The sequence below is a fragment of the Burkholderia sp. AW49-1 genome (genome assembly GCF_053427845.1).
Map to the genome: position 1 here is coordinate 976,309 of NZ_JBSAXF010000001.1, position 56,143 is coordinate 1,032,451.

The window sequence follows — 56,143 nt, forward strand, 5'->3', positions numbered from 1 at the left end:
GGCGCTCGCCGGCGAGCACGGCCTGCCGCTGCAGGTGATGCGCGGCGACGCGTTCCGTCGCCGCTATCCGTGGCTCGGCCGCGCGGCGGTCGGCGGCTCGCTGTGCGCGACCGACGGACATGCGAACCCGCGCGTCGTGTCGCCCGCGTTCGCGCGCGCAGCCCGCGCGGCGGGCGCCGACGTTTTCGAGCACACGCCGGTCGACGAGGTCCGGCACGACGGCACGCGCTTTCACCTTCATGCCGGCGACCGCGCATGCGCCGCGACGTGGCTGATCAACTCGGCCGGCGCATGGGCGAACACGATCGCCGAACGCTTCGGCGAAGCCGTGCCGATGGAGCCGATCTACCCGAACATGTGGGTGACCGAACCGCTGCCGCCGTTCATCACGCACAACCTCGGCGTGTACGGCGGCGGCGTATACGCGCGGCAGGTCGCGCGCGGCAACTGCGTGATCGGCGGCGGCCGCGGCCGCGGCAACGGCGAATTCGGCCAGCCGTCGGTCGATACGACACGCGCGGTGATGCGCGATGCGTGTGCGCTGCTGCCCGCATTGCGCGACGCGCTGCTGATCCGGACGTGGAGCGGTGTCGAAGGCTGCACGCCGGACCACAACCCGATCGTCGGCGCGAGCCGCACCACGCCGAACCTGCTACATGCGTTCGGCTTTTCCGGCGGCGGTTTCCTGCTCGCGCCGGGCGTCGGCGAGGTGCTCGCCGATCTCGTCACGACGGGCGAAACCGCCACGCCACTCGATGCATTCTCGATCGGCCGCTTCTTCCCCGTGCCGACCGCCCCTTTCCGTCAAGAGGAGACCCAACGATGAAACTGCTCGGAACGATCGCGGCGGCTGCCGCACTCTGCATCGCAGGCGCCAGCGCGCCCGCGTTCGCGCAAACGAAGACGATCTACGTCGGCATGAACGGCGGGCCGATGGAAAAGGCCTATACGAGCCAGGTGCTGCCCGACTTCGAGAAAGCGAACAACGTGAAGGTCGTCGTCGTGCCCGGCACGTCGTCGGACGTGCTCGCGAAGCTGCTCGCGAACCGCAACAAACCGCAGATCCACGTCGCGTTCCTCGACGACGGCGTAATGGCGCGCGCGGTCAGTCTCGGCGTATGCCAGAAGCTCGACGATTCGCCGGTGCTGAAGGAGCTGTATCCGTTCGCGCGGATGAAGGACGACGTCGGCGCGGGCGTCCAGCTCGGGATGACCGGCATCGCGTACAACAAGAAACTGTTCGCCGAAAAGGGCTGGGCGCCGCCGACGTCGTGGATGGATTTCGCCGACCCGAAATACAAGGGCAAGGTCGTGTTCCAGTCCGCGTCGAGCAGCACGTTCGGGCTGCACGGATTTCTCGCGATCAACCGGCTGCTCGGCGGCAGCGAACAGAACGTCGAGCCCGGCTTCAGCAAGTGGGCGAGCACGGTCGGGCCAAACGTCGTCGAGTACATCCCGAACTCGGCGAAGATCTCCGAGATGGTGCAGACCGGCGAGGCCGGCCTGTTTCCGCTGACGCCGACCGGCGTCGGCGACCTGCAGGACAAGGGCATTCCGGTCGCGTATGCGAACCCGAAGGAAGGCCCGGTGCTGCTGCTCGTCGACCTGTGCGTGGTCGCGAACAACCCCGATCCGCAACTGGCCCAGAAGCTCGCGCAATTCCTGCTGTCCGCGTCCGCGCAGACGAAGGCGGCCGAGGCCGGCAAGCAGATCCCGACCAACCGCCTCGCGAAGATGCCCGCCGCGATGCAGCAAAGCCTCGGCAACGTCGACGACCTGGTGCGCAAGGTGACGGTGGTCGACTGGACGGCGATCAACGCGCGCCGCGCGCAGTGGGACACGCGCTGGAATCGGCAGATCGAACGGTAACGGGCGGCGGCGCGCGCGGACAAGGCCGGCGCGCGCCGCGAGCATCATTCACGGGAGTGATGGCACTCCCCTTTTCTGCGAATGTGACCGGCGCAGCGGCGGCGGCTACGCCGACACCCGCAACGCACGCTGTCCGGCCGCGAGCGCGGCGCCCGCGAACAGCGTCAGCGCCGAATACACGAGCCCGCGCGCGAGCCCGGCGCTGTCGGATACCCAGCCGATCGCGACAGGCCCGGCGATCTGCCCGAACGCGAAGATCGTCGTGAACGCGCTGATGCCCTTCGCCCAGCCTTCCGGCGGCAGGTTGTGGCGCACGAACGCGGTGGTCGACGCGACCGCCGACAGGAAAGTCGCACCGAACAGCACGCCCGACGCGAACGCGGCCGCCGGATGCACGAACAGCGCCGGCATCAGCGTCGCGACGCCGAGCAACGCATTGAGCGCGGCCAGCGCCTGGCCGCCGCGCATCCGGTCGAGCAGCCCCGACCACAACCGCGCCGACACGACGGTCGCGACGCCGAGCATCACGTAGAACGCGGACACGACCGCGCCGCTCATCCCCGCGCCGCGCAGCAGCGCGACGATGAACGTCATGTAGCCGATGTAGCCGACACCGAACAGTCCGTAGCCCGCGAGCACGAGCGCGAAGCGCGCGGGGCTCGCGGTGGCCGCCGGCGCGGCCCCGTCGCCCCGCACGGCGGGTGCCGCGTGCGCCTGCTCGATGCGACGCGCCGCCGCCACGGCGATCGCCGAGAACAGCACGCACGCGACCGCGAGCGCGAACCACGCCGGTTGCCAGCCGTGCGCGCGATGCACTAGCGTCGCGGGCACGAGCAGCGACGACGCGACGATGCCCCACCCCGTGCCGCCGTAATAGAGTCCGAGCAGCAGCCCCGCATCGCGCGGCGACGCGGACGCGAGCCGCGCCGCCAGCACGCCGCCGCTGATGAAGATCAGCGCGCTGCCGACGCCTGTCGCGAGCCGCTCGGCGAGCAGCGCGTTCATGCCGGACGTGAACCCGCATGCGGCCATCAGCACCGCGGTCAGCGCGCAGCCGGCCGCCAGCAGCGTGCCGGCACGCCAGCGCCGCGACAGGAACGGGAAGATGAGCGCGCCGATCAGGTAGCCGGCCGCGTTCGCCGTGTTCAACGCGCCGGCCTGCGCGAAGCTCCAGCCGAGATCGGTCTTCATCGGCGGAAGCAGCAGTGCATACGAGAAGCGCGCGAGGCCGAGCGCGATGGCGCTGCCGAGCGACAGGCAGATCGCGAGCCGCCATGCGGCCATCCGGTCGGTTTCGGTGGCGCCGGCATCCGGCCGTGCTCGGCCGGCGTGCTCCGGTTGCGGCGCTGCGCGCATCGCGGTGTCTCCATCGTGGTTCGAATCGTGCCGCCAGGATGGCGGTGCGTGCGCGGCTGCGGCCCGCGCGCGAAGTCGTCAGATGGTGCCAGAAAATCGGTGCAGCCGCCGGATCTGGCTCGGCGGCGGCTGGCGAACAGTTCGCATGGACGTTAGCCGTGTGCGCATCGTTCGTGAATGGTGAAAATCGAAACGATCGACGTGATTGCACTCTGAATTTAAATAAATCACATGAGTCAATTCGCCATTGACCGACCCGATATTAAAAAATAATCGGTGTCCTTCACAATTCGATTCATTCGCCTTTACCGCACGATATGCAGCGAACGCACTTGTTTAGCACGACACAGCTAAAAACGACGCAACGCATTGCATTCGCCAAATCATCAGACTAATATCGACGCCACTCGTCCGGTATTCAAAAAATTCCGGACGAGTGGCGGTCGTCCATTTACCGCGCTTTCATGTTGAATCGCTCATGTTCACCACAGGAGAATTGACATGCAGGAAACCCGGCAGATTGAATTGCTTGACTGGATGCAGGAAGACACGCACCCCGAGGCCGTCGACATGATGGTCGAGGATGCCGTGGTGCCGTTCGGCACCGCGCTCTGGCCGGTCTGAGCGGCCAGCCCGTTCCCGCGGAAGGGCCGCGGCCCTTCCGCCGCTTCCGGAGACACGCATGCTGAACCTGCACCGCGCGCTCGGCTGTCACCCGGCGCTGCGCGACAAGCTCGCACGCGGCGAAACGGGCACACTGCTGGTCGGCTACGACACCCGCAATCGCGACGTCGCGTTGCGCGCGTTTTCCGCCCTGCCCGACTCGCTCGACGCGACGACCCTCTGCCTCGAAACCACCCCGCCCGCCGACATCGCCGCCGCGCTCGCGCGCGCGGATCTGTTCGTGCTGCTGTACGACTCGTCGTGCCTGCCGACACCGTCGCCGAGCGGCCCGCCGTTCCTGGCCGCGATCCGTCCCGCGATCGTCGAGCACTGGAGCAAGTCCGTACTGTTCAAGGATTACGGCCCGCATCTCGACGAAGCGTTCGCCGAATCGCTCGACGACATCGCCGCGCGCAACGGCCGGCTGATCGAAGCGGCCGCGCGCGCATCGCAGATCCACTTCATCGACGAAGCCGGCAACACGCTGACCGGCTCGCTTTCACCGGACCAGAAATGGACGAGCGTGGACGGGATGGGCAATCTCGACGTCGTGCCCGGCGAGATCGCGACGCACGTCACCGACCTGCACGGCTCGATCCTATTCAGCGGCACGTTCCTCGGCACCGTGCCGTTCGCGATCAAGTACCGCGTGACGGAGCGGCTCGCGACGCTGCACGTCGAAGACAGCCTGATCGTCGATTTCGACAGCGACGACGCGGGCTTCCGGCGCGACTTCGCGGCGTACCTCGACCGGCATGACAATCATCGGCGCATCGAGGAATTCGGCATCGGCACGAACCTGGGCATCCGCGCGCTGTACGGCCGCAACGCCGGGTTCGAGGAGCGTCATCCGGGTCTGCATCTCGGCCTCGGCGGCGGCGCGAACGGCAGCCACCACCTCGACCTGATCTTCGCGCGCGGCACGCTCGCGTTCGACGAGCGGATCGTGTTCGACGGCGCGTTCGCCGTCTGACTTCGGAATCAGGCGTCGGCGACCGCCGCGTCGCCGAGCCACTTGACCATCACCAGGCAGTCGACGAAACCGAGCCGCGCGTGGCGATACGCGCGCGGCAAGCGGCCGACGATCTCGAAGCCGAGCTTCTGCCACAGCGCGACCGCCACCTCGTTCGTCGCGACCACCGAATTGAACTGCATCGCGAGAAAGCCGCGTTCGCGCGCCACCTGCTGCGAGTGCTCGCACATCAGGCGCGCGACGCCCTTGCCGCGCGCGGCCTCGCTGACCATATACCCGCAGTTGCACACGTGATCGCCGGGCCCGGCCGCGTTCGCCTTCAGGTAGTACGAGCCGAGCAGCACGCCATCCTCCTCGGCGACCCACGTGCAGAGCGGCGCGTCGAGCCACAGCGCGCGAGCGGCCTCCGGCGTCGCCGCCGGATCGAATGCATAGGTCTCCTGCGCGGCGACGATCGCGTGGTACGTGGGCCAGAAGCGGGGGAAGTCGTCTTCGGTCATCGGGCGAAGCGTGATCATGCGGGTTCTCTCGTGAAGGGATTTTGGAGTGCGCACGTGCGAACCGACGCGCGTGGCGCGACCCGGCGTCAGTGCGGGCCTCCGTCGCGCAGCAGGCCGCTGCGACAAGTGCCCGGCGGCACACCATACCATCGCTTGAACGCCTGCGAGAACTCGACAGGTCGCTGAAGCCGAGCCGCTCGGCCACGTCGGTCAGCGTAACGTAGGCCGGACCTGCCGGGCCGTACGTCGCGTCCTGCGGCGGCGCCGGCGGGCCGACGGTTTGAGCAGCCCCTCCCCCGCACGGCGCGTTTCCCCGTACGCGCCGATGAGATCGGCCGTTCGGCCGAATCGTCGTCGCACGCTGTCGCCCAACGGCAACCCGACGCCGAAAACCCTGCTCGCGGTACTCAAGACCGTCGGCCTGCGCCTGTCCGTCGTCCCCGCGCAACCGGCGCACGCCTGACGCGCCGCACGCGCTTCAAGGCTGCACCATCCACACGAGCAGCACCGCGGCCGGCGCCGCGCTCGTCCCCGCCGGCGGCCGTTCGACGGTCGGCTCGACCTGCAGCGCCTGCGCGATCGTCGCCGTATCGTCGACAATCGTCGTGCGCACGATCGTCATCAGTCGCGCGGGCCGATGCAGCGTCTCGCGGTACAGCGCGCCGTACCACAGCGGCCGCGTGCCGAGCGCATCCTGCAGCACGTACGGATAACGCCACAGCCGCAATACGAGGCGGCTGTCCGGACGGGCCGGATCGACGCGCACGAACACCCGGCGCGTACTTTCGCCCTGCGTGTAGCGCGGCAGCACGGGCAGCGCATCGGCCGGCGCCTGCGGCAGCAGCCAGCGCAGTGCCGTGGCGGGCGACCACGGCGTCGCGCGCTGCCAGCCGGCCAGCGAAAGATGGCGATCGAGCGTGTCCGACGTCGCGCACCATTGCAGCGGCAGATATTCCTCGCGATCGCCGCCGATCTCGGTGCGCCGCGTCGGCACGCGCTGCCACCCGCCGCGCATCCACTGATCGACGGTCATCGCGACGACGTCGCCCACGTGCGGACGCGCCGCGCGATCGAGCTGCCATTGCGCGGGCACGGTCCAGACACCGGTCGTCGCGAGCACGACGAGCACCGCGACCAGCGCGCCCCGCGGCTGCACATGCTCGCGCACGCGCCAGTACGCATAGGCGCCCGCCAGCATCGCGAACCACGCGAGCCCGAGGCTCCAGCCGCCGAGCAGACCCGACAGCCACGTATCGCCGACGTACAGCCGCGCGAAGCCACCGAGCACGATCCACAGCACGACCGCCGTCACGACCGGGATGCGCCACAGCGCGGGCCGGTCGCGCGTCAGCACCCAGCCGATGCCGCTGCTCGCGAGCATCGCGAACGCCGCATCGGCGTCGGGCAGGGGCACGTGCAGCGCGCCGGGCGGCAGGCTCGCGGGCATCGTGCCGGGCGTGCCGGCGCCGAACGCCGGCACGAGCACGACCGCGATGCCGACCGTCGCGAGCCACCATGCGGACGTTACCCAGCAGCGATGGATCATCAGCCAGACGAGAAACGCGGCCGCGACGATCAGCCCGGTATCGTGTCCGTGCAGCACCGCGAGCGCGCGCATCGCGGCGTCCACGGGCGGCGTGCGCAGGTTCTGAAGGAACGCATACAGCGCGATGTCGGCGTGCATCAGCGGATCGTTCGCGACGACGTCCTGCACGATGCCGGCAAACAGCCACACGCAGCCGACGAACAGCAGCGCGAACACGGGCACCGCGCCCGGCAGGCGGCGCACGTGCACGAACGTGTCGTGCAGCCGCGCGCCGAATCGCGGCCAGCGGCGTATGCATGCGTACATGACCGCGACGAGCGCGCGGTGCAGCAACGGCCAGCCGCGCCGCAGCGCGACGCGCACGCCGATCCACACGAGCGCGACCAGCGCGGCGATCACCAGCAGAATCGCGGCGACCCGCACGCTGATCGCGGCGGCCAGCATCGCCGACGCGCCGAACAGGATGCCCGGGGCGACGTGCACCGGCGCCCAGATCAGCGCCGACACGACGTTGACCGGATAGAACGACCGGCGCGGCAGCGTCGCGCACCCCACCACCACCGGCACGACCGCGCGCACCGGCGCGAGGAAGCGCGCGAGCACGATGCTCTTCATGCCGTGGCGCAGCACGAACTGCTCGCCGCGCGCATAGGCATCCGCGTAACCCAGCCGGACCCATCCATTTCGGATCGCGCCGCGGTAGTGGCGCCCGAGTTCGTAGCTGACCCCGTCGCCGACGATCGCGCCGGCGGCCGCGACGCCGATGGCCATCCAGCCGTCGAGCGCGCCCGCGCCGATCAGCGTGCCGGCCGCGAACATCACGGCGCCGGCCGGCACGACCGTGCCGATCAACGCGATCGCCTCGGCACAGGCGGTGGCGAACACGATCGCCAGCACCAACGCCGGGTGCGCGCCGATCGCGTTGAGCCACGCATGGATCGTGTCGCTCATCGCAGGCCGCGCGGCGTGGCGGCGCGAGGGGTCCGCACCGGGCCGGCGATGGCGTGGGGAAGGTTCATCGGAATGGGTGCGCGTTCGCGCCGGCCGATGGCGTCAGTCGAATTCGTGCTGCCGCGCGTCGGCTTCGAGCGGCGCGTCGTGGTAGCCGACCGTCGCGATCTGGTACAGATAGCGCGCGAGAAACGCGCCGATCGACCCGGCTTCTTCGTACTGGTGCACATGGCGGAATTCGTGCGTGAGCAGGCGTCGCGTGTCGTGGCCGCGCAGCACGAACACCGCGTGGCCGAGCGTGAGGCCGATCGTCCCCGGCGCCAGCAGGCCGGTGTCGCGCGCGATCGCGCCCAGCGCCGGCGAGTCGGGGAACGGCAACCGGTCGGCGACGACGACGCGAATCCGCTCCGGCTGCGCGACGCCCACGGTACGCGCGTCGTCGGCCTGCGCGGGTGTCAGCGGCACGCCCCGCGCGAGCCCGTCGGCCGCCTGCGCGTCGGCCCACGCGACGGCGTCGGGCAACGCGGACGGCAGGATGTCGGCGAGATCGATCATCGTGGCGGCTCCTCGGGTCTGGACGGTGCAATCAGGCACCAGTTTATCTCTGAATCAGGGTGGTCCGCGAGGCACGCCGTCCGCCCGACCGTAACGATTCCTCGGGAATACCCTCCCCGTCTGCCCCTACCGCCGGTACCATTTGACGACGACTATCTCGCTTCAAGACACATTCGACACCCAGATGTCTCAAAAATGTCCCGCAGGTGCACCATTTCCCGTTTCGGCGGCATATATTGGTCAGAAGAACCGCTGCGGCGACAACCGGCAGAGCAGCCCGCGGCGTCATCCCGAAGAGGACCGCTAGATGATCAGGGTAATTCTGGCTGACGATCACGCAGTCATGCGAGACGGACTGCGTCACATTCTGGAAACGGCCGGCGGTTTCGAGATCGTCGGCGAGGCGAGCGACGGCGCGGCTACGCTCGCGCTGGCCGAGCGTCGCGCCGCCGACGTGCTGCTGCTCGACCTGTCGATGCCCGCGCCGACCGGTATCGAGTTGATCCGGCTGGTCAAGACACAGGCGCCATCGCTACGCATGCTGGTGCTGACGATGCATGCGGAAACGCAGTATGCGGCGCGCACGTTCAAGGCCGGCGCGACCGGCTACCTGACGAAGGACAGCGCAACCGCCGAGCTCGTCCAGGCCGTCACCAAGGTCGCGGCCGGCGGCGTGTACGTGAGCGCGTCGGCGGCCGAAAGCCTCGCGCGCACGATGCGCGCGCCGTCCGAAATGCTGCCGCACGAGCGGTTGTCCGAGCGCGAACTCGACGTGATGCGCCGCATCGTCGCGGGCCAGACGGTCACGCGGATCGCGGCGGACCTCACGCTGAGCGCGAAAACGGTCAGCACCTACAAGACGCGCATCCTCGAGAAGATGGAGCTGCCGCACGAAGCCGCGCTGGTGCGCTACGCGATGCGCCACGATCTCGACCTCGGCGTCGACGACGCATGATGCCCGCATTCCGCTTCCGCCCCGCCGCGGCCGACGATGACGACGCGTCGGAGCCGTCGCGCCTGTTCATGTCGTCGCTGCCGCCCGAGCGGCGCGAGCGGCGGCTCGCGATCGCGACGGTCGTCGTGTCGGCCATGATCTTCGTCGCCCTCGCGCCGTTCGCGGGCATGCCGCTTGCCCGCGTGTGGGGCTTCATCCCCGTGTACCAGTCGGCAATCGTCGTCAACGACATGGTGACGGCCGGCCTGCTGCTCGGCCAGTACGCGATCCTGCGCGAGAAATCGCTGCTCGCGCTCGCCGTCGGCTACCTGTTTACGGGCTTCATGGCCGGCACGCACATGCTGACCTTTCCGGGGCTGTTCACGCCGACAGGCTTGCTCGGCGCGGGCGAACAGACGACCGCGTGGCTTTATCTGTTCTGGCACGGCGGCTTTCCGCTGGCGGTCGCCGCGTACACGCTGCTGCGCGCGGCGCCGCGCGCGCATCCGCCGTCGCTCGAGCAGCGTCGCGCCGCGATCCCGCTCCTGCTCTGCATCGTCCTGACGGCCGGCGCGACCGCCGCGCTCGCGCTGCTCGCGACCGCGGGCCAGCACCTGTTGCCGCGCATCATGCAGGGCAACCGGATGGCTCCGATGATGACGAACGCGATCGCGGTCGTCTGGGCGCTGAACCTTGCCGCGCTCGTGCTGATGTGGCGGCAGAGGCGCCGTCATTCCGTGCTGGACCTGTGGGTGATGATCGTGCTCGTCGCGTGGCTGTTCGACATCGCGCTGTCGTCGATGCTGAACCATGGGCGCTTCGACGTGGGCTTCTACGCCGGGCGAACCTACGGCCTCGTCGCGTCGGGCGTCGTGCTGTTCGCACTGCTGTTCGAGAACGGCCGGCTGCATGCGCAGACGGTGCGCGCGCTGGCCGGCGCGCGCTATCAGCACCTGCTCGTCGTGCAGAAGAGCGCGCAGCTCAACGAGGCGAACGAACGGCTCGAACAGCGCGTCGCGGCCCGGACCGCGCAGTTGAGCGCGTCGAACCGCGACCTGCGGCGCGAAGTCGAGGAGCGCGTGCGTGCGGAGCGGGCGCTGCAGGCGTCGCGTGAGGAGCTGCGCGAGATCGCGGCGATCAGCGCGAGCGCACGCGAGGCCGAACAGCGCCGCATCGCGCGCGAACTGCACGACGAACTCGCGCAGACGCTCGCAACGCTGAAGAACGATCTCGAATGGCTGCTCGACCACGTGCCGCAAGACGATGCGCCGCTGGCGCGCAAGATCGCGGCGATGCATGGTCTCGCGCGCGGCGCGGTGACGGCCACGCGGCGCATCGCGTCGGACCTGCGCCCGCTGATGCTCGACGACCTCGGGTTCGCGGCCGCGATGCAATGGCTCGTGGAGGACTTCCGGCATCGTCACGGCATGGCGTGCACGCTGCACGTCGAGCCGGGCGAATTGCAGCTCGACGAACCGTACGCCACGGCCGTGTTCCGCATCGCGCAGGAAGCGCTCGCGAACGTCGCGCGGCACGCGGCCGCGTCGAACGCGACCGTGGCGCTCGTTTATCGCGACGAGACGATCGCGCTGACGATTCGAGACGACGGCGCGGGATTCGATCCCGGCGCGCCGCGCAAGTCGGGATCGTTCGGGCTGGTCGGTTTGCGCGAGCGCGCATATCTCGTCGGCGGCACGCTGCGGATCGATACGACGCTCGGTGAAGGAACGACGGTGGAGGTCGATATTCCGGTGGCGTCGGCGCATGTGGCGATCGCGCATGACGAACGCGGGGCGTCGCGGACGGAGGGGTAAGGGCGAAGCAGCGACCGCGGGATACCGCTGCGGAAATCAGTGGCAGTCCTCTTCACACCGATGCCGGCCGCGAGGGTCGTTGGCAGCCCAAACGTGCACGTCGATCCCCGTCGTTTTCGTTTCGCTCTCCACGTATCTCGACCGCGTGCACCGTAGCACATCGGAACGATCGGAAGCTGGGGCCGCGCGGACCCGCAGCCCCGATGCGTCCCGCGCCCCTCACGCCCGCGCCGCCACCATCTCCCGCTCCGAGCGCGTCCACGCGACCAGCGCGCCGATGCCGAGCAGCGCGAGGCACACGATCGGCACGATCATCGGCCCGAATGCAGTGCCCGTCACCTTGCCCGCGAACGGCATCAGGTTCTGGCTGAAGAAGCCGCCGAGGTTACCGATCGAGTTGATCGCCGCGACGCTCGCCGCCGCACGCGCACCGGTGAAGTAGCGCGGCGGCATCGACCAGAAGCACGGGTACAACAGCGGGATGCACGCGCCGCCGAGCACGAGCGCGACGAAGCGCAGCGGCGTCGACGGCAGCACGAGGCTCAGCAGGAAGCCGAGCGCGCCGAGCGCCGCGACGATCGCGATCGTGCGCAGGATGCTCTTCGCGCGGCGCAGCTTCGACGGCAGCCACAGCAGCAGCAGCACCGCGAGCGCCCACGGCAGCATGCTCAGCAAGCCGTTCGTGCTGCTCGACACGCCGAACGATTTGACGATCGTCGGCAGCCAGTACGTGACGCCGTACAGCGACGTCGACATCAGCATGTAGGTCGCCGCGAACAGCATCACGCGCGGATCGAGCAGCGCCTTCCACGGCTGCGCATGCTCCGCCTGCGCCGGCTTCTCGCGCTCGAGCGCGGCCGCGACGATCTGCTTCTCGCGCTCGTCGAGGAACGGCGCTTCGCGGAACGACGCCGGCAGCACGCGGAACACGACGATCGCGACGAGCACGGCCGGGATGCCCGTCGCCACGAACACCCACTGCCAGCCCGCGAGCCCCCACACGCCGTTCAGGCTCAGCAGCACGCCGCCGACCAGCGAGCCGAGCATGTTCGCGAGCGCACTGCCGAGCGTGAAGATGCCGAGCACCTTCGCGCGGTAGCTCTGCGGAAACCACAGCGTCAGGTAATAGATCACGCCCGGATAGAAGCCGGCCTCCGCGATCCCGAGCAGAAAGCGCAGCGAACAGAACGCGGGCATCGACGTCGTGAAGCCCATCAGCACGGTGATGAGGCCCCACGTCAGCATGATCCGCGCGAGCCACACGCGCGCGCCGTAGCGATGCAGCGCGAGCGTGCTCGGCACCTCGAACAGCAGGTAGCCGATGAAGAACAGCGACGACGCGAGACCGAACGCGGCCTCGGTCATCCCGAGGCTGTGCACCATCTGCAGTTTCGCGAAGCCGACGTTCTGCCGGTCGATGAACGCGATCAGGAACATCACGACGAGGATGGGCATCAGGCGCCGCGCCATCTTCGACATGACGCGCTGCTCTTCTGTGGACGCGGGGTCCAGGGTTTCGGTGGTATTCACTGCGGGCTCCTCCGTGAATCGGTTGCTTGTCGGTTGAATCGGCGCCGCGCGCGATGCACGCGCGGGCGCAGGGGTGTTCGATGAAATCGGGGTTCGGCGACGGACGGCGACGGTCAGCCGGTCCGGTAGTCGTCGAGCATCGGCGCGAACATCTCGTGCCACGCGCGCGGCTTCGCCTTGATCGTGCCTGCGAGATACAGGAATTCGACGTAGTCCATCAGCTGGTTCGGCCGCACCGAGAAACGCGTGTCCGGCGCGGCGAGCATCTGCATCACGTCGTCGTGCGACACGCCGACACCCGACGAGGCCGCATACAGCGCGGCCGCCGCACGCGGGTCCTGCGCGATCAGGCGGTTCGCTTCGTCGAGTGCACCGAGAAATGCCGAGGCCAGCGCGGGCTCCGTATCGACGAGCCGCTTCGGCGCGAACACGACGTCGAGCGTCAGCGGGCCGAGCACGTCGACCGAATTCACGACGCGATGAATGCCCGGCTGGCGCAGCTCGAGCGTCGAGAACGGCGGTGACGTGAAGTGCGCGGTGACGCCGTTCTCGCGGCGGATCAGCGCCTGCATCGCCTGCGGATGCGGCAGGTTCACGGTGATCGAATCGAGCTGCGCGAAATGCTTCGCGCCGAGCTGCCGGCTCGCGACCATCTGCAGCACGACCGCCGACAGCGACGTGCGGATGCCCGGTACGGCGATCCGGTCGGACGGCGTGAAGTCGCGCAGCGACGCGAGGCCCGGCCGATTCGCATTGAGCGACAGCGATGTCGTGGACAATCCGCTGATGCCGATCACCTCGACGTTCGGAATCCCGCGCGCCCGCGCCCACAGCTCGATGAAGCCCGGCGCGCCGGCGCCCGCGAAATCGAGCGTGCCGGCCATCATCGCGTCGTTGACGGAATTGCCGCCGTCGAGCAGCACCCAGTCGACCGCGACCTCGCGCAGGCCGTGCCGCGCCGCGTGACGCTCGAACAGGCGCTGCTTCTCCATCACGAGCAGCGGCAGGTACAGCACGCCATAGCCTTTCGAGATCCGCACCGTGCGCGGCTTCGCGCGCACCAGCGACGGTGCGGCAAGCATGCCGAGGCCGGCGGCGAGCAACGCGCGGCGGCGTGGCGACGTGATCATGCGCATGCCTGCGGACGGTGGGCGGCAAGCGACGACGCGGCAGCCCGCGTCAGGCTTCGCCGTGCATTCGGCCGCGCCTTCGTCGTGCCCGTGACATGCTGCATGTTGCCGTCTCCTCTGGTATTAATGCCGTCATCGCTCGTTCCGGCTGAACACAGGTTATCGAGCGAGTCTGAGAAAATGCTGACATCCCGGCCCCGGGAAAACCCCTAACTCATCTACCTGCAAACGGCACCATGCGCATTCTCGTCGTGGAGGACGATGCCGAAATCGGCGCGGCGATCCGCAGCCGCCTCACGCGGCTCGGCCATGCCGTCGATCTCGAAACCAACGGCTCGACCGCGAACGGCTTGCTGCGCGTCGAGCGCTTCGACCTCGTCGTGCTCGATGCGAACCTGCCCGGCCTCGACGGCTTCGCGGTGCTGCGCAACCTGCGCACGTCGGGCAGCACGACGCCGGTGCTGCTCGTTACCGCGCGTTCCGCGATCGACGACCGCGTGAGCGGCCTCGGCCTCGGCGCCGACGACTATCTCGTGAAGCCGTTCGACTACCGCGAACTCGATGCGCGCGTCCAGGCGCTGCTGCGTCGCAACAGCGGCCATGCGAACGACGTGCTGACGCTCGGCGGCCTCGTGATCGACCGCAGCAGCCGGCTTGCCGAACTCGACGGCCAGCCGCTGTCGCTGTCGCGCCAGGAGTTCGCGCTGCTCGAGATCCTCGCAAGCCGCCCGCAGCGGATTTTCTCCAAGGACGAACTGCTGAACCAGCTGTTCAGCTTCGGCAACGAGCCGACCGCGAACGCGGTCGAGCAGTACGTGACACGCGTGCGCAGGAAGCTGCAGGGCAGTTCGGTCGAGATTCGCACCGCGCGCGGGATGGGGTATCAGATTGCGGCGCATTGACTGGTTCCCGAAGACGCTGTTCGGGCGCACGCTGCTGTTCATCGCGCTCGTCGTCGCGACCGGCGCGCTCGCGCTTGCCGTGATCGCGCGCTACTACGCGGGCGTCGCGGCCGAACGCGCGTACGACCAGTTGCTCGCTGGCGCCTCGATCCAGGTCGCGGAGAACCTGTACGTGCAGGGCGGCGTGCTCGCGCTGAACCCGCCCGTCGCCGCGCTATCGACGCTGTCGCGCTACGACCTCGTCTACTACAAGGTCGTCGACTCGCGCGGCGTCGTCGTGGCCGGCTACAACGATCTCGCGAGCTCCGCGACGCTCGCCGCCGCGAAACAGGGCCCGGCGTTCGCGAACGCCGTCTACCAGGGGCACCGGATCCGCACCGCGACCATCGCACGCTACATGCCCGAGGAAAGCACGCCGGGCTGGGCGCTCGTCACCGTTGCGCAGACAACCAATTCGCGGCAGCAGCTGACGAACGACATGAGCATCAAGGTGTGGACGCTGATCCTGCTGATGAGCGTGCTCGCGATCGGCGCGAGCGGCCTCGCGATCCGACGCGGGCTGCGCCCGCTCGCGCAGATCGGCACGATCATCGCCGCGCGCGACCCGGCCGATCTGCGGCCGGTGGCCGTCGATACGCCGAGCGAGATCGACGCGATCATCGGGTCGATCAACGGACTGATGCACCGCCTCGCCGAACGGATCAACGCGATGCAGCGCTTCATCGCCGATGCCGCGCACCAGATGCGCACGCCGCTCGCGCGCCTCGACGCACAGATCGAATTGCTCGACGGGGAAGTCGATCCCGCGCGCCATGCGGCGCGGCTCGATGCGCTGCGCGCGACCTGCTCGGACGTCGGCCGCCTCACGGGGCAGTTGCTCAATCATGCGATGGTGATTCATCGCACCGAGGTCGTGCCGCTGCAACCCGTCGACCTCGTCGCGCTCGCGAAGGACGTGCTCGGCCGCACGATTCCGCTCGCGGACGCGCGCGACGTGGCCGTCGCTTTCGCGAGCGACGCGCCGCATGCGTGGATCGACGGCGATGCGATCAGTCTCCAGGAGGCGTTGTCGAACGTGCTGCACAACGCGCTGCTGCACGGGCATGCGGACGACATCGTCGTGTCGGTCGCCAGCGTGGGTAATGCGGATCAAGCGGTGACGCTGACCGTCACCGACAACGGGCGAGGGATTCCGCGCGAGCATTGGGACGCGGCGCTGCAGCCGTTCGTCCGGATCGCGCCGGACGGCAGCGAGCGTCGAACCGGGTCGGGGCTCGGGCTCGCGATCGTGCAGGAAGTGATGAAGGCGCACGGCGGGCGCATCGGGTTCGCGTTTCCCGATGCGGGCGGGTTCGCGGTGGTGCTGACGTTTCCGCGAGCGGTGACGAAGCGCCCAGGTTAAGCCTTGTGCGTCGACAACAGAATGCTCGTCTCCGTATTCGCGATCCCGTCGATCAATCGGATCGCGCCGAGCACGCGGTCGAAATGCTCGAGCGAATCGGCATGCAGTTCGGCGATCAGATCCCAGCGCCCGTTGGTACTGTGGATCGACGCGACGTTCGGATGCCCGCGCAGCACCTTCACCACTTCCGCGCCGCGATTGCCCTGCACCGCGATCGACATCAGCGCGCGGATCCGGTGCCGCTCGGCTGCCGGCTTGAGCCGCACCGTATAGCCGACGATCACGCCGTTCTTCTCCAGCCGCGTCAGCCGGTTCTGCACGGTCGCGCGCGCGACGCGCAACGCCTTCGCGAGGGCGACGACGGGCATCCGCGCGTTGTCGCGCAGCAGCGCGATGAGCTGCCGGTCGACGTCGTCGAGCGTAATCATGAACGGACCTTCCTGTTGAACGTGAGACGGCCGCCAGCGTGCGGGACGGCGCGCATTTCGACCAGCATGGATCGGACAAACTGCCGGATATGGCCAGCAATCTGCCAAGTCTATCGATAAATCTGCCACTTTTGCCGTCTTTTTGTTGGCTCGACTCACGGAAATAATGACTCCATCGACCGGCCACACACGCCGCGACACCGTTTTTGATGGAGCCGGGGCCCGGGCCGACGCGCCCGCCCCGGTCGACCAGGACGCCTGGACACCCGTACCGGCAAGAATTGGAGACAAACCGATGACCCGCTTCCTCGACGTTCCCGCCACCGCCCGACTGATCGCCAGGACGGGCGTCACGACGTTCCTGCGCGAGCTCGTCGACACGCTGCGCGCCGATTACCTGCACTGGGCCGATTTCGACAAGTCGCCGCGCGTCGCGTGCCACTCGCGCGACGGCGTGATCGAGCTGATGCCCGTCGCGAACGCATCGCTGTTCGCGTTCAAGTACGTGAACGGCCACCCCGTCAACGCAGCGCGCGGCATGCACACGGTAATGGCGTTCGGCGCGCTCGCCGAAGTCGACACCGGCTATCCGCTGCTGCTCGCCGAACTCACGCTGACCACCGCGCTGCGCACGGCCGCGACGTCGGTGCTCGCCGCGCAGGCGCTCGCCCGCCCCGACTCGCGCACGATGGCGCTGATCGGCAACGGCGCGCAGAGCGAATTCCAGGCGATCGCGTTCCATACGCTGCTGGGCATCGACGAAATCCGCGTGTTCGACGTCGACCGCCAAGCGACTGACAAGCTCGTGAAGAACCTCGCCGCCTACCCTGAATTACGCATCGTGCGCGCCGCGTCGACCGCCGACGCCGTGCGCGGCGCCGACATCGTGACGACCGTCACCGCCGACAAGGCGTACGCGACGATCGTCACCACCGACATGATCGAGCCCGGCATGCACCTGAACGCGGTCGGCGGCGATTGCCCGGGCAAGACCGAGCTCGAGGCGGGCGTGCTGCAAGCGGGCCGCGTGTTCGTCGAATTCGAGCCGCAGTCGCGCATCGAGGGCGAAATCCAGCAGATGCCGGCCGACTTTCCGGTGACCGAGCTGTGGCGCGTGCTGCAGGGCGAGACGGCCGGCCGCGAAGGCGCGGACGAAGTCACGGTGTTCGACTCGGTCGGCTTCGCACTCGAGGACTACTCGGCGCTGCGCTACCTGTACGCGCTCGCGCAGCAGCACAACGCGGGCGTCGAGATCGCGCTGATTCCGCCGGCCGTCGATCCGAAGAACCTGTTCGCGCTGATCGACGATCCGGCCGCGATCGCGCAGGGTCACGCGGCCTTCGTGACCGAAGCCGTCGCCGCGTTCGCGCGCTGATCGTCATCCCGGGCGGCGTGCGCGCCGCCCTGCTTCCCGCTTCTCGCCCTCACCGTTCATGAATCTCGTATCGATCCAGGCGCCGACATCCGTCGTGATGATCCGGCCGCACCGCTTCCTGCCGAATCCGCAGACCGCCGCCGACAACGCGTTCCAGCGCACGGCCGCCGCCGGGGCAAACGACACCGCATCGGTGTCGGCCGCCGCGCGCGACGAAGTCACGGCCGCGGCGCAGACGCTCGCCGAGGCAGGCGTGCGCGTGCACGTGTTCGACGACCACGGCGAGCGCGACACGCCCGACTCCGTGTTCCCGAACAACTGGTTCTCGACCCATCCGGGCGGGCATGTCGCGCTGTTTCCGATGTATAGCCCGAACCGCCGCCGCGAGCGACGCGCGGACATCGTCGAGATGCTGAAGGCGCAATACCGCGTGCAGGACGTGATCGACTACTCGGGGCTCGAATACGACGACGTGTTCCTCGAAGGCACCGGCGCGATGGTGCTCGACCACGTCGCGCGGATCGCGTACACCGCGCGTTCGCGCCGCGCCGATCCGGTCGCGCTCGAACGCTTCTGCACGCACTTCAACTTCGAGCCGATCTGCTTCGACACGGCCGACGCGAACGGGAACCCGATCTATCACACGAACGTGATGATGAGCGTCGCAACGGCGTTCGCGATGATCGGCCTCGACCTGATCGCCGACCGCCGGCGCCGCGACGAAATCGCGCAACGCCTGACCGAAACGGGCCGCACGGTGATCGCGCTCGATCACGCGCAGATCGCGAATTTCGCGGGCAATACGCTGGAATTGTCGGGCAAGGACGGGCGCGTGCTCGCGCTGTCGCGGCGCGCGTTCGACTGCCTCACGGGCGACCAGCGCGCGACGATCGAGCGCTCCGCGCGGCTGCTGCCGCTCGACGTGCCGACGATCGAACTGGCCGGCGGCTCGGTGCGCTGCATGCTCGCGGGCATACACCTCGCGCGGCGGGCAACCGCGCCGGATGCGATCGCCGTGGAATCGGTCGCGTTGCCACGCGAGACGACGCCGCAAATCTGACCGGCAGACTCACGAAGCACGAACGGCTGCCGATGCGATGCAACGGCAGCCGTTTCTTGTTCGAAGGGTATTGAATCGGCGGGCGTCGGCCCGCATCGGCAACGCCGCAGAATGCTCCGGTATCCGAACGATACCGGAGCCCTCGCGCCGCTCACCCCGCCAGCAGCTTCAACCCGGCCGGCAGCGTTTCGCCGAACACGCGTGCCGTGTCGGCTTCGTCGAACGCGATCGCCTCGCGCACCATGTCGATCCACGCGGCCGACGCATTCGCGGCCGACAGACGCCGGATCACGGCCTCACGTGTCTCGTCCGGCAAATCGCGTTCGCGGTCACCCGTCATCCGCGCGATTTGCGCGACCGCGAATGCCGCGGGTTCGACCTGCTTCCAGTCGAGCGCGAACAGCGCGTCGAGCCAGCGGTTCGCGACATCGGCCGGCACGACACTGTGCGCGCTGCCGTAGAACGGCCGCCGCGCACCGATCCGCCCGAGCGCCCACGCGCAGAGCGTGCGCTCGGCCGGCTTCTGCAATTGCACGATCAAACGCTCGGCCAGTTCCACCTTGCGCTCGACCGGCAATCGTTCGAGCGACGCGGACAAGCGCGTCATGTCGGCCGGGCCGACCTTGGCCGGGTCGAACGGCAGCTTGCGGCGCTTGTCGTCGGACGGTTCGAGGAACGCAATGGCGTCGCGCACCTGCGCCTGCGCGTCGTCGTCGAGGCCGCCGGCCGCGCGCCGCCACAGCGTCCACCACTCGGACCACACCTGCGCGTCGTTCACGTATTGAATCCCGTCGTCGAACAGCGGCCACAGCTGTTCGATGCGCCACGCATCGAGCGGATGGCCGAAGCCCGGGCGCAGGCAATATCCGGCGAGGTTCAGCCACGCGCGTTCGTGATCGGCCGAGCGCCGGCGGCGACGCGCCCGCGCGAGCAACGCGTCGAACAGTTCGCGCGCGAGTGCGACGTCCCACTCGTCGCGCGGGCCGAGCACCTGTTCAAGTTGTGCACGCAACCGTCGCGTGTCCTTCGGCGTGACGTCCGCGGCCTTGCTGCCGAACGAGCGGTCGATCAGCTCGATCGCATGATCGAGACGCGGATGGCGCGCGAGCGCGGTGTCGCCGACCTGTGCGGGCGCATCGCCGCGCAACTGGAATTCGAGCCGCCAGCGTCGCGACGTGTCGTCGGTCGCGATGCAGTGCATTTCGAGCGTGCCGACTTCGGTCAGCGATGCCGTGAGTTTCACCGGCGTTTCGCGTGCGTCGCTGCCGGCTTGCCGGTCGACGACCGTCGCGATCGGCGGCAACCGCACGAAATCGCCGCCTGCCAGTTCGACGAGGTCGCCGGGCCGGTATGCCGTCTCGGCCACCGTCGACACGAGGTGGAAACGCACCGGCTGCCCGAGCTGGAGCGCGAACGTGCGCTCCTCGAGCCGGATCTCGCGGCCCTCTTCGGAACCGCGCGGCAGCAGGCAGACGCCACGCGCGGCCGCGTCGCCGTCACCGTCGTCGAGCACGAGGAAATAACTGCGCGCGGAGCCGCCGCCGATGCGCGGCGCATGCCCCGCCCGCGCAAGCCCGTAGGCCACCGCGCCGCGCGCGACCGCCACGTCCGGATGCGCGTTGTGCAGCACGTCGAGCGGCGCGCCGCGCCACGCGCCGAGCGTCTGCGCGAGACGGCCGGCGAGCGCGCCCGCGCGAAACACGCCGCCATTGAGCAGCAGCGTGTCGGGCAGCGGCCCTTCCGCGTGGCGATTCAGGAACGCGGCGACGTGGCGCGTGACGGCCGGGTCGCTCGCATACGGCAAGCCGAATTCGACGATCGCGGCCCGCGCGCGGCGCGGCAGCTCGCCGGCGTCGACCTGCGGAAAGAAGCCGTCGACGACGATCTGCTCGACTTCCTGCCGCGTCAGCTCGGCCGAGCGCGCGCCGCCGACGAGCTTGCTGCCCGCGCCGAGCAGCGTCACGGTGACGGACGCCGGCGCGTCGTCGCCGAGCAGCCGCTCCTTCGCCGCGCGGCAGCGTTCGACGAGCTGCGACAGGCTCGCGGCGGACAGCCGTGTGCCGGGCTCGGTCAGCCGCGTCTCGACCAGACGCGCGAGTGCGAGGTCCATGTTGTCGCCGCCGAGCATCAGGTGATTGCCGACGCCGACGCGCGTGAAGGCCGGTTCGCCGTCGTCGCCCGGCGCGACGTCGACGAGCGTGAGATCGGTCGTGCCGCCGCCGACGTCGCAGATCAGCACGCGGCGCGCGGCGGCAAACGTCTCGCGCAACGTCTCGCGCTGGCCGTACAACCAGTCGTAGAACGCGGCCTGCGGCTCTTCCAGCAACCGCAACGCCGGCAGTTTCGCGCGTCTGGCGGCCTCGACCGTCAACGCGCGCGCGCCGTCGTCGAACGATGCCGGCACCGTCAGGATGACGTCCTGCTTCGCGAGCGGCGCGTCGGGAAAGCGTGCATCCCACGCGGCGCGCACGTGCGCGAGATAGCTCGCGCTCGCGTCGACCGGCGACACCTTGTCGACGCCTTCGGCCGCGCCCCACGGCAGGATCGGTGCGAGCCGGTCGACCGATGCGTGCGACAGCCAGCTCTTCGCGCTGGTGACGAGCCGCCCCGGCACCTGCGCGCCGAGCGTGCGCGCATATCGCCCGATCACGGCCGGCGGCGCACCGGCCGCGGCCGCGCCGGCCGTCGAATCGGACGCCCAGGGCAAGCGCAGCGCGTCCGGCGGCAGTTCGCCCGCCGCCGGGTGATAGCGCACCGACGGCAGCAGCGGCTGCGCGGCCACCGCGCCGGTGCCGACCAGCTGCTCGACGTCGAACACGCGGATCGCGTCGGAGCCGGCCTCGACGTATGCGACGACCGTGTTGCTCGTGCCGAGGTCGATGCCGACCGTATAGCGCTTCATCGCGCTCAGGCGGCGCCGCGCACGTCGAACTCGACCTTCCAGCGCTCGTTCGTGCCGCTCGGGATCGCCTCGAGTTCGAGCGTGCCGGCTTCGGTCACGCGCGCGTGCAGCTTGACCGGCACGACCTCGCCGACCGTACGCCCTTCGGCAGGCAGCGTTGCCTGGATTTCCTCGAGCTCCTGCAGCTCTTCGGGCGACCAATAGTCGAGCAGCGTGCCGACCTCGTCCTGACGACGCACCGACGATCCGAAGAAGCGGAACTGCACCGGTTCGCCGACGACGAGGCCGAACTCCTGCGGCGGCAGCGCCGCATCCGAGCCTTCCTCCATCCCGAACGGCGCGACGCACAGCGCCTGCACCGGCGGCTCCAGCCCCGGCACCGCGGGCATCGCCGACTCGATCGCGACGTAGTACGCACGCGCCGTGCCGCCGCGGATACGCACGCCGCGGCCGCGCTTCACGTAACCGTAATAGGCCGCGCCGCGCGCGACCGCCAGATCGAGATCCGCGCCTTCGAGCAGGCGCGCGGACGGCGCGCCTTCGGCGGCCAGCCAGCTGTTGAGCGTGTCGAGCACGCGCTGCGTGAGCAGCGTCGACTTGAACACGCCGCCGTTGAACAGCACCGCGGTCGGATGCAGGAAGGTCGCGCCTTGCGGCAGCGTGCGCTGCACGCCGTCGAGCGCGTCGAGCGCCGCGACCTGGCGGCCGAGGAACGCCGCGAGATGGCGCGTGATGCCCGCGTCCTGCGCATACGGCAGGCCGAGTTGCGTCAGGCCGACGCGCGCGCGGCTCACCGGACGCGCCGCCGCATCGACTTGCGGGAAGAAGCCTTCGAGGATCGTCTGCGTGAGTTCCGCGCGCGTCAGCTCCGTGCGGATCGAGCCGCCGATCAGCTTCGAGCCGCGGCTCGGCACGACGAGCGGCACCGCGTCGGTCGTCGGGTCGGACAGCAGGGTTTCTTTCGCGGCGCGGCACGCGTAGGTCAGCGCGCGCAGTTGCCACGGATCGGCCTGCGTGCCCTGCTGCGCGAGCTTGCGCGCGACCACGTGCGCGAGCGCGAGGTCCATGTTGTCGCCGCCGAGCAGGATGTGCTCGCCAACCGCCACGCGATGCAGTTCCAGGTTGCCTTCGCGCTCGACCACCGCGATCAGCGACAGGTCGGTGGTGCCGCCGCCGACGTCCACGCACAGGATCAGGTCGCCGACCCGCACCTGCTTGCGCCAGCCGCCTTCGCTCTTCTGGATCCAGCTGTAGAGCGCCGCCTGCGGCTCCTCGAGCAGCGTCATCCGCGAATAGCCGGCGGCACGCGCGGCTTCCGCCGTCAGTTCGCGCGCCGCCGGGTCGAACGACGCGGGGATCGTGACCGTCACGTCCTGGTCGGCGAACGGCGCGTCGGGATGCGCGTGGTCCCACGCTTCGCGCAGGTGCGTCAGGTAGCGAATCGAGCTTTCCAGCGGCGACACGCGCGACACCTCGGGCGGCGCATCGCTCGGCAGGATCGCCGCGCGGCGATCGACACCCGGATGGCACAGCCAGCTCTTCGCGCTCGACACGAGGCGGATCGGCGTGCCCGCGCCGCGGGTACGCGCCATTTCGCCGACCGCGAAGCCGCGCGAGGCCGTCCACGGCAGCGCCAGGTCGCCCTGCGTCAGCTCGCTTTCATGCGGAAGATAGAGGAACGACGGCAGCAGGTCGCGCGACTCCAGCGCGCCGGGCGCGGTCAGCTGCGCGATCGGCAGCACCTGCTGCGTGATCTTTTCGCCGTCGCTCGCGGCGCTGTCGACGTACGACAGCGCGCAATGGGTCGTACCGAGGTCGATACCGATCGAATAGCGCGGATCGCTCACAGTTCCACCTCCGCCGGTGCGACCACCGATGCGTCGTGGCTGCCCGTCAGCTTCGGCAGGCGCACGTCGACCACACGCCAGCCGCGATGGCTGACCGTACCCGTGAACGGCGCGGCACCGACCACGTTGCCCGTCACCCGCACGGCCGTCGCGTCGAAGCCGGCCGGCAGCGTCACGCGGCTGCCTTCTGCTTCATCGCGCACCGGAACGATCGTGAAGTGCTCGCGCAGCGCTGCGCGGCAGCCGTCGTGCACGAGGCGTGCGGCGGCGCCGATGTCGGCGTCCGCATAGCCGGCGATGTCTTCCTCGACGAAGTCGACGAAGCGCGCATCGCGCTGCAGCAGGCCGAGCAGTTGCAGCGCGGCTTGCGGGCTCGCTTCGTGCAGCTCGGGGGCCGGGGCCTTCACGGGCGCGGGTGCCGGAGCCGCGGCGGGGGCCGGTGCAACCGGCGCCGGGGCGACCGGTGCCGGCGCGCCGTCGCGCACGCGCAGCACGCCGGCCGCGAACTCGCGGTTGCCGATCACGGAAAAGAACGTGCCGACGGCCAGCGACAGCCGGCCGAAGAAGGACAGGTTGGATTCGGGCATGGGGTCTGGACTCCTGTGGGCTCGCGACACGGCGAGCATCTTGCCTGGGCGCCGGGCGGCGGCGTGCGATGGCGCACCGCCGCCGCCCGGCGCGTGATTCGGGCGCGCCCTCTCGGGTGCGGAAAACCCGTATTTTGCCCTGTGGCGGGCGAATCGGGCAGAAGTTGGGGGACAGAACACGACGGCGCGCGGGTTTCGCGCGGTGCCAGATTGCGTCGGACTGCCGGCTATCGGGTGACGGTGGCGATGTTGCGGCGCGTCAGCTCGGCTTGCGGCGGCGCGCCGCCTTCGCCTCGAAATCGCGCGACAGCATGCCGAGCGTGACCTCCCCGAAGCGCGCAAGCAGCACCGCTTCGGCCTCCTTAAGCGTGGCCGACAGATGCGCGTTGACCGCCTGTTCGACCAGGCATTCGGGTGCATCCTCGGCGACCAGATCGGAAAACACCGGCGGCTCGCCCACCGCCCGATAGACGTCGAGCAGCGTGATGTCGTCGAGCGCGACGCTGAGCGCCCAGCCGCCGCCGTGCCCTTTCTCCGACTGCACGTAGCCGCAGTCGCGCAGCCCGCCGAGCAAACGCCGCACGACGACCGGATTCGTACACAGCATCGCCGCGATCGCCTCCGACGTCAGCGGGCCGTCGGCCTGGTCCATATGGATCAGCGCATGCAGCATGCGCGACAAACGGCTATCGGTTCTCATGGACGGCTGGCTCCCATTCTCGAAACTTCTGAAGTTGCGTGAATGATATCACCGGCCTATCATGCAACTTCTCGTGTTTCATGAGTTGACCGCCATCGGAGCACGTTCTTCGCTTGATACGGATTCAGGAAAGGAGTGAACACATGCAGAGCCATCATGAGGTAATCGTGATCGGCGGCAGCTTTGCCGGGCTGTCGGCCGCGATGCAGCTCGCACGCGCGCGGCGCCGCGTGCTCGTGATCGATGCCGGGCGGCCGCGTAATCGTTTCGCCGACCATGCGCACGGATTTTTCGGACAGGACGGCAAGCCGCCTGCGCAGATCGTTGCGGAAGCCGCCGCGCAACTCGCGGCGTATCCGACCGTGCAGCGGGTCGCCGGCGAGGTGCGCACCGCCGAGCGCGACGCGAACGGCTGTTTTCACGTGACGCTGGCGGACGGTAGCCGCGCAAGCGCGGAACGGCTGATCCTCGCGACCGGCATCCGCGACGAACTGCCGGCGCTGCCGGGGCTCGCGCAACGCTGGGGCGTCAGCGTGCTGCATTGTCCGTATTGCCATGGCTACGAGGTGTCGGGCCGGCAACTCGGCGTGCTGGCGACGCATCCGCTTTCCGTGCATCAGGCGATCCTGATTCCCGACTGGGGACCGACGACGTGGTTCACGCAAGGCGTCGTCGAAGCGAACGAAGAGGAAGCCGCATTGCTTGCCGCGCGTGGCGTGCGCATCGAACGGTCGCCGGTCGTCGAGATCCTCGGCGAAGCGCCGCGAATCGACGCGCTGCGGCTCGCCGACGGGCAGGTCGTGCCGATCGATGCGCTGTTCATCGGCGCGCGCACGGAGATGGCGAGCGGTCTCGCACAACAGCTCGGCTGTGCGTTCGACGACGGGCCGCTGGGTAAGGCGATTCGCGTCGATACGTGGAAGCAGACGAGCGTTCCCGGTGTGTTCGCGGCCGGCGATGCGTCGAGCCTGATGACGAACGCGACGTTCGCGTCGGCGTCCGGCGTCGCGGCCGGCGTGGGCGCGCATCGATCGCTGATTTTCGGGCTCGAGACGTGAAAAGCGTGAACCCGCATGTGGACTGATGCGGTGTAACGCTCCTTTCTTCGTCCGATGTGATGTTTAATGCTCGACAACATCAGCATCAAGAGACATGCAATGCTCGACCTTGACGATCTTCGGCTCGTTCGCGCGATCGGCGCGTCGCGCTCGTTGGCATCCGCCGCGCGCCTGCTCGACCTCACCCCGCCCGCGGTCACGATCCGCCTGCAGCGGATGGAGGCACGACTGAACGTCCGGCTCGCCGTGCGGCAGCCGAAAGGGATCGCGTTGACCGACGAGGGTCAGCGGCTGTACCAGGAAGCTGTCGGGATTCTCGAGCGCGTCGAGGCGCTGCCGGTCAATATCTCCGGCGATCACGGCGACGTGCAGGGCACGCTGCGCGTCGTCGCGCCGTTCGGCTTCGGACGCAAGTACGTCGCGCGGATCGTGCGTGACGTGCAACGCGCGCATCCGAAGCTCGAAATTTCGCTGCACCTGTCGGAGAGTCCGCTGACCAGCGCGTCGGGGGCCGACGTGGTCATCCATGTCGGGGGCCTGAAGTCGTCATCGTGGATCGGCTATCCGCTCGCGCCCAACGAGCGCTTCCTGTGCGCGAGCCCCGGTTACGCGCGGCGCATCAAGGAACTGAACCATCCGTCCGACCTCGCCCGCTACGACTGCCTGTGCCTGCGCGAAAACGACGAGGACGTTCCGCGCTGGCGCTTCTCGCAAACCGGCGATGGCAAGGGCGAATCCCGGCGATCGACGGTGATTCGCGTCACGGGTGCGCTTTCGTCGAACGACGGCACCGTCGTCACCGACTGGGCACTGGCCGGGCTCGGGATCGTGGAACGCTCCGAGTGGGACGTCGCGCCGCTGCTGGCCAGCGGCAAGCTGGTCAGGCTGCTGCCTGACTGGCATCTGCCGCCCGCGCCCGTGACCGCGCTACTGCCGTCGCGCACCGGCCGCTCCGCGCGGCAACGGGTCTTCCTCCAAGCCGCGACGCAATTTCTCGATCCGCCGCCGTGGCGCGGCAAGGCATGAGCGGCTTCCCGAGATTAAATCGAACTTAATGATCGATTTGGCTCACGTTAAACACACTGCTTGCCCGACACCCTACAGTGTTCGCTGTCGGCAAACCACCGAGGCAACGCATCATGGGCATCCCGCTTCCGAACACCCCCGCCGCATTGATCGACGTCGGTCGCATGCGTCATAACATCACGCGCATGCAGGCGCATCTGAACGCGCTCGGCGTCAGGTTCCGGCCGCACGTGAAGACCACCAAATGCCGGCATGTCGTCGACGCGCAGATCGCTGCCGGTGCGCAGGGCATCACGGTGTCGACGCTCAAGGAGGCCGAACAGTTCTTCGCGGTCGGGGTACGCGACATCGTCTATGCGGTCGGGATGATTCCCGCCAGGCTCGGCCACGCGCTCGCGCTGCGCCGGCAGGGTTGCGACCTGAAGATCGTCACCGACAGCCTGCAGACCGCGCGCGCCATCGCCGAATTCGGGCGCGAGCACGGCGAGCGCTTCGAAGTCTGGATCGAAGTCGACGTCGACGGTCACCGCTCGGGAATTGCACCCGACGACGACCTGCTGATCGGCGTCGGCCGCGCGCTGGTCGACGGAGGAATGACACTTGGCGGCGTGCTCGCGCATGCCGGCTCCAGCTACGACTACGACACCCGCGACGCGCTGGTCGCGCTCTCCGAACAGGAGCGTAGCCGGACCGTGCGCGCCGCGGAGCGCCTCAGGGCCGCGGGTTTGCCGTGTCCGGTCGTGAGCATCGGTTCGACGCCGACCGCGTTGTCCGCGGAGCATCTCGACGGCGTGACCGAAGTCCGCGCGGGCGTGTACGTGCTGTTCGACCTCGTGATGCACAACGTCGGCGTGTGCGCGCTGTCCGACATCGCCCTGTCGGTGCTGACCACCGTGATCGGACACCAGGAAGAAAAAGGCTGGGCCATCGTCGATGCGGGCTGGATGGCGATGAGCCGCGATCGAGGCACGCAGCGGCAGGCGCGGGATTTCGGCTACGGGCAGGTGTGTACCGAAGACGGTGAAGTGCTCGGCGAGTACGTGATGAGCGCGGCCAATCAGGAGCACGGCATCGTGTCACACGCGGGGATGGCCGACACCGCGATCGCGAAGCGGTTTCCGATCGGCACCCGTTTGCGGATCCTGCCGAACCATGCATGCGCGACCGGTGCGCAACATCCGGAATATCTCGCGCTGGGCAGCGACGGCACCGTGCAGGCCTGGCCACGCTTCTACGGGTGGTAGGACGCCTCAAGGCCATGACCGGTGCGGCGGCAGATTTCGAGCGATGAAACCTGCCGCCGCACCCTCGCCCGATCGAAACTGAGTATTTGTCTAAACATAGACACATTCTAAAAACCGCGATCCGCATCGCATCCGACAGGCTGCCCCACCATGCCGACAGACGCCCACCTCCTTCTTCTCGACCGGGATGTCGTCGAACCGGCCCTCCAACCCGAACCGGTAATGACGGCGGTGCACGAAGCCTTCGTGCTGCACAGTCGACGTGCCGGGCGCGTGTTCCCGGTCGTGCGCGAAAGGCTGCATACCGGTGGCGTATTCGGCATCAAGTCCGGCGACGTCGCGAGCCAGGATCTGCTCGGCTTCAAGGCAGCCGGGTTCTGGCCCGGCAATCGAAACCGGGGCGGCGAGCCGCATCAGGCGACGATCGCGCTGTTCGATCCGGCCACCGGCCGTCCGCTCTGCATCATGGACGGCAATGCAATCACCACCGCCCGGACCGGTGCGGCCGGCGGCCTCGGCCTGCAGGCGCTGGCCCGCCGCGACAGTACGCGCATCTGCGTGTTCGGCACCGGCGTGCAGGCGCGCGTGCAGCTCGACCACGCGCTCAGACTGCTGCCGCAACGATGCTCGGTGCAGTATGTGAACGTCCGCGGCGAACCGGATGCGGTGTTCGAATCGGCATTCCGCAAGCGCTGCGACATCCAAATCACACAGGACTGGAACGATGCCGTGGCCGCTAGCGACGTGGTCATCACGGCCACGCCGGGCGGCGGCCCGCTGTTCGACGCGGACGCGGTTCAGCCCGGCACCCACCTGACCTGCGTCGGCGCGGACACCGCGGGCAAGCGCGAACTTCCCGAAGGCGTATTGGCGCGCGCGCGCATTTTCGTGGACGATCACGAGCAGGCGGGTAGCATCGGCGAATGTCAATGGGCGCCCGATCTGCCGCGCGCTGAAATCGGCGACGTGCTTGCCGGCACCGTGTCCGTTGATCGATCGCCGGGCGAGATCACCGTGTTCGACATGACTGGACTCGCGCTGCAGGACCTGACCGTTGCGCGTTTCCTGTACCGGCAGGCTGTCGAAAACGGCGCGGGACGTTCGATCCCGTGGCCGTGGTGACCGGCACCGGCGTGGTATCTTCCATCGTCATGCGTTTATCCAGAATTTCCGCCATCTCTTTCGATCTCGACGACACGCTGTGGCCGTTCGGCCCCGCCGTCGAACGGGCCGAGGCGTCGCTGCATGCGTGGCTGATCGCGCACGCGCCCGATACCGCGAGCGTCGTGCCCACGTCGCAGGCACTGGGCCAGTTGCGCAACGAATACGAACGCGCTCGGCCGGACCTCGTCAGCGACTTTCGTGCGTTGCGCATCGGATCGATCCGGCTTGCGCTCGAACGCGCGAACGAAGACGTCACGCTGACCGACCGCGCATACGACGTGTTCTATTCCGCGCGAAACCGGGTCGAGTTCTTCGACGATGCGTTGCCTGCGCTCGCGTGGTTGAGTGCGCGATTTCCGCTGATCGCGGTGACGAACGGCAATGCGGACCTTCAGCTGACCGGCGGCGGCGAGTTCTTCCGCGACACGCTCAGCGCGCGTGCGTTCGGATTCGCGAAACCCGAGCCGGAAATCTTCCATGCGGCCGCCGCGAAGCTCGGCGTGCCTGCGGCGGAGTTGCTCCACGTCGGCGACGACTTTCACCTCGATGTCGTCGGCGCGTTGAATGCGGGGCTGCAGGCAGCATGGGTCGTGCGCCACCCAGGGTCGGAAGCGGGGTACGCCGCGCGGCGCGCCCCGTCCCCGCATCTGACCGTGCGCGACTTGTCGGTGCTGTGCCGTGCGCTCGGCGGCCCCGTCGAAGCATCGTAAACACGATGCCTGCAAGCCTGCGCGATCGCGCGGTCGAGGGCGATCGCCCCCATCGGCACGACCGACCACCGCTTCACGCCGCCTTGCGCGCGTCCGCGATCCGTTGCGGCGCCTTCGGTCGCGCATAAAGCCGCTCGAGATACGCGCGCAATTGCGGGAACGGTTCGATCAGGTGGCATTCGCTCGCCCAGTCGATCAGGTAAACCGTCACGCAGTCGGCCACCGTCAACGAGTCGCCGACGATGAACTGGCGTCCTTCGAGATGCTTGTCGAGAATCGCGGCCATCGTCGCGAAATCCTCGCGAGCCAGCTCGATATCGGCCGGCGAGCGCTTTTCCGGCGGATAGATGAACGAATGACGCGTAATCCGCCACAGCGGCTGTTCAAGCTCCGTCACCGCGAACATCACCCACCGATAGGCCTGCGCGCGCAGCGCCAGATCGACGGGCAGCAGCGCCTTCTCCGGGTACTTGTCCGCGAGATACAGCACGATCGCAGCCGACTCCGGAATCACGAGGTCGCCGTCCACGAGCACGGGCACCTTGCCGGCCGGATTGAGGCGCAGGAATTCGGGCCGCTTGTGCTCGCCCTCGAGCAGGTTGACCGACACGTACTCGAAATCCGCGTCCAGTTCCTTGAGCCCCCAAAGCGCGCGTTGCGAGCGCGTGCCGGCGAATCCGTAAAGCTTCATCGCAATGTCTCCATCGATAATGTCGGGGAAAATCGCCGCGCGCAGCCGGCGGCCCATCGGCCGCGACGACCGCGCACGCAGCGCCCGTCGCCGCTCACATGCCCGGCACCGCGAGCACCGGCATCACGTCGATTGCGTCGCCGGGGAACAGCGTGAAATGCGGATGACCCTCGAACAGCGCGGCGGCCGCGTCGTGCGATGCGGCGCGCACGACGGTGAAGCCGCTCATCGCATTGGCGGTGTCCGTCACGCCGCCCTTGCCGATGGTCTTGGTCTTGCCGAGCGGCCCGCCGAGCTCGACGATCGCATCGCGATGTCGATCGACCCACGCGTGCCATGCGGCGATCCCGTCGCGCTCCCGCGTACGCCGCTCGTCCTCGGGCAGCGCCATCCACGCCTTCATGCCCGGGCTATCCTTGCTGCCGAGGAATACCGCGAGATACAACTGCTCTTGCGCACTCATGCTTCCTCCGTCCGATGGCGGGAACGACGGGCTGCCGCTCCTCGCCCTTGACACAATAGGTTGATATCAACACAATTGCAACATGGCACGCAAAGAAACACTCCCTTTCGAAACGACACTGATGGTGCGCGATTGCTGCCTGTGCCTGCACATGCAGCGCGCGGCGCGCAATCTCGCGCGCATCTTCGACGATGTGCTGCGTCCGCTGGATCTCACCAACGGCCAGTTTTCGCTGTTGATGTCGCTGAACCGGCCACAGCCGGCCGCGATGAAATCGGTCGCGTCATTGCTCGCGATGGACCGCACCACGCTGACCGCCGCGCTCAAGCCGCTCGAGCGGCGCGGGCTGCTCACGATCACGCGGGATCCGGACGACAAGCGCAGCCGCCTGCTCGAACTCACGCCGGCCGGTCATCAGTTGCTCACCGAAGCATTCCCGCTATGGCAGCAAACGCACGCCGACATCGAACGGCCGTTCGCAGCAGGCGAAGTCGATGTGTTGCGCGGGCAGTTGCGCGCGCTGTCGGAGGATCCGGCTACCCGCGGCTGACGCGGCGCGCCACGCGCTTCACTTCCGCCCCTTCTTCGGCATCAGCAATTGCGCGAACTCCTGCAGGAAGCGCACGGGCCCGTACGCGTGCAGCGCCTGCCCGCTGCTGAGCGCGCCGTCGATGACGGTCGCGAGCCGCAGCGCGTAGGTTTCCGGTTCGTCGATCCGCGTCGCGCTGGCCAGCTCCGTCAGCCGGCGCCGCAATTCCTGCTTGTGCGCGATGGCGACCTTGCGGGCCGGATGATTGCCGTCCGCGTACTCGGCGGCGATGTTGATCTGCGGACAACCGCGATAACCGGGGCGCTCGATGCGCTCGCCGATCCATTGCAACTGCGCGTCCAGTTCCTCGCGCGGCGTGCGCCGGTATTGCGCGGCCACCGCGTCCCAGTGTGCCCAGAAATCCGCATCCTCGCGCAGCAGGAACGCCTCGATCAGGTCGTCTTTCGTCGCGAAGTGCCGGTACAGGCTCGTCTTCGCGACGCCCGCCCGCGCAACGATCAGGTCCACGCCGACCGCCCGCGTCCCTTCCTGGTAGAACAGCGCGCTCGCCGTCTGCAGAATGCGTTCGCGCGTATCGGGCGCGCTCCCGTTCGTGTCCGTTCCCTTTTTCATCCAAGCCCGGCCGCCGAGGCCGCTCGTCCCGCGAAAGTGGGTCCGATGATAGCACCCGGAAGTTGACTACGCTACAGGTCTGTACTATAAAACATACCGATCTGTATCGGAGCTGATCATGGACGATCGAATGACGGTTGCAGTGTATGGCGCCACGGGTCACACGGGGCGGTTCGTCGTGGCCGAACTGGAACGGCGCGGGCTCGGCACGATCCGCATCGGGCGCGATGCCGCGCGCCTCGCGCAAGGCGGCCACGACGCGGCGCCGTGGCGCGTCGCATCGGTCGACGATCCGGCAGCGCTCGACACCGCGTTGCGCGGCGCGCACGCGGTGATCAACTGCGCGGGCCCGTACCTCGATACCGCGCTGCCGCTCGCCGATGCGGCTTTGCGGGCAGGCATCCCGTATCTCGACCTGACTGCCGAGCAGCCGTCGGTCCAGGCGCTGACCGACCAGCGCGACGCCCGCGCACGCGCCGCCGGCGTGACGCTCGTGCCGGCCGCCGCGTTCTACGGCGGCCTGGCCGATCTGCTCGTCACGGCGATCATCGAGCCACGCGAGCCGATCGAGCGCGTCGACGTCGCGACCGGCCTCGACAGCTGGCATCCGACGCGCGGCACGCGCGTGACCGGCGAGCGCAATCATGCGATCCGGCTGATCCGGAAGGACGGCAAGCCGACCGCGGTGCCGTCGACGCCACGTGAACGCAGGTGGCCGTTCCCGTCGCCGCTCGGCGACGTCGACGTCACGCTGCTGCCGTTTTCGGAAGTGATGACACTCGCGCGTCATCTGCGCATCGATACGATCGAGTCCTGGCTCGCGACGCGCGCGCTGCGCGACGTGCGCGATGCCGGCACGCCGCCGCCGCGGCCGGTCGACACGCTCGGCCGCTCCGCGCAGCAATTCGCGATGGACGTGGTCGTCGTGCAGAACGGCAGCACGCATCGCGCGACCGCGTCGGGACGCGACATCTATGCGGTGAGCGCACCGATCATCGTCGAAGCGACGGTCCGCTTGCTGAGCGGCAAGGCGTTGACGTCGGGCGGCGTGCGCAGCCTCGGCGAACTGTTCGACGCACGCGATTTCCTCGCGGCGCTCGACACGGTGACCGTATCGTTCGATACGGTCACCGATCGGAATTTCAACCGGAGGAACGAGCATGAGCCGCAATAGCAAGGAGAAAGCCGCGTATTTCCGTTCGCTTCACCGCGCGGGCCAGCCGCTCGCGTTGTTCAACGTGTGGGACGCCGGCAGCGCGCGCACGGTGGCCGACGCGGGCGGCGTCGCGCTGGCGACCGGCAGCTGGTCGGTCGCGGCGGCCAACGGTTTCGTCGACGGCGAGCAGATGCCGAAGGCGCTCGTGATGGAAGTGCTCGCGCGGATCGCGCAGGCGACCGACCTGCCCGTCACCGTCGATCTCGAAAGCGGGTATGGCGAGCGGCTGGAGGATGTCGCGGACACGATCGCGCGCAGCATCGAGGCCGGTGCGATCGGCTGCAATCTCGAGGACAGTTTTCCGGCGACGGGCGAGCTGCGCACCGTCGACGCTGCGGCGACGCGTCTCGCGGCGGCGCGGCAGACGGCCGACCGCGCGGAGATCGGCTACTTCATCAACGCGCGCACCGACGTGTTCTTCAAGGCCGCGGCCGACACGCACGACGAACGTTTGCTCGACGACGTGCTGACTCGCGCGCGTGCGTACGCGGAGGCCGGTGCTGACGGCCTGTTCGTGCCGGGACTGCGATCGCCGGCGCTGATTCGCGCGCTGACGGCCGCGTCGCCGCTGCCCGTGAACATCATGCGTGTCGCGGAAGCGCCGACGCTGGCCGAACTCGCGTCATATGGCGTCGCGCGCATCAGCCACGGGCCATACCCTTACCTGCAGGCGATGAAGACGCTTGCGGCGGTGGTCAGAGAGGGTGAATAACGAACCGATTACATCCGATGTAATTGGCGCGCGGCACGGCAGTCCCTACGATTCGGGTGTCGCGCCGCCATTGCGGCGGCGCTCATCACCCAGGAGACGTCATGTCCAGCCATCCACTTCATTCGGTTGATTCGGCCCCTGCCGAGTCGAAGCCCGTCCTCGAGCAGCTCCGGAAAACCTTCGGCATGGTTCCGAACATCGCGGCGGCCATGGCCGCATCGCCGGTGCTGATCAACGGCTTCATCGGCCTGTTCGAGCGGGTGCACGCGAGCAGCCTCACGGAGCCGCAGATCCAGACACTGCTCCTCACCAACGCGGTCACCAACGCAAGCGAATGGCCGGTCGCATTCCACACCGCGCTTGCGTTGAAACAGGGCGTGCGCGCCGCCGACATCGATGCGATCCGGCGCGGCGATCTGCCCGACGACACGGAACTGGCCGCGCTGTCGGCAGTGGCGCGCGCACTGATCGAAACCCGTGGCCACATCGCGGAAGCCGACCGCCGGGGCTTCCTCGACGCCGGCTTCAGCGCCGATCAGTTGCTCGAAGTGATTGCCGTGGTCGCCGCGTCGACGATCACGAACTACGTCGGCAGCGTGACCCGGCCGGTGCTCGAGGCGCCGTTCGACGCCTTCGCGTGGCATGCACATGCCGCGTGAGTTCGATATAGTCATCGGCGTCGCTCACGGAACGATCAGGACTACGGGATGAACACCAGCCGCAGCGATCCGAACGCGCCGCCGCATGAACTGGGCCGGCTGTTGCGCTACTGGCGCGACCTGCGCTGCGTGAGCCAGCTCGACCTGTCGCTCGACGCCGGCATCTCGCAGCGCCAGATCAGCTTCATCGAAAGCGGACGCAGCGTGCCGGGGCGCGACACGCTGCTGGCGCTCGCGCAGACGCTGGATGTCCCGCTTCGCGAGCGCAACGCTCTGCTGCTCGCCGCCGGATACGCGCCCGTGTATTCGGATGCACCGTGGGACGCGGAGGAAATGCACGACGTGATCCGCGCGCTCGAGCGTGTCGTCCGCCAGCATGACCCGTTCCCCGCGATCGTCATGGACCGGTACTGGAACGTGCTGATGACCAACGACGCGGCGCCGCGTTTTTTCAACTGCTTCATCGACATGGCTGCGCGCGAAGGCCCGCGTAACCTGCTGCGCCTGATGTTCGATCCGTCCGGCATGCAGCCGTTCGTCGCCGACTGGGACAGCGTGTCGCGCAGCCTCCTGCAGCGCGTATACCGCGAATCGGCCGGTCGCGTGATCGACGGCGGCATGCAGCAGCTGCTCGACGAACTGCTCGCCAGTCCACACACGCCGCGCGACTGGAAAACACCACCGATCCCGGCCGCCGCGCCGTCGACGCCGGTCGTGCCAGTCGGCTTCGTCCACGAAGGCGTCGTGCTGCGCTATTTCTCGCTGATCACGACGGTCGGTACACCGCAAAGCGCCGCCGCGCAGGAATTGCGCATGGAGTGCATGTTCCCGGCGGACGACGCCACCGAGTCACGGCACCGGCAGCTGCTCGACGCGCACGCGCCGATGCGCTGAGGAACTTGCCGATGCGCGATCGCACACGTCGGTACGCTTCAATCCGTCACTCGGCCAGCGCCGGCGCCACGCCCACGCGCTTCGGCACACCGGTCACGATCGTCGCGACCGCCACGGCCAGCACCGCGGCCGCACCCAGGAACACGCCGCCCGCGCCGTTCGCATCGAACACGACGCCGCCAGCCGCCGCGCCCGTCGCGATCGCGAGCTGAATCGCCGCGACGATCAGCCCGCCCGCGCTCTCGGCCTCATCGGGCACGGTGCGCGTGACCCACGTCGACCATGCGACCGGCACGCCGCCGAACGCCATCCCCCACAACGCGACGAGCACCGCGTCGATCATCGGTGCGCGGCCGAGCGCGACGAGCGCGACGCCGAGCACGACCATCAGCGCGGGCATCCCGATCAGCATCGGTCGCAGCCGGTGCTCGAGCACGCGGCCTGCGAGCGATGTGCCGACGAAGTTCGCGATCCCGTAGCCGAGCAGGATCGCCGACAGCCCGTTCACGCCGACACCGGCAACCTGTTCGAGGAACGGCCGCAGATACGTGAAGAACGCGAAATGCCCGGTGAACACGAGGATCGTCGCGAACATCCCGAGGCCGACGGTCGGCCGGCGCAGCACGTCGACGAGCGTGCGCAGTCGCGTCGTGCCGCTCGGCGGCATCGACGGCAGCGTCATCACCTGCGACGCGAATGCGAGACCGCCGAGCCCGGCCGCGATCAGGAACACGTTGCGCCAGCCGATCAGGTGACCGAAATAACTGCCCATCGGCGCGGACGCGATCGTCGCGACCGCCACGCCGCTAAAGATGATCGACAGCGCGCGCGGCACCATCGCGGTCGGCACGAGCCGCATCGCGGTGGCGGTCGCCATCGTCCAGAAGCCGCCGAGCGCGACGCCGAGCACGACGCGGCCGATCAGCAGCGTCGTCAGGTTGGGCGCGAACGCGACCGCGAGATTGGACGCGACGAGCAGCACCGAAAACGCGAGCAGCACGCGCCGGCGGTCGATCGTGCGCGTCAGCGCCGAGATCAGCAGGCTCGTGACGAGCGCGACCGTCGCGGTGGCCGTGACGGCCTGGCCGGCCACGCCTTCGGTCACGCCGAGGCTGTCGGCCATCGGCGTGAGCAAGCTCGCGGGCAGGAATTCGGCGGTGACGAGACCGAACACGCCGAGCGTCATCGCGAAGACAGCGCCCCAGGCCGGCTCGCGGGGGGCCGCCGTGGTGGCGGCAGAGGAGATTCCGGGATTCATGCGTCGTTCCGAGTCGTATAGGGAAAATACTGATGACGACGTATCGTAAGGAACGGCGGCAGGACGGTCTATGACATACAATCCGTTCTTGTTGATCGATCGTCCGAATTTCGCGATGTCCGAGCCCCTGCTTCCTCCCGTCCCCGACGTGCACGACCTCGTCAGCGAGCTGCTGCTGGGGATGCGCCTGAGCGGTGTGCAATACCGCCGCATCCAGGTGCCGCGGCCGTTCGGGCTGCGTTTCGGCCATGCGCCGGGCCGCGCGCAGTTCCATTTCGTCGGGCGCGGGCCCGTGCTGCTGCGCGACGCGGACGGCACGACGATGCGACTCGAGGCGGGCGATGCGATCCTCCTGCCGCATGGCCGCATGCACGCGCTGGTGTCCGATCCGGATGCGCCGTGCCGCGAGATCGGCGGGTTCGAGGCCGCAAAGATCTGCGACACGGTCGCGTCGGTGGGCCCGACGTCGTGCGTCGCGACGGAGCCGGCCGCCGGCGATGCGCTGATCTTCAGCGCGTGCATGGAGCTCGATCTCGGCGGCATGCAGCCGCTCGTCGGGACGATGCCGGAATTCATGCACGTCGGCACGCTGCTCGCGCGCTACCCGGAAATCCGCCCGATGCTCGACGCGATGGAACGCGAATCGTGCTCCGAGCGCGCGGGCTTCGCGGGCATCCTCGCGCGGCTCGCGGACGTGGTCGCCGCGTTCATCGTGCGCGGCTGGGTCGAATGCGGATGTGGCGACGCGGCGGGCTGGGTGCAGGCGCTGCGCGAGCCGAAGCTCGGCCGTGCGATCGTCGCGCTGCATCGCGATCCGGGGCGCAACTGGAGCGTCGCGGAACTCGCCGCCGAAGCGGGCGTGTCGCGCTCGGTATTCGCCGAGCGCTTTCTCGCGGCCACCGGGATGACGCCGGTGCGTTACCTGACCGAGCTTCGGATGCGGCTCGCCGCGCAGTGGATCGCACGCGAGGGCGAGACGATCGAAGCCGTGGCGTACCGGCTCGGCTACGGGTCGCTCGCGGCGTTCAGCCGCGCGTTCAAGCGCGTGGTCGGCAGGCCGCCGGGTGCAGTGCGCGCAGCAGGCGACACGCACGCCGACGTGTGACGTGTAACGCTTCGCGCGCAGCGCGGAGCCAAGCGAATACCTGCCGAGTCACGCCGGCATCGCTCGATCCGCCGTCGCCCGTGACGATTGCGTTCAACCGCCGTGCGCGTCGAGCTTGTCCACCAGCGCCGTCGCGCACTCCACGGCCAGTGCCGCGCACTGTTGCGCATCCACCGGCGCGCCGTTCGTCATCGCGCCCTGCACGATCCGGCCCAGCAATTCCTTCGCCAGGTCGGCGATCTCGTGTTCCCGTTCCGTCATGATGTTCCTCCCGTGCGTCGGCCGATGGCGGCGACGCGCTCAATCCCCTCCCCGCTCAATGCCCTTTCGCCCGCACGACGATCTGCGCCTGCGTGTCGCGTTCGATGCGTTCGAGCGACGCACGCAGCGCCGTGAACTCGTCGGGCGTGCAGACCTGGCGGCCGAACTCGGCCATCATCCGCCGCGTGACCTGCACAACCCGCGTGGCCGCATCGAATACGTAATGCGACGTGAAGTCGACGAAGCGATCGTGCACGGCCGCATCGGTCGGCAGGTCGGTCACCGCGACGTCGGCCGGCAACGCGATCTGGCCGGTCTCCTCGAACGTGCCGCCGATGCATGTCCACGGCTGCGTGCGCACGGGTTCGGCCAGCCAGCCCTCGACCTGCGTCGCGATGCCGCCCGTGAGGCTCGACAGCACGGGCATGGCGGTCGTGCCGTCCGGCCACACGAAGTGATCGAGCGTGCCGGCATACGTCACGTCGAACGGGCCGCCCGTCGCACGGCGATCGCTCGTCGTGATCCATGCGCGGCCGCGCAGCCCGCTTTGCCGCAGGCGTTCGTTCGCGAGCTGCCGGATGCGGTCGGGCGCCGCGCGGCGAAACAGCGTGCGTTCGAGTTCGGCAGTCCAGCCGTCGTCCTCGACGAGCGCGTGAAATCCCGTGGGGCCCGGTTGCGCGGCATCGATCGCCACGCGCGCGATGCGACGCTTCGGCTGCATGGTGGGCGTGCGCGACAGCACGCCAGTGTCGACGAGCAGCGCCGGCCTGTCCATCACGATCGGCGGCAGGTAGCCGAACGCGATGCCGGCCGTCGTGGTGTCGGCGTAGAGGCCGAGATCGGGCAGCCACGTGATCGCGTGATTGATCGCGCCGCCGCCGTAACCGGGCACCGACGGCAGCGTGTACACGGAGCCGAGATTGATCAGCACCGGTTCGCTGCGGATGCCCACCGCCGCGAGCAACGCGCCGAACAGCGCGACGTGGTCCTTGCAGTCGCCGTAGCGGTTGCGCAGGATGTCGGTCACGCGATGCGGCGCGGCGGCCGTCTCGCCGAGAAAGAGCGCGACGTAGCGCACGTTCGCCTGCACCCAGTCGTACAGGATGCGCGCCTTGTCGTGCGGATCGGCAGCACCGGCGGTGAGCGCGCGTGCGAGCTGCACGACGGCCGGATCGTTCGCGCTCGCGTCGACGGCCGCGTTGCGGTAGCGCGCGGCGAACGCCGCATAGTCGGGCAGCGTGGACACCACGAGCCGGTCGCCGTAGGTCGGGTAACCGACCGCGCCGCTTTCGATGCGCTCGTACGGGCCGTGCCGGTAGTCGAATTCGTAGCGCGTGCGGCCGTTCGCGGTCACCGGCGGCAGCGCGACGTAGCCGCGCGCGTCCGCGTGCAGCGTCATGTCGGCCGGCACGTCGAAGATCAACCGCTGCTGCTCCACCGGCTCGCGCGAAGGCTCGACGTAGTAGCCGAAGTAACCCGCGTTGACCGGCCTCGTGCGCGACTTGCGGAACGCGATGCGCGTGCCCGACCCGGCCTCGACGCCCGGAAACACGACGGTGCGCAGCAACCCGTCCTGGAAAGTCGGCGCGCCGGCCGAGCGCGGCTCCTGGACGTCACGGATGCCGTCGTGGCCGACCGGATGCGCGACGCCGTCGCGATCGATCGTCTCGGCCGCGAGCAGGTCGACCTTCTCCAGGTTCTTGTCGAACCACACGTAGCGCTGTGCGACCGCGTCGATGCCGTTCGCGTTGTTCGCGCGCAATGTCGAATCGTCGTGCTCGTCGAGCGAACCGTCGTGCTGAATCACGAATTCGTGGACATCGCTGACGAGCGTGACGGGTGCTTCGTCGGCCGCGCCGTTCGCTTCGTCCACGGTTGGCCCCACGCCGGGCGTCGCACCGACGGCGTTCGATGCGCCGAACGCGGCGGCGCATGCCAGCACCCAGCCGGCCAGGCCGACAGAAAAGCGCACCACATCGCACCTCGTCGCGGTTCACGGAAAGCGCGGTCGCGCAGCGGACAGGCCCGACCGCGCACCTCTCGTGTCGGCCAGTGTGGGCGCCGCATCCGCACGCGTCAAGCCGGTGCACGCCGACCTACAATGAAACATGGAAGCGTCATCGCGTGCGCCCATCGGCGTACGCTCGCGACGAGGAGGCACCATGGAAAACGGGATCGTGGAAGTCGTCGTGCTGCTGGCGTTCGTTGCGTTCGCCGTGCTGTTCTTCGCCAAGCGTCCGGGACGCGACAGGCTGAGGGCCAAATTCCATCATCCGCCGCTGCGACGGCCCGACCGCCCGCACCGGCATCATCAGCCCTGACGGCTGCGACCGGGAGTTGCTCCCCGCGCGGCCGTGAACGCGAGCGACATCGGCATGTATCACGTCGTCGCCGCGCGGTTCTGCACGTGCGAATCGGCAAGCGTGCTCACGTTGTTCGACCCCGCCTCGAGGCTCGCATAGACGCCGCCGAGCGAGAACGCGCGCATCGGCAACGCAGGCATCACGGCCACGCCGAGCGCTTGCGACATCCCGTACGCTCCATGCAGGGCGTCGGGCACGATCATCGTCGGTATGCTGCCGCCCGCAACGCCATACACAATCGGCCCGAAATGCAGCACGACGAAGCTGACGAAGATCGGCAGCATCACCGCGCCTCCGAACGCCGCGTGCAGCGGCGTCATCCTCTAAAGCTAGTCGACGCCGGGCCGCCACACCAGTCCGCACATTCCACGAGACCCGGCCGGCGGCGCGGCGCCGCTTTCAACGCGTAAGCGACCGGCACGGCACGCCTCGCCGCACCGCTTCGCGCGACCACGCGCCGGCCGCAGCATAGTCGCGCGAACGGAAAACGCGTCGTCGCACTGACCGGCCTCGCCGGCTCCTCCTTCCGCCTTCCCCATCACCGTTCTCCCACCGATCGATCACATCGGTCGCGTCATTCGCATCGTTCGCACGGTTAGCCGGGTTCGCGCCGAACGTGCTGCCCGCTCGCGTCCCGCTCTTGCGTTTTTCCGCGCATTTCGGCTTCTGTGCGCGCGCAACAATGGCGGTGCCTCGCGGCCGGCGCCGTCCGGGGGCAGGTTTCCACGACGCCGGCCGCGGCGGTTCTTGAAAACCACATCTCACGAGGACATACCATGCAACTCCAATCCCATCCGGCGTGCCGTCCGTTTTACGAAGCAGGCGAACTCACGCAACTGACCGCGTTCTACGAAGAAGGCCGCAACGTCATGTGGATGATGCTGCGATCGGAGCCGCGGCCGTGCTTCAACCAGCAACTCGTCACCGACATCATCCATCTCGCGCGCGTCGCACGCGACTCGGGCCTGCCGTTCGACTTCTGGGTGACGGGCTCGCTCGTTCCCGAGCTGTTCAACGTCGGCGGCGACCTGAGCTTCTTCGTCGACGCGATCCGCAGCGGCCGCCGCGACCAGCTGATGGCCTACGCGCGCTCGTGCATCGACGGCGTGTACGAAATCTACACCGGCTTCGGCACCGGGGCGATCTCGATCGCGATGATCGAGGGCAGCGCGCTCGGCGGCGGTTTCGAGGCCGCCCTCGCGCACCACTACATGCTCGCGCAGAAGGGCGTGAAACTCGGCTTTCCCGAGATCGCGTTCAACCTGTTCCCGGGCATGGGCGGTTATTCGCTGGTCGCGCGCAAGGCGGACCGAGGGCTCGCGGAAACGCTGATCTCGTCCGGCGAGGCGCATGCGGCCGAGTGGTACGAGGATCGCGGGCTGATCGACCAGACGTTCGACGCGGGCGACGCGTATCTCGCGACGCGCACCTTCATCGACGTGATGAAGCCGAAGCTGAACGGCATCCGCGCGATGCTGCGCGCTCGCGAGCGCGTGTTCCATCTCACGCGTTCCGAGCTGATGGACATCACCGAGCAATGGGTTCACGCGGCGTTCACGATCGAGCCGAAGGATCTCGCGTACATGGAACGTCTGGTGATGCTGCAGAACCGGCGCGTGTCGAAGCTGCGCACGGTGTGATGTGAGCGAAGCGCCGCCGCGAAAGCGGCGGCGCCCGTCATGCGGTGACGCTCAGGCGATCAGCCTGAGCTTTCTCGTTTCCGCGAGCCAGCCCTCGAACGCCTGGGCCGGCATCGGCCGCGCGAAGTAGAACCCTTGCGCGTGATCGACGTTGATCTGCTTCAGGAATTCGGCTTCCGCGTGCGTCTCGACACCTTCGGCGACCACCGAGAAACTCAGCGCCTTCGCGAGCGACACGACCGAGCGCACAAGCGCCTGCGAGCGCGGGTTGCGGTCGATGCCCGTGATGAACGTGCGATCGAGCTTGATCGAATCGAGCGGCAGCCGGGACAGCTGCGACAGCGACGAATAGCCGGTGCCGAAATCGTCGAGGTGAATCTCCGCGCCGAGCTGGCGGAACTGCTTCATCAGCTCGTGCGCCGATTCCTCGTCCTCGATGAAGCTGCTTTCGGTGAGCTCGATGTCGACGAGACTCGGCTTCAGCCCCGCGCCGTCGAGGATCGTCGCGAACTGGTCGACGATGTTCATGTCCTGCAACTGCCGCGCCGACACGTTCACCGCGATCCGCACGCCGAGCCCCTTCGCCTTCCACGCGGCGGCCTGCGCGGCCGCGGTGCGCATCACCCAGCGGCCGAGCGGCGCGATCAACCCCGACTCCTCCGCGAAACGGATGAACTCGATCGGCGCGACGATTCCGCGATCCGGCGACTGCCAGCGGATCAGCGCCTCGACGCTGTGCACGTCGCCCGTCGCGATATCGACGACCGGCTGGTAGTGCAGCACGAACTGCTCTTCCTCGAGCGCCTTGCGCAGGTTCGTGTCGAGCCACATGTACTTCGCGACCTTCTGGTTCATCTCCAGCGAGAACACGCGGTACGTATGCTTGCCCTCTTCCTTCGCGACGTACATCGCGGTGTCGGCGCTGCGGATCAGCGTTTCGAGCGAATCGCCATGCTGCGGATACATCGCGATGCCGATCGAGCAGCTCGTGTAGACCTCCACCAGCCCGAGGTGGATCGGCGTACGCAGCCGCTCGAGGATGATCTGCGCGGTCGCCTCGAGCAGCGGCCGCGTGCCGTGCTCGAACAGCACCAGGAATTCGTCGCCACCCAGCCGCGCGAGCGTCGCGCCGGACGGCAGGCAGCCGCCGATCACCGCGGACACGTCCTGCAGCAGGCGGTCGCCGGTGATGTGCCCATAGTGGTCGTTGACGCGCTTGAAATTGTCGAGATCGAGGAACAGGATGCCGACCTGGCCGCGCACGTCGCCGCGGTCCGCGGCCAGCGCGACACGGATGCGCTCGCTGATTGCATGACGGTTCGGCAAGCCGGTCAGCACGTCGGTATTCGCGAGCTCGGTGAGCCGCTGCTGCGCGTTGCGCTCCTCGGTGACGTCGATGCCCGAGCAGATCAGGAACTGCTCGTCGACACCGCTGCCGCTCTGCACGAACTTGTTGCGGAACTGGAACAGGCGCGGGCCGTTGACCGTGTTGATGTAGCGCTCGACCGCGAACGAGCGGTTGTTCTGGAAAAAGCCGGTGATGTTGCTGCGCGACTGCGCCCCCTGCTCGGGGCTCATGAACAGCTCGAACGCGCTGCGGCCGATCACGTCGACCTCGCGCTTGCCCGTCACCTCCTCACACAGACGGTTGAAGCGCTGCACCATGCCGTTGCGGTCGAGGATCACGACGAGCGAATTCACTTCGGACACGACCTGCTCGGCGAATGCGAGCCCGTGCGCGAGGTCGCTCGCGACGGACGCGGTATCGGAATAGGCGGAGGCCGTGCCGGCCCAATTGGCGGTATCGACCTTCCTGCCGACCAGATGGAGGCTGACCGGATCGCCGAACAGCGCGAGTTCGAGCACGAGGTGCGACGTGACGCCGGTGAGCACGCGGATCCGCGCAGCCTGCTCGCCGGTCAGCGCCACCGCGACATTGGTCAGGCCGCGAACGGCGGCCAGTTCGAGTGCATTGCTGTCGCTGCCGAGACGCCAGCATGGGCTACGCGTACCGAGATGCGCTTCGAGCACGGCGCTATCGTTTTCGTCATCCATGGACACGCCCCGATCCAGAAAAAACGCACAGTGTAGACGGAGGCGAGCCGGCTGCCACCGATCCCCGGGCGCGCTGCGCGCGTACCCGTCGGGGCAGTCGTGATGACTGTGCCAGCGGCCCTCGTTCCGTACTTGTTTCCAACCAATGCGAACCGGCGTTCGCGCATGTCGCGCGCAGGTTTCCAAGCGAATGATGGAAGCCATCTTATCAAATGACGAAGAGGATTGGCACTCACATTTGGAACGGAGTGTCAAGGAATCGCAACTCGATTGGCACGGCGGACTTTTCGTGATTGGCGGCACGCACGCGGGCGCGCGCAGCGGTCCTGACCGGGCCCGGCGAATTCCGCTTCGCGCCTTGCCCGGCGAGCGTTTGCGGGAAATCGACACCGCCCGCAACGATCCGCCCCGGCGACATTCCGGCGGGGTCGGATCGCATTGAGCGGTATGCAAAATCGGGAATTTCCATTTCCACTCATGCGGGAATGGCCATCTTTATTCCCATATTCGCTGCAATATCGGGCCGATTATTGCGAGCGAACATATCGCCGCGTCGCGCGGGCATTGCGGCAGCATGTCATTGCGGCAGCATGTAATGGAACCGGTGCGATGACCCGGCCGCGACACGCGAAAACCGTCCGGCGGACACGCCACCGCACCGTTTCCGCGCGTTGCATTGCATGGCGCCGCTCAGCCCGCCGCGCCGTAACCGCCGCCGCCCGGCGTTTCGACGACGAACACGTCGCCCGGTGCCATCTGCGCGCGGCCGACGTGCTCGAGCGTCTCGACCGTGCCGTCCGCCCGCTCGATCGTGTTGCGGCCGAGCGCGCCGGCCTCGCCGCCCGCGGCGCCGAACGGCGCGTGGATCCGGTTGTTCGACAGGATCGACGCCGTCATCGGCTCGAGGAAGCGGATCCGCCGCACGGCGCCGTCGCCGCCGCGCCAGCGCCCGCCGCCGCCGGAACCCGCACGCAGCCGGTGCGATTCGAGCCGCACCGGGTAGCGCCATTCGAGCACCTCCGGGTCGGTCAGCCGCGAGTTCGTCATGTGCGTCTGCACCGCACCGACGCCCGCGAAACCGTCGCCCGCGCCGCTGCCGCCGGCGATAGTCTCGTAGTACTGGTAGCGATCGTTGCCGAACGTGAAGTTGTTCATCGTTCCCTGGCTCGATGCGACGCAGCCGAGCGCACCGTACAGCGCGTTCGTGATCGCAGACGACGTCTCGACGTTGCCCGACACGACCGCCGCCGGATATTCGGGGTTCAGCATCGAGCGCGCCGGCACGATCACCGTCAGCGGCTTCAGGCAGCCGGCGTTCAGCGGGATGTCGTCGCCGACCAGCGTACGGAACACGTACAGCACGGCGGCCATGCAGACGGCCTTCGGCGCGTTGAAGTTGTTGTCGAGCTGCGCTGACGTCCCGGTGAAATCGATCTCCGCCCGGCGCGCGGCGCGATCGACACGGATCGCGACGCGAATCCCCGCGCCGTTGTCGAGCGGATAGCGGTACGCGCCGTCCTGCAGCGCACCGATCACGCGCCGCACCGCCTCTTCCGCGTTGTCCTGCACGTGTCGCATGAACGCGAGCACGACGTCGCGGCCGAACTGCTCGACCATCCGGCGCAGCTCGTCGACGCCTTTCTGGTTCGCCGCGATCTGCGCGCGCAGGTCGGCCATGTTCTGCTCGACGTTGCGCGCCGGATAACGGCCCGACGCGAGCAGCGCGCGCGTGTCGGCATCGCGCAGCACGCCCGCCGACACGAGCTGCCAGTTGTCGATCAGCACACCTTCCTCGTCGATGTGCGTCGAATCGGGTGGCATCGAGCCCGGCGTGGTGCCGCCGATGTCCGCGTGGTGGCCGCGCGAGCCGACGTAGAACAGCGGCGTGTCCGAGCCGTCCGCGAACACCGGCGTGATGACGGTCACGTCCGGCAGGTGCGTGCCGCCGTGATACGGATCGTTCAGCATGAACACGTCGCCGTCGCGCATGCGGCCGCGGTTGCGCTCGATCACCGTGCGGATGCTCTCGCCCATCGAGCCCAGGTGCACGGGCATGTGCGGCGCGTTCGCGATCAGGTTGCCGTCGCCGTCGAAGATCGCGCACGAGAAGTCGAGCCGCTCCTTGATGTTGACCGAATACGCGGTGTTCTGCAGCCGCAGCCCCATCTGCTCGGCGATCGACATGAACAGGTTGTTGAAGATCTCGAGCCGTACCGGATCGGCGTCGGTGCCGAGCGAGCGGCGCGTCGGCAGCGGCGTCGTGCGCGTCAGCACGAGGTTGCCCTGCGCGGTCATCCGCGCGCGCCAGCCGGGTTCGACGACGGTCGTGCCGTTCTTCTCCGCGACGATCGCGGGGCCGTCGATCGCGTCGCCGGCGAGCAGCGTGTCGCGCACGTATAGCGCCGCGTCGTGCCATTGACCGCCGGAATAGAAACGCACGGCGCTGTGCGCGTGCGGCGCCGCGCCCTCGTCGCGCGGCTCGAGCGGCGCGATCTCGACCGGTGCATCGGAGCGGCCGATCGCCTCGACCGATGCGAGTTCGGCGACCAGCGGCGTGCCGGGCATCAGGAACGCGTAGCGTTGCCGGTACGCGGTTTCGAACGCCTGCTGCATCGCCGCGACGCTGCCGGCCGGCACGTCGAGCGCGGAATCCGTGCCCTGGTAGCGCAGGTGCACGCGCCGCGCGGTCGCGATGCGCTCCAGCGGCACGCCCTGTTCGAGCAACGCGCCGACCGCATCGTCGGTCAGCCGGTCGAGCGCGGCATTCAACGCCGGCAACGATTCATCGGACAACACGGCCTCCACCGCGCGCTCGCGCATCGCGGTCTGATCGGCAAGCCCCATCCCGTAGGCGGACAGCACGCCCGCGAGCGGATGCGCGAACACCTGCGTCATCCCGAGCGCGTCGGCCACGCCGCACGCGTGCTGGCCGCCCGCGCCGCCGAACGTCGTCAGCACGTAGCGCGACACGTCGTGGCCGCGCTGCACCGAGATCTTCTTGATCGCATTCGCCATGCTGCCGATCGCGATTTCCAGGAACCCTTCGGCCAGCGCCTCGGGTGTGTCGCGCCGCCCGGTCGCCGCGTGGATCTCGTCGGCGAGCGCCGCGAACTTCGCGGCCACGCCGTCGCGGTCGAGCGGTTCGTCCGCGTGCGGGCCGAACACGCGCGGGAAGTGATCGGGCTGGATCTTGCCGAGCATCACGTTGCAGTCGGTCACCGTCAGCGGGCCGCCGCGCCGGTACGCGGCCGGCCCCGGGTTCGCGCCGGCCGATTCGGGCCCGACGCGCAACCGCGCGCCGTCGAAGCCGAGCACCGAGCCGCCGCCGGCCGCGACCGTGTGGATGCTCATCATCGGCGCGCGCATCCGCACGCCGGCCACCTGCGTCTCGAACACGCGCTCGAATTCGCCGTTGTAGTGCGATACGTCGGTCGACGTGCCGCCCATGTCGAAGCCGATCACGCGCTCGAAGCCGGCCGCGCGCGCGGCGCGCACCATTCCGACGATGCCGCCGGCCGGGCCGGACAGGATCGCGTCCTTGCCCTGGAACGCATCGGCGCGCGTCAGGCCGCCGCTGCTCTGCATGAACTGCAGGTTCACGCCGGGCATCTCGTGCGCGACCTGCTCGACGTAGCGGCGCAGGATCGGCGACAGGTACGCGTCGACCACGGTCGTGTCGCCGCGCGACACCATCTTCATCAGCGGCGACACCTCGTGCGACACCGACACCTGCGTGAAGCCGATCCGGCGCGCGAGGTCCGCCAGCGCACGTTCGTGTGCGGTGTGGCGATAGCCGTGGATCAGCACGATGGCCAGCGCCTGCACGCCCGAGTCGAACACGCGGCGCAACGCCGCTTCCGCGCGTTGCACGTCGAGCGGCACGACGACGTCGCCGTGCGCGCCGATCCGCTCGTCGATTTCGATGACGGTCTCGTACAGCGCATCGGGCAGCACGATGTCGAGATCGAACAGGCGCGGGCGGTTCTGGTATGCGATGCGCAGCACGTCGCGAAAGCCGTGCGTCGTCGCGAGCGCGGTGCGTTCGCCCTTGCGTTCGAGCAGCGCGTTGGTCGCGACCGTCGTGCCCATCTTCACCATGTCGACGCGTTCGGGCGTGATCGGCTCGCCGTCGGCGAGGCCGAGCAGATGGCGGATGCCGGCCACGGCCGCATCGCGATACTGCCCGGGATTCTCCGACAGCAGCTTGTGCGTGACGAGCGAGCCGTCGGGCCGGCGCGCGACGATGTCGGTGAAGGTGCCGCCGCGGTCGATCCAGAATTGCCAGCGCGCGGCGTCGGAGGAAACGGGGAAAGTGTGTCGGTCAGTCATGGCGATGAACTCGATGCGTCGTTGAAGCGAAGGACGAGCGCCGCCGCACGGCGCGCGTCGCGCGCCGCGTCAGGGCTTCGATGAAAAGGGGACTGCGAAAAGGCGGCGGGCGGATGCCCGCTCGGGCGGCGTTAAGCGGCGTCGAGTTCGCGGCCGCGCGTTTCGGGCAGCGTCAGCGCGGCGACGATCACGACGCCGTACGCGGCGACCGCGAAGATGCCGATGCTCATGCCGAGCCCGTACTGCTTCGACAGCGCGCCGATCAGGAACGGGAACAGTGCGCCGATCGCGCGGCCGACGTTGTAGCAGAAGCCCTGGCCCGAGCCGCGCACGCGGGTCGGGAACAGTTCGGTGAGGAACGCACCCATCCCGGAGAAGATGCCCGACGCGAAGAAACCGAGCGGGAAGCCGAGCCACAGCATCGACGCGTTGGTCAGGTTCAGCGACGTGTACGAAAACGCGATCACCATCGAGCCCAGCGCGAACAGGATGAAGTTCGGCTTGCGGCCGAGGCGGTCGGTCAGGTATGCGCTGGTCAAATAGCCGACCCACGAGCCGAAGATGATCATCGCGAGATAGCCGCCGGTGCCCATCACGGTCAGGTGCCGCTCGGTCTTCAGGAACGTCGGCAGCCAGGTCGTGATCGCGTAGTAGCCGCCTTGCGCGCCGGTCGTCAGCAGCGCCGCGCGCAGCGTCGTCGACAGCAGCTTCGGCGCGAAGATTTCGGTGAGACGCGGTGCGTCGGCTACCTTCGCCTGCGAGGCCTTCTCCTTCTCGTAGACGTCGGGCTCCTTCACGTAGCGGCGGATCACGACCACCAGGAGCGCCGGCGCGAGGCCGACGAGGAACAGCGCGCGCCATGCCTGCTCGGCCGGCAGCACCGAGAACAGCAGCGCATACAGCAGCGCCGACAGCCCCCAGCCGATCGCCCAGCCCGACTGCACGAGGCCGACCGCCTTGCCGCGATCGCGCGCGCGGATCACTTCGCCGATCAGCACCGCGCCGGCCGTCCATTCGCCGCCGAAGCCGAAGCCCATCAGCGCGCGCGCCGCGAGCAACTGGTGATAGTTCTGCGCGAGCCCGCACAGCGCGGTGAACACCGCGAACCACAGCACCGTCAGCTGCAGCGTGCGCACGCGGCCGATCCGGTCGGACAGGATCCCGGCGATCCAGCCGCCGAGCGCCGATGCGAGCAGCGTCATCGTGCCGATAAAACCGGCGTCCGCGAGCGAGATGCCCCAGGTCGCGACGAGCGTCGGGATCACGAACGACAGCATCTGCGTGTCCATCCCGTCGAGCATGTAGCCGACCTTGCAGCTCCAGAACGCGCGGCGCTCGCGCGCCTGCGCGTCCGCATACCATCCGAACAGGCCGTTGCGCGCGGGGCCCGCGGGGTCGGCGGCGGGCGCCGCGAGAGTCTTGCTTTCCATGGTGAAGCTCCTGTCGAAATGTGCGGTCGAAACCGTGCGTGTGGTGCGTGGTGCGTCGTGCGCGCGAGCGCCGGGCGCGCAGCTGCGCGCCGCCCTCGGGTCAGGCGAATCGTGTGCGGTCGCGGCGCGCCGCCACGTCGGGGCCGGATCAGCGAACGCGCGGGCCGCCGCTCCGGCCGGGTCAGAACACGGCCAGCGACGCGTTCGTAATGTCGGTCATCAGCATGTAGCCGGGCGTATGCGCGATCGCGAGCGGCAGCTTCGCTTCCATCAGCGCCGTTTGCGGCGTCACGCCGCACGCCCAGAACACCGGCAGTTCGTCGTCGCGCACCGTCACGGCGTCGCCGAAATCGGGGGCGCCGAGATCGGCGATGCCGAGTTCACGCGGATGGCCGATATGGACCGGCGCGCCGTGCACGCCCGGAAACCGGCTCGTGATCTGCACTGCGCGAATCGCGTCGGCGCCGCGCAGCGGGCGCATCGATACGACCAGCTGGCCGCCGAAGATCCCCGCGCGGCGATTCGGAATCGACGTGCGGTACATCGGCACGTTGCGACCCTCCTCGATGTGGCGCAGCCCGATCCCTTCACGCGCCAGCATGTCCTCGAACGAGAACGAGCAGCCGATCGCGAACACGACGAAATCGTCGCGCCACAGCGCCTCGAGCGATTCGACCCGCTCGGTCAGGCGGCCGTCGCGGTACACGTTGTAGCTCGGCACGTCGGTGCGGATGTCGAGATCCTCGCCGAGCACGTCGAGCCGGAACGCGCCCGGTTCGCCGACGCCCAGCAGCGGGCACGCCTTCGGGTTCGCCTGGCAGAAGCGCAGGAAATCGTGCGCGTACGCGTTCGGCAGGATCGCGAGATTCGCTTGCGCGAACGGGCCGCACTGGCCGGCCGTCGGGCTGCGGAATGCGCCGTTGCGTACGGACTGGCGGAATTCGGAAGGCGTCATGATGGTCGTTGGCAGATCGGTATGTCGTCGGGATGACGGTTGCGTCAGCGGATACGGCGAAGAATAGAAAAGAAAAAATTTTGTCGCCAACGAGTTTTTTTGCGCCGCGTGTATAGAATTCCTTAACGGATCTCGGGGTTTTCCCCGGTCCCGTTCACTTTTCTTCACCGGCAAGCTGCGCGTCCACCGTCCGCCCGATCGCCATGAACACGCGTTTCCTCGAAACCTTCGTCACGCTCGCGAAGCTGCGCAACTTCCGCACGACGGCCGCCGCGCTGCATGCCACACCGGCCGCGATCTCGCAGCGCCTGAAGGCGCTCGAGGATGAATTGCAGACCGTGCTCGTCGATCGCGACAGCCGCGAGTTCCGGCTCACACCGAACGGTGAATATCTGCTCGGCTATGCGAAGGCCGTCGTCGAGGCCACGCACGAGCTGCAAGCCGCCGCTGCCGGCGAAAGCGCGCTGCGCGGCAAGCTGCGGCTGGGCGTGATCGAGACGGTCGTGCACAGCTGGCTGCCGCATTACCTGCGCCGCCTCGCCGCCGACTATCCGCAGCTGGAGATCGACCTGACCGTCGACGTCAGCGTCGTGCTGCAGCGCCGGCTGATGGCCGGCGAGCTCGATCTGATCATTCGCGTGGAGGGCAGCGACGAGGCATCGGTCGTCTGCGACGCGCTCGCAAACTATCCGGTGCGCTGGATCGCGCGTGCCGGGCTGCTCCCGGCCGCGCGCACGGGGCTCGCGCGGCAGGTGCTGCGCCAGCCGATCCTGACCTACGGGCGCGGCACCGCGCCCCACCGTGCGCTCGAGGACATCGTGCGCACGCTGGCGCACGCGCACGGCGTGCCGCTGTCGGAGACGCGCATCACCGGCTCGCCGTCGATCTCGGTGATCGTGCAGCTCGTGCGCGACGGCTTCGGCGTGGCGGCGATTCCGGTGCTGTTCGTCGATGCGTTGATCGCCAGCGGCGAGGTCGTCGAGCTGCCGCTGCAGCCGTCGCCGCCGTCGATCGTCGTGTCGATGTCGCGGCGGGCGGATGCGCCGAAATTCGTGCACGGCGCGTCGATCGCGGCGCGGGCTGCGTGTCACGAGTATTGCGAGAAGAGCAACCGGTTGCTGGTCGAGGCGCTTTGAGGTGCTTTGAGGTGGTTCGACATCGCCGCGCGAATCGCCCACAATCGCGTTCGGCGCTTGTGACGCCCGCTTCGCTTCGTGAATGCCGGCATGGCCGTCAGGCATTCATCGTTTCGCACGCCCCTGCACGACAAGAAACAAGAAGGCAGACATGCAGACTCGCACCGCTTCCAACCCGTCCCTGAAACGCGCGCGCATCGTGGTCATCGTCGTGTATGTCGCGTCGCTGCTGCTGCCCGCGTTCGCCGAGCCGCCCAATGGGGCCGGTGCGGTGAGCTGGTGGCACGGCTACACGGTGCTCGCGCTCGGCTGGCTCGGAATACTCGACCTGCAGTTCGCATGGTTCGGCAATCCGCTGCTCGTCGCCGCGCTGGTCAAGCCGAACCGGACCGTGTCGGGGCTGCTCGGCGTCGCCGTGGTGCTCGCGCTCGCGTGGCATACGCTGCCGACCGACGCACGGGTCGAAACGATCCGCGATTTCGGATTCGGGTACTACCTGTGGATCGCGGCAATGGCCGGCGCGGCGGCATTGCCATGGGTCGGTGAGCGCAAGATGAAAGGCGCTGTCGCGACGGGCGAGGTTTCCGTCGCGGCCGAAAACGGCGCCGCCGATGCGTCGAATGCCGGCACGGTGCCGATCCGCTCGATCGGCAAGCCGGGCCGATGGACCGTCACCGCGACCGACACGCAGATCAGTGCCATCGACCCGCAAGGCGCGATACGCGGAATCGCGCTGTCCGCACTCGGCTCGGTGGCGATCGAGACCAACGACCAGGGGCCGTTCGTATCCGACGTGTGGTGGATGCTGTTCGACACGCGAAAGCAGCTTGCCTGCGCATTCCCGCAGGACGCGAAAGGCGCGAAGGCGGCGGTCGACCGGCTGCTCGACCTGCCCGGCATCGATCATCGCAAGGTCATCGACGCGCAGACGTCGGTCCGGAACGCGATGTTCCCGATCTGGGCGCGCGCGACGCAGACGGATGCGCCGCGCGACGTCGACCCGCAACGCGCAAACTGAACGATGCGTCGTCGACGCGATCGTCCGGGAAGTGCGCCATGCCCTCCTTGGTCAAGACTCAGCCGGATATCGCGTACATCAGCACGACCGTCGCGCTTCCATAGCCGGTGCGAACCCGGCGGACCGCATCACGCATGCCCCGCACGCGGCTGCGCAAGCTTGCCGTCGCCATACTCGCACAACACCTGCGAGATCACCACGCGATAGCCGTCCAGCCAGCGCGCCTGCTTCGCCTTCGCTTCCAGATGCGCGGGATGCCGAATCAACTGCTGCAGCGCCGCCTCCGATTCCCAGTAGTAAACGTTCTGGATCAGCCCCGCCTCGGTGTTCTCCCAGGTCTCCTCGCCGAGGTAGCCGGGCGTCGCGCGCGCCATGTCGGCGATCTGGCGGTCGAGCCGGTGAAACTCGTCGTCGTATTGCCCTGCGCGAAAAATGAAGGTCGAGGCGTACATGCGCGCTCCATCGGGGACGGTTGAAAGAGCGGCAAGTGTAAGGCACGCAGCGCGCACCGTTGCAGCAGCGTCCCCACGCGTTGCACGCGAGACGGTAGCCGTCTACCACGGCCGTCGCACCGAGTCCTGGTAGCGCGTCAGGATGAAATGTGCGACGTCGTCCGAGTGATACGCGGCGACGAGTTGCGCGACCCACGGCTTCGTGCGGTCGGCGTCGCGCACGGTCAGCACGTTCGCATACGGCGAGCGTGCATCCTCGAGATTGATGCTGTCGCGCGCCGGCTGCAGCCCCGCGCGCGCGGCGTCCTCGCTGTCCATCGCGACGAACGCGGCCGAGTCGAGCGCCGCATGCAGCCGGTCACGGCGCAGGGCCACGAATTTCAGCGCAAGCCGGTTGCCCGTCACGTCGCGCAGCGTCGCATGCAGGCCGGCCTTTTCGCGCAGCGTCACCAGCGTGTCGTTCTGCAGCAGCACGAGCGCACGTGCCATCCCGCGCGGATCGGCCGGGATCGCGACCGTCGCACCGGGTTGCAAATCATTCAGACTCCTCAGCTTGCGCGAATAGAGCGCCATCGGCAACGTGACGGTCGGCGCGACAGCGGTCAGTGCATAGCCTTTCGCCGTGCGCGTCGCGGCAAGGCGCTGCGCGTCCTCGAAGCTCGCCGCGTCGATCGTGCCGCCCGCGAGCGCTGCATCGATGCGCGACGCGTCGTCGAATTCTACGGCGTCGACACCCAGCCCGCGCGTGGCCGCGACGCGTTTCACCTCGTCGAGGATGTCCGCGTGCACGCCGCGCGTCACGCCGACACGTACCGCCGGCGCGGCAGATTCGGCGGCGGCGGCCCCGAGCGGATGAGCGAGGCCGCACGCAACGGTCAGCGACACCGCAATGACACACAGCACCTGCTTCATGACGCATCCCTCAGAATCGTGCGGAACCCGATATGCGACGCGCCGAGATCGGCTTCCTGCCGTTCACGCGACGACGCGCGATAGCGCACGCAGTAATCGCGCGAGCACAGGAACGAACCGCCCTTGATCACCATCGGCGTGTCGTGCCGCCGCGTCGGCGGCGCGACGGCCGCCGTGTCGCCGTTCGTGTGCGACTGATGCGGACCCGTGTATGCGTCCTTGGTCCATTCCCATGCGTTGCCGATCATGTCGTACAGGCGGAAGCCGTTCGCCGCGTAGCAGCCGACTGGCGCCAGCCCCGCGTGGCCGTCCTCGGCCGCATCGAGCACCGGGAACGCGCCCTGCCAGTAGTTCGCGGCCGGCTTGCCCTGCGCGTCGCGCGGCGCCGCATCAAGCGATGCGTCGTCGCGACCGGCCTTGCCCGCGTATTCCCATTCGGCTTCGGTCGGCAGGTCGCGCCCGAGCCAGTGTGCATACGCGAGCGCGTCGCGCTGCGTGACGAGCGTGACAGGCAGGTTGCCGAGCCCGGCGACGTCGCTGCCGGGGCCGCGCGGCTGCCGCCACGATGCGCCTTTCACCCACGTCCACCACGCGAGGTCACGCGCGTTCAACTCGTCGCGCGTCGGCACATGAAACACCGCCGCGCCGCCTTGCTGCTCGACCTCGGTCACGTAGCCGGTCGCCTGCACGAACGCGGCGAACTGCGCGATCGTCACGTCGGTCTGATCGATCCAGAAGCCCCCGACATGCGTCTTGCCATCGCCGGCCGGCCGCTCGTCCGCATAGCCGCGCGTGCTGCCGAACACGAACGCGCCGCCGCTCAGGTGCACCATCCCGGCCTTCGGGTCGTCGCGCCACTTCGCCGGCAACCCCGAGTAGCGCTCGCACTGCCGTTCCGAGCCGAGCGGCGCGAGCGTGCGGCCGCGATTCGCATCGTCGAAGGCGCCGACGGGCGACGCCGACGGGCTCGCATGACCGGTGGCAAACGCGGCGGCGAACAGCATGGCCGCGAACGCCGCGCCGAGCGTCCAGAAGCGGAACCGCATCGTGTCGCCCTCAGTAGTAACCGCGCGGACGCAGCGGCTCCACGCCGCCGACGTTGCTCATGTAGGTCTTCCACTGGTCGACGAGCGTGCCGATCACCGACGGGTTTTGCGCGGACACGTCGGTCGTCTCGCCGCGGTCCGCCGCGAGGTCGTACAGTTG

At 68.6% G+C, this 56,143-nt stretch carries 52 protein-coding genes and 1 pseudogene (2 of these 53 running past the window's edge); 27 read left to right on the forward strand and 26 right to left on the reverse strand.

Features of this window, described 5'->3' with window-relative positions:
* A protein-coding gene (locus tag ACV22W_RS04240; RefSeq protein WP_448017933.1) for an NAD(P)/FAD-dependent oxidoreductase crosses the window boundary here: on the forward strand, positions 1-826 show its 3' portion. The gene continues 320 nt to the left of window position 1, outside the view; only the last 826 of its 1,146 coding nucleotides appear in the window; its start codon lies beyond the left edge, outside the window; it ends in the stop codon at positions 824-826.
* Complete coding sequence (locus ACV22W_RS04245) at positions 823-1,869, forward strand: ABC transporter substrate-binding protein (protein WP_448017935.1); 1,047 nt, start codon at positions 823-825, stop codon at positions 1,867-1,869. The genes ACV22W_RS04240 and ACV22W_RS04245 overlap by 4 nt, the downstream gene beginning before the upstream one ends.
* Positions 1,870-1,974: 105 nt before the next feature.
* On the opposite strand, the gene ACV22W_RS04250 is transcribed toward ACV22W_RS04245, so the two are convergent.
* Positions 1,975-3,225, reverse strand: a complete 1,251-nt coding sequence (locus ACV22W_RS04250) for a YbfB/YjiJ family MFS transporter (RefSeq protein WP_448017937.1) — start codon at positions 3,223-3,225, stop codon at positions 1,975-1,977.
* A gap of 501 nt (positions 3,226-3,726) precedes the next feature.
* Here ACV22W_RS04250 and ACV22W_RS04255 point away from each other — a divergent pair.
* Positions 3,727-3,849, forward strand: a complete 123-nt coding sequence (locus ACV22W_RS04255) for a hypothetical protein (protein ID WP_006752127.1) — start codon at positions 3,727-3,729, stop codon at positions 3,847-3,849.
* A 58-nt stretch (positions 3,850-3,907) separates the two neighbouring features.
* Positions 3,908-4,861, forward strand: coding sequence for a leucyl aminopeptidase (locus ACV22W_RS04260; RefSeq protein WP_448017939.1), 954 nt, complete (start codon positions 3,908-3,910; stop codon positions 4,859-4,861).
* Positions 4,862-4,869: 8 nt separating this feature from the next.
* Here the strand turns inward: ACV22W_RS04260 and ACV22W_RS04265 are convergent, their stop codons facing one another.
* Complete coding sequence (locus ACV22W_RS04265; protein ID WP_448017941.1) at positions 4,870-5,379, reverse strand: N-acetyltransferase family protein; 510 nt, start codon at positions 5,377-5,379, stop codon at positions 4,870-4,872.
* A 322-nt stretch (positions 5,380-5,701) separates the two neighbouring features.
* Between ACV22W_RS04265 and ACV22W_RS04270 the strand changes: the two are divergent.
* Positions 5,702-5,824 (forward strand): annotated as a pseudogene (locus tag ACV22W_RS04270) (helix-turn-helix domain-containing transcriptional regulator); the annotation flags it as partial.
* A gap of 15 nt (positions 5,825-5,839) precedes the next feature.
* Here ACV22W_RS04270 and ACV22W_RS04275 read toward each other — a convergent pair.
* Together ACV22W_RS04275 and ACV22W_RS04280 are read right to left on the reverse strand one after the other, a co-directional pair.
* Entirely contained in the window at positions 5,840-7,858 is a 2,019-nt protein-coding gene (locus ACV22W_RS04275; protein ID WP_448017943.1) for an LssY C-terminal domain-containing protein, read from the reverse strand.
* A gap of 102 nt (positions 7,859-7,960) precedes the next feature.
* Entirely contained in the window at positions 7,961-8,413 is a 453-nt protein-coding gene (locus ACV22W_RS04280) for a hypothetical protein (protein ID WP_448017945.1), read from the reverse strand.
* Between the two features lie 307 nt (positions 8,414-8,720).
* On the opposite strand from ACV22W_RS04280, the gene ACV22W_RS04285 reads away from it, so the two are divergent.
* Both ACV22W_RS04285 and ACV22W_RS04290 read left to right on the forward strand, forming a co-directional pair.
* Complete coding sequence (locus ACV22W_RS04285) at positions 8,721-9,368, forward strand: response regulator (protein WP_059532052.1); 648 nt, start codon at positions 8,721-8,723, stop codon at positions 9,366-9,368.
* Positions 9,365-11,161, forward strand: a complete 1,797-nt coding sequence (locus tag ACV22W_RS04290; RefSeq protein ID WP_448017947.1) for an MASE4 domain-containing protein — start codon at positions 9,365-9,367, stop codon at positions 11,159-11,161. The genes ACV22W_RS04285 and ACV22W_RS04290 overlap by 4 nt, the downstream gene beginning before the upstream one ends.
* Before the next feature lie 219 nt (positions 11,162-11,380).
* On the opposite strand, the gene ACV22W_RS04295 is transcribed toward ACV22W_RS04290, so the two are convergent.
* Both ACV22W_RS04295 and ACV22W_RS04300 read right to left on the reverse strand, forming a co-directional pair.
* Positions 11,381-12,691 (reverse strand): MFS transporter, encoded by a 1,311-nt coding sequence (locus ACV22W_RS04295; RefSeq protein WP_448017949.1) that lies wholly within the window; start codon positions 12,689-12,691, stop codon positions 11,381-11,383.
* 113 nt (positions 12,692-12,804) lie between these two features.
* Positions 12,805-13,821 (reverse strand): ABC transporter substrate-binding protein, encoded by a 1,017-nt coding sequence (locus tag ACV22W_RS04300; protein WP_448017951.1) that lies wholly within the window; start codon positions 13,819-13,821, stop codon positions 12,805-12,807.
* Between the two features lie 236 nt (positions 13,822-14,057).
* Here ACV22W_RS04300 and ACV22W_RS04305 point away from each other — a divergent pair, with 236 nt between their 5' ends.
* Both ACV22W_RS04305 and ACV22W_RS04310 read left to right on the forward strand, forming a co-directional pair.
* Positions 14,058-14,723, forward strand: coding sequence for a response regulator transcription factor (locus ACV22W_RS04305; RefSeq protein ID WP_448017953.1), 666 nt, complete (start codon positions 14,058-14,060; stop codon positions 14,721-14,723).
* A complete protein-coding gene (locus tag ACV22W_RS04310; RefSeq protein ID WP_448017954.1) occupies positions 14,710-16,125 on the forward strand; it encodes a sensor histidine kinase in 1,416 nt (471 codons plus the stop codon). The genes ACV22W_RS04305 and ACV22W_RS04310 overlap by 14 nt, the downstream gene beginning before the upstream one ends.
* Here ACV22W_RS04310 and ACV22W_RS04315 read toward each other — a convergent pair.
* Positions 16,122-16,553, reverse strand: coding sequence for an Lrp/AsnC family transcriptional regulator (locus ACV22W_RS04315; protein ID WP_448017956.1), 432 nt, complete (start codon positions 16,551-16,553; stop codon positions 16,122-16,124). The genes ACV22W_RS04310 and ACV22W_RS04315 overlap by 4 nt on opposite strands.
* Before the next feature lie 295 nt (positions 16,554-16,848).
* On the opposite strand from ACV22W_RS04315, the gene ACV22W_RS04320 reads away from it, so the two are divergent.
* Together ACV22W_RS04320 and ctlX are read left to right on the forward strand one after the other, a co-directional pair.
* Positions 16,849-17,928, forward strand: coding sequence for an ornithine cyclodeaminase (locus tag ACV22W_RS04320; RefSeq protein WP_448017958.1), 1,080 nt, complete (start codon positions 16,849-16,851; stop codon positions 17,926-17,928).
* A 58-nt stretch (positions 17,929-17,986) separates the two neighbouring features.
* The gene (gene ctlX, locus ACV22W_RS04325) at positions 17,987-18,988 is read left to right on the forward strand and encodes a citrulline utilization hydrolase CtlX (RefSeq protein ID WP_448017960.1); all 1,002 of its coding nucleotides are present in this window, start codon (positions 17,987-17,989) and stop codon (positions 18,986-18,988) included.
* A 151-nt stretch (positions 18,989-19,139) separates the two neighbouring features.
* Here the strand turns inward: ctlX and ACV22W_RS04330 are convergent, their stop codons facing one another.
* The 4 genes from ACV22W_RS04330 to ACV22W_RS04345 form a co-directional block, all read right to left on the reverse strand.
* Positions 19,140-21,890: an Hsp70 family protein gene (locus ACV22W_RS04330; protein WP_448017961.1), complete on the reverse strand. Its 2,751-nt coding sequence runs from the start codon at positions 21,888-21,890 to the stop codon at positions 19,140-19,142.
* Between the two features lie 5 nt (positions 21,891-21,895).
* Positions 21,896-23,737, reverse strand: a complete 1,842-nt coding sequence (locus tag ACV22W_RS04335) for an Hsp70 family protein (protein ID WP_448017963.1) — start codon at positions 23,735-23,737, stop codon at positions 21,896-21,898.
* Positions 23,734-24,324: a DUF2760 domain-containing protein gene (locus ACV22W_RS04340; protein ID WP_448017965.1), complete on the reverse strand. Its 591-nt coding sequence runs from the start codon at positions 24,322-24,324 to the stop codon at positions 23,734-23,736. Before ACV22W_RS04340 ends, ACV22W_RS04335 begins: the two co-directional genes overlap by 4 nt.
* 259 nt (positions 24,325-24,583) lie before the next feature.
* The gene (locus ACV22W_RS04345; protein ID WP_448017967.1) at positions 24,584-25,024 is read right to left on the reverse strand and encodes an RrF2 family transcriptional regulator; all 441 of its coding nucleotides are present in this window, start codon (positions 25,022-25,024) and stop codon (positions 24,584-24,586) included.
* 143 nt (positions 25,025-25,167) lie between these two features.
* On the opposite strand from ACV22W_RS04345, the gene ACV22W_RS04350 reads away from it, so the two are divergent.
* The 5 genes from ACV22W_RS04350 (at position 25,168) to ACV22W_RS04370 (ending at position 30,226) form a co-directional block, all read left to right on the forward strand.
* Positions 25,168-26,082 carry an NAD(P)/FAD-dependent oxidoreductase gene (locus tag ACV22W_RS04350; protein ID WP_448017969.1) on the forward strand — a complete coding sequence of 305 codons (915 nt, stop codon included), beginning with the start codon at positions 25,168-25,170 and terminating at the stop codon, positions 26,080-26,082.
* A gap of 66 nt (positions 26,083-26,148) precedes the next feature.
* Positions 26,149-27,108 (forward strand): LysR family transcriptional regulator, encoded by a 960-nt coding sequence (locus ACV22W_RS04355; RefSeq protein WP_059818611.1) that lies wholly within the window; start codon positions 26,149-26,151, stop codon positions 27,106-27,108.
* A gap of 113 nt (positions 27,109-27,221) precedes the next feature.
* A complete protein-coding gene (locus ACV22W_RS04360) occupies positions 27,222-28,352 on the forward strand; it encodes a DSD1 family PLP-dependent enzyme (protein WP_448017971.1) in 1,131 nt (376 codons plus the stop codon).
* A 150-nt stretch (positions 28,353-28,502) separates the two neighbouring features.
* On the forward strand, positions 28,503-29,474 hold the full coding sequence (locus ACV22W_RS04365; RefSeq protein WP_448017973.1) for an ornithine cyclodeaminase family protein: 972 nt from the start codon (positions 28,503-28,505) through the stop codon (positions 29,472-29,474).
* A gap of 29 nt (positions 29,475-29,503) precedes the next feature.
* Positions 29,504-30,226, forward strand: coding sequence for an HAD family hydrolase (locus tag ACV22W_RS04370; protein WP_448017975.1), 723 nt, complete (start codon positions 29,504-29,506; stop codon positions 30,224-30,226).
* 73 nt (positions 30,227-30,299) lie between these two features.
* On the opposite strand, the gene ACV22W_RS04375 is transcribed toward ACV22W_RS04370, so the two are convergent.
* Together ACV22W_RS04375 and ACV22W_RS04380 are read right to left on the reverse strand one after the other, a co-directional pair.
* On the reverse strand, positions 30,300-30,917 hold the full coding sequence (locus ACV22W_RS04375) for a glutathione S-transferase family protein (RefSeq protein WP_448017977.1): 618 nt from the start codon (positions 30,915-30,917) through the stop codon (positions 30,300-30,302).
* 94 nt (positions 30,918-31,011) lie between these two features.
* The gene (locus ACV22W_RS04380; RefSeq protein WP_448017979.1) at positions 31,012-31,380 is read right to left on the reverse strand and encodes a hypothetical protein; all 369 of its coding nucleotides are present in this window, start codon (positions 31,378-31,380) and stop codon (positions 31,012-31,014) included.
* 82 nt (positions 31,381-31,462) lie between these two features.
* Between ACV22W_RS04380 and ACV22W_RS04385 the strand changes: the two genes are divergently transcribed.
* Entirely contained in the window at positions 31,463-31,930 is a 468-nt protein-coding gene (locus tag ACV22W_RS04385; protein ID WP_448017980.1) for a MarR family winged helix-turn-helix transcriptional regulator, read from the forward strand.
* Between the two features lie 18 nt (positions 31,931-31,948).
* Here the strand turns inward: ACV22W_RS04385 and ACV22W_RS04390 are convergent, their stop codons facing one another.
* Entirely contained in the window at positions 31,949-32,542 is a 594-nt protein-coding gene (locus ACV22W_RS04390; RefSeq protein ID WP_448017982.1) for a TetR/AcrR family transcriptional regulator, read from the reverse strand.
* Between the two features lie 118 nt (positions 32,543-32,660).
* On the opposite strand from ACV22W_RS04390, the gene ACV22W_RS04395 reads away from it, so the two are divergent.
* The 4 genes from ACV22W_RS04395 to ACV22W_RS04410 all read left to right on the forward strand — a co-directional run bounded on the left by ACV22W_RS04395 (position 32,661) and on the right by ACV22W_RS04410 (position 36,023).
* Positions 32,661-33,716, forward strand: a complete 1,056-nt coding sequence (locus ACV22W_RS04395) for a saccharopine dehydrogenase family protein (RefSeq protein WP_448017984.1) — start codon at positions 32,661-32,663, stop codon at positions 33,714-33,716.
* Positions 33,703-34,470, forward strand: coding sequence for an isocitrate lyase/PEP mutase family protein (locus ACV22W_RS04400; RefSeq protein WP_448017986.1), 768 nt, complete (start codon positions 33,703-33,705; stop codon positions 34,468-34,470). The genes ACV22W_RS04395 and ACV22W_RS04400 overlap by 14 nt, the downstream gene beginning before the upstream one ends.
* 101 nt (positions 34,471-34,571) lie before the next feature.
* Entirely contained in the window at positions 34,572-35,129 is a 558-nt protein-coding gene (locus tag ACV22W_RS04405; protein WP_448017988.1) for a carboxymuconolactone decarboxylase family protein, read from the forward strand.
* Between the two features lie 48 nt (positions 35,130-35,177).
* Positions 35,178-36,023: a helix-turn-helix domain-containing protein gene (locus tag ACV22W_RS04410; RefSeq protein ID WP_448017990.1), complete on the forward strand. Its 846-nt coding sequence runs from the start codon at positions 35,178-35,180 to the stop codon at positions 36,021-36,023.
* Positions 36,024-36,069: 46 nt separating this feature from the next.
* Here the strand turns inward: ACV22W_RS04410 and ACV22W_RS04415 are convergent, their stop codons facing one another.
* Positions 36,070-37,281 (reverse strand): MFS transporter, encoded by a 1,212-nt coding sequence (locus tag ACV22W_RS04415; protein WP_448017992.1) that lies wholly within the window; start codon positions 37,279-37,281, stop codon positions 36,070-36,072.
* A gap of 70 nt (positions 37,282-37,351) precedes the next feature.
* Between ACV22W_RS04415 and ACV22W_RS04420 the strand changes: the two genes are divergently transcribed.
* A complete protein-coding gene (locus tag ACV22W_RS04420) occupies positions 37,352-38,386 on the forward strand; it encodes an AraC family transcriptional regulator (RefSeq protein ID WP_448017994.1) in 1,035 nt (344 codons plus the stop codon).
* Between the two features lie 93 nt (positions 38,387-38,479).
* Here ACV22W_RS04420 and ACV22W_RS04425 read toward each other — a convergent pair whose 3' ends face one another.
* The gene (locus tag ACV22W_RS04425; RefSeq protein ID WP_448017996.1) at positions 38,480-38,647 is read right to left on the reverse strand and encodes a hypothetical protein; all 168 of its coding nucleotides are present in this window, start codon (positions 38,645-38,647) and stop codon (positions 38,480-38,482) included.
* 55 nt (positions 38,648-38,702) lie between these two features.
* Positions 38,703-40,622, reverse strand: coding sequence for a DUF3857 domain-containing transglutaminase family protein (locus tag ACV22W_RS04430; protein WP_448017998.1), 1,920 nt, complete (start codon positions 40,620-40,622; stop codon positions 38,703-38,705).
* Between the two features lie 187 nt (positions 40,623-40,809).
* Between ACV22W_RS04430 and ACV22W_RS04435 the strand changes: the two genes are divergently transcribed.
* On the forward strand, positions 40,810-40,968 hold the full coding sequence (locus tag ACV22W_RS04435; protein ID WP_448018000.1) for a hypothetical protein: 159 nt from the start codon (positions 40,810-40,812) through the stop codon (positions 40,966-40,968).
* 59 nt (positions 40,969-41,027) lie between these two features.
* On the opposite strand, the gene ACV22W_RS04440 is transcribed toward ACV22W_RS04435, so the two are convergent.
* Positions 41,028-41,330, reverse strand: coding sequence for a hypothetical protein (locus ACV22W_RS04440; RefSeq protein ID WP_448018002.1), 303 nt, complete (start codon positions 41,328-41,330; stop codon positions 41,028-41,030).
* A gap of 456 nt (positions 41,331-41,786) precedes the next feature.
* Between ACV22W_RS04440 and ACV22W_RS04445 the strand changes: the two genes are divergently transcribed.
* Positions 41,787-42,650 carry a crotonase/enoyl-CoA hydratase family protein gene (locus ACV22W_RS04445; protein ID WP_448018004.1) on the forward strand — a complete coding sequence of 288 codons (864 nt, stop codon included), beginning with the start codon at positions 41,787-41,789 and terminating at the stop codon, positions 42,648-42,650.
* Positions 42,651-42,701: 51 nt separating this feature from the next.
* Here the strand turns inward: ACV22W_RS04445 and pdeR are convergent, their stop codons facing one another.
* Positions 42,702-44,705 carry a cyclic di-GMP phosphodiesterase gene (gene pdeR / locus ACV22W_RS04450; RefSeq protein WP_448018006.1) on the reverse strand — a complete coding sequence of 668 codons (2,004 nt, stop codon included), beginning with the start codon at positions 44,703-44,705 and terminating at the stop codon, positions 42,702-42,704.
* 190 nt (positions 44,706-44,895) lie between these two features.
* Between pdeR and ACV22W_RS04455 the strand changes: the two genes are divergently transcribed.
* Positions 44,896-45,147, forward strand: a complete 252-nt coding sequence (locus tag ACV22W_RS04455) for a hypothetical protein (protein WP_448018007.1) — start codon at positions 44,896-44,898, stop codon at positions 45,145-45,147.
* 248 nt (positions 45,148-45,395) lie between these two features.
* On the opposite strand, the gene ACV22W_RS04460 is transcribed toward ACV22W_RS04455, so the two are convergent.
* From ACV22W_RS04460 to ACV22W_RS04470, 3 genes are all read right to left on the reverse strand, one after another.
* On the reverse strand, positions 45,396-49,034 hold the full coding sequence (locus tag ACV22W_RS04460; RefSeq protein WP_448018009.1) for a hydantoinase B/oxoprolinase family protein: 3,639 nt from the start codon (positions 49,032-49,034) through the stop codon (positions 45,396-45,398).
* A 131-nt stretch (positions 49,035-49,165) separates the two neighbouring features.
* Entirely contained in the window at positions 49,166-50,464 is a 1,299-nt protein-coding gene (locus ACV22W_RS04465) for an MFS transporter (RefSeq protein WP_448018011.1), read from the reverse strand.
* 181 nt (positions 50,465-50,645) lie between these two features.
* Entirely contained in the window at positions 50,646-51,419 is a 774-nt protein-coding gene (locus tag ACV22W_RS04470; protein ID WP_059466092.1) for a putative hydro-lyase, read from the reverse strand.
* Positions 51,420-51,622: 203 nt separating this feature from the next.
* Here ACV22W_RS04470 and ACV22W_RS04475 point away from each other — a divergent pair, with 203 nt between their 5' ends.
* Positions 51,623-52,555 carry a LysR family transcriptional regulator gene (locus ACV22W_RS04475; protein ID WP_448018013.1) on the forward strand — a complete coding sequence of 311 codons (933 nt, stop codon included), beginning with the start codon at positions 51,623-51,625 and terminating at the stop codon, positions 52,553-52,555.
* Positions 52,556-52,706: 151 nt separating this feature from the next.
* Positions 52,707-53,573: a hypothetical protein gene (locus ACV22W_RS04480; RefSeq protein WP_448018015.1), complete on the forward strand. Its 867-nt coding sequence runs from the start codon at positions 52,707-52,709 to the stop codon at positions 53,571-53,573.
* 128 nt (positions 53,574-53,701) lie between these two features.
* Here the strand turns inward: ACV22W_RS04480 and ACV22W_RS04485 are convergent, their stop codons facing one another.
* The 4 genes from ACV22W_RS04485 to ACV22W_RS04500 all read right to left on the reverse strand — a co-directional run.
* Positions 53,702-54,025: an antibiotic biosynthesis monooxygenase family protein gene (locus ACV22W_RS04485; RefSeq protein ID WP_448018017.1), complete on the reverse strand. Its 324-nt coding sequence runs from the start codon at positions 54,023-54,025 to the stop codon at positions 53,702-53,704.
* A 102-nt stretch (positions 54,026-54,127) separates the two neighbouring features.
* Positions 54,128-54,937 (reverse strand): MetQ/NlpA family lipoprotein, encoded by an 810-nt coding sequence (locus ACV22W_RS04490; protein WP_448018019.1) that lies wholly within the window; start codon positions 54,935-54,937, stop codon positions 54,128-54,130.
* Entirely contained in the window at positions 54,934-55,983 is a 1,050-nt protein-coding gene (locus ACV22W_RS04495) for a formylglycine-generating enzyme family protein (RefSeq protein ID WP_448018021.1), read from the reverse strand. Before ACV22W_RS04495 ends, ACV22W_RS04490 begins: the two co-directional genes overlap by 4 nt.
* A 10-nt stretch (positions 55,984-55,993) precedes the next feature.
* Positions 55,994-56,143, reverse strand: the 3' portion of a protein-coding gene (locus tag ACV22W_RS04500) for an arylsulfatase (protein ID WP_448018023.1). 1,800 nt of this gene lie beyond the right edge of the window; the window shows 150 of its 1,950 coding nt (coding positions 1,801-1,950); its start codon lies beyond the right edge, outside the window; it ends in the stop codon at positions 55,994-55,996.

Excerpts from the sequence above, each read along its gene's own strand:
- ACV22W_RS04320 (WP_448017958.1), top strand. The coding sequence starts at position 16,849 with ATGACCCGCTTCCTCGACGTTCCCGCCACCGCCCGACTGATCGCCAGG.
- ACV22W_RS04470 (WP_059466092.1), bottom strand. The coding sequence starts at position 51,419 with ATGACGCCTTCCGAATTCCGCCAGTCCGTACGCAACGGCGCATTCCGC.
- ACV22W_RS04275 (WP_448017943.1), bottom strand. The coding sequence starts at position 7,858 with ATGAGCGACACGATCCATGCGTGGCTCAACGCGATCGGCGCGCACCCG.
- ACV22W_RS04390 (WP_448017982.1), bottom strand. The coding sequence starts at position 32,542 with ATGAAAAAGGGAACGGACACGAACGGGAGCGCGCCCGATACGCGCGAA.
- ACV22W_RS04280 (WP_448017945.1), bottom strand. The coding sequence starts at position 8,413 with ATGATCGATCTCGCCGACATCCTGCCGTCCGCGTTGCCCGACGCCGTC.
- ACV22W_RS04465 (WP_448018011.1), bottom strand. The coding sequence starts at position 50,464 with ATGGAAAGCAAGACTCTCGCGGCGCCCGCCGCCGACCCCGCGGGCCCC.
- ACV22W_RS04435 (WP_448018000.1), top strand. The coding sequence starts at position 40,810 with ATGGAAAACGGGATCGTGGAAGTCGTCGTGCTGCTGGCGTTCGTTGCG.
- ACV22W_RS04425 (WP_448017996.1), bottom strand. The coding sequence starts at position 38,647 with ATGACGGAACGGGAACACGAGATCGCCGACCTGGCGAAGGAATTGCTG.
- ACV22W_RS04285 (WP_059532052.1), top strand. The coding sequence starts at position 8,721 with ATGATCAGGGTAATTCTGGCTGACGATCACGCAGTCATGCGAGACGGA.
- ACV22W_RS04495 (WP_448018021.1), bottom strand. The coding sequence starts at position 55,983 with ATGCGGTTCCGCTTCTGGACGCTCGGCGCGGCGTTCGCGGCCATGCTG.
- ACV22W_RS04490 (WP_448018019.1), bottom strand. The coding sequence starts at position 54,937 with ATGAAGCAGGTGCTGTGTGTCATTGCGGTGTCGCTGACCGTTGCGTGC.
- ACV22W_RS04405 (WP_448017988.1), top strand. The coding sequence starts at position 34,572 with ATGTCCAGCCATCCACTTCATTCGGTTGATTCGGCCCCTGCCGAGTCG.
- ACV22W_RS04360 (WP_448017971.1), top strand. The coding sequence starts at position 27,222 with ATGGGCATCCCGCTTCCGAACACCCCCGCCGCATTGATCGACGTCGGT.
- ACV22W_RS04370 (WP_448017975.1), top strand. The coding sequence starts at position 29,504 with ATGCGTTTATCCAGAATTTCCGCCATCTCTTTCGATCTCGACGACACG.
- ACV22W_RS04355 (WP_059818611.1), top strand. The coding sequence starts at position 26,149 with ATGCTCGACAACATCAGCATCAAGAGACATGCAATGCTCGACCTTGAC.
- ACV22W_RS04395 (WP_448017984.1), top strand. The coding sequence starts at position 32,661 with ATGGACGATCGAATGACGGTTGCAGTGTATGGCGCCACGGGTCACACG.
- ACV22W_RS04245 (WP_448017935.1), top strand. The coding sequence starts at position 823 with ATGAAACTGCTCGGAACGATCGCGGCGGCTGCCGCACTCTGCATCGCA.
- ACV22W_RS04260 (WP_448017939.1), top strand. The coding sequence starts at position 3,908 with ATGCTGAACCTGCACCGCGCGCTCGGCTGTCACCCGGCGCTGCGCGAC.
- ACV22W_RS04380 (WP_448017979.1), bottom strand. The coding sequence starts at position 31,380 with ATGAGTGCGCAAGAGCAGTTGTATCTCGCGGTATTCCTCGGCAGCAAG.
- ACV22W_RS04415 (WP_448017992.1), bottom strand. The coding sequence starts at position 37,281 with ATGAATCCCGGAATCTCCTCTGCCGCCACCACGGCGGCCCCCCGCGAG.
- ACV22W_RS04250 (WP_448017937.1), bottom strand. The coding sequence starts at position 3,225 with ATGCGCGCAGCGCCGCAACCGGAGCACGCCGGCCGAGCACGGCCGGAT.
- ACV22W_RS04460 (WP_448018009.1), bottom strand. The coding sequence starts at position 49,034 with ATGACTGACCGACACACTTTCCCCGTTTCCTCCGACGCCGCGCGCTGG.
- ACV22W_RS04420 (WP_448017994.1), top strand. The coding sequence starts at position 37,352 with ATGACATACAATCCGTTCTTGTTGATCGATCGTCCGAATTTCGCGATG.
- ACV22W_RS04385 (WP_448017980.1), top strand. The coding sequence starts at position 31,463 with ATGGCACGCAAAGAAACACTCCCTTTCGAAACGACACTGATGGTGCGC.
- ACV22W_RS04350 (WP_448017969.1), top strand. The coding sequence starts at position 25,168 with ATGCAGAGCCATCATGAGGTAATCGTGATCGGCGGCAGCTTTGCCGGG.
- ACV22W_RS04475 (WP_448018013.1), top strand. The coding sequence starts at position 51,623 with ATGAACACGCGTTTCCTCGAAACCTTCGTCACGCTCGCGAAGCTGCGC.
- ACV22W_RS04365 (WP_448017973.1), top strand. The coding sequence starts at position 28,503 with ATGCCGACAGACGCCCACCTCCTTCTTCTCGACCGGGATGTCGTCGAA.
- ACV22W_RS04440 (WP_448018002.1), bottom strand. The coding sequence starts at position 41,330 with ATGACGCCGCTGCACGCGGCGTTCGGAGGCGCGGTGATGCTGCCGATC.
- ACV22W_RS04445 (WP_448018004.1), top strand. The coding sequence starts at position 41,787 with ATGCAACTCCAATCCCATCCGGCGTGCCGTCCGTTTTACGAAGCAGGC.
- ctlX (WP_448017960.1), top strand. The coding sequence starts at position 17,987 with ATGAATCTCGTATCGATCCAGGCGCCGACATCCGTCGTGATGATCCGG.
- ACV22W_RS04340 (WP_448017965.1), bottom strand. The coding sequence starts at position 24,324 with ATGCCCGAATCCAACCTGTCCTTCTTCGGCCGGCTGTCGCTGGCCGTC.
- ACV22W_RS04290 (WP_448017947.1), top strand. The coding sequence starts at position 9,365 with ATGATGCCCGCATTCCGCTTCCGCCCCGCCGCGGCCGACGATGACGAC.
- ACV22W_RS04300 (WP_448017951.1), bottom strand. The coding sequence starts at position 13,821 with ATGATCACGTCGCCACGCCGCCGCGCGTTGCTCGCCGCCGGCCTCGGC.
- ACV22W_RS04410 (WP_448017990.1), top strand. The coding sequence starts at position 35,178 with ATGAACACCAGCCGCAGCGATCCGAACGCGCCGCCGCATGAACTGGGC.
- ACV22W_RS04480 (WP_448018015.1), top strand. The coding sequence starts at position 52,707 with ATGCAGACTCGCACCGCTTCCAACCCGTCCCTGAAACGCGCGCGCATC.
- ACV22W_RS04485 (WP_448018017.1), bottom strand. The coding sequence starts at position 54,025 with ATGTACGCCTCGACCTTCATTTTTCGCGCAGGGCAATACGACGACGAG.
- ACV22W_RS04455 (WP_448018007.1), top strand. The coding sequence starts at position 44,896 with ATGATGGAAGCCATCTTATCAAATGACGAAGAGGATTGGCACTCACAT.
- ACV22W_RS04265 (WP_448017941.1), bottom strand. The coding sequence starts at position 5,379 with ATGATCACGCTTCGCCCGATGACCGAAGACGACTTCCCCCGCTTCTGG.
- ACV22W_RS04330 (WP_448017961.1), bottom strand. The coding sequence starts at position 21,890 with ATGAAGCGCTATACGGTCGGCATCGACCTCGGCACGAGCAACACGGTC.
- pdeR (WP_448018006.1), bottom strand. The coding sequence starts at position 44,705 with ATGGATGACGAAAACGATAGCGCCGTGCTCGAAGCGCATCTCGGTACG.
- ACV22W_RS04375 (WP_448017977.1), bottom strand. The coding sequence starts at position 30,917 with ATGAAGCTTTACGGATTCGCCGGCACGCGCTCGCAACGCGCGCTTTGG.
- ACV22W_RS04315 (WP_448017956.1), bottom strand. The coding sequence starts at position 16,553 with ATGATTACGCTCGACGACGTCGACCGGCAGCTCATCGCGCTGCTGCGC.
- ACV22W_RS04400 (WP_448017986.1), top strand. The coding sequence starts at position 33,703 with ATGAGCCGCAATAGCAAGGAGAAAGCCGCGTATTTCCGTTCGCTTCAC.
- ACV22W_RS04345 (WP_448017967.1), bottom strand. The coding sequence starts at position 25,024 with ATGAGAACCGATAGCCGTTTGTCGCGCATGCTGCATGCGCTGATCCAT.
- ACV22W_RS04305 (WP_448017953.1), top strand. The coding sequence starts at position 14,058 with ATGCGCATTCTCGTCGTGGAGGACGATGCCGAAATCGGCGCGGCGATC.
- ACV22W_RS04255 (WP_006752127.1), top strand. The coding sequence starts at position 3,727 with ATGCAGGAAACCCGGCAGATTGAATTGCTTGACTGGATGCAGGAAGAC.